This window comes from Pseudomonas sp. PS02302 (genome assembly GCF_029959585.1).
GTDB classification, from domain to species: Bacteria; Pseudomonadota; Gammaproteobacteria; order Pseudomonadales; family Pseudomonadaceae; genus Chryseomonas; species Chryseomonas aestiva.
This window is the reverse complement of sequence record NZ_JASCON010000014.1, coordinates 1-54940: the sequence shown is the minus strand read 5'-3', so window position 1 is coordinate 54940 and position 54940 is coordinate 1. Positions and strand designations below refer to the sequence as shown.

General features: G+C 65.6%; 57 protein-coding genes and 1 other RNA gene (1 of these 58 cut by a window edge). 25 read left to right on the top strand and 33 right to left on the bottom strand.

All coding sequences use genetic code 11. The features are described from left to right. Window positions 1–685, top strand: partial view of a TatD family hydrolase gene (locus tag QMX82_RS07240; protein ID WP_282281928.1) — the 3' portion only. The gene continues 113 nt to the left of window position 1, outside the view; only the last 685 of its 798 coding nucleotides appear in the window; the start codon falls outside the window, past its left edge; it ends in the stop codon at window positions 683–685. On the opposite strand, the gene ampD is transcribed toward QMX82_RS07240, so the two are convergent. After that, window positions 682–1242, bottom strand: coding sequence for a 1,6-anhydro-N-acetylmuramyl-L-alanine amidase AmpD (gene ampD / locus QMX82_RS07235; RefSeq protein ID WP_282281926.1), 561 nt, complete (start codon window positions 1240–1242; stop codon window positions 682–684). The two genes, QMX82_RS07240 and ampD, sit on opposite strands and share 4 nt — an antisense overlap. Further along, window positions 1242–1718, bottom strand: a complete 477-nt coding sequence (locus QMX82_RS07230) for an FAD/FMN-containing dehydrogenase (protein WP_282281923.1) — start codon at window positions 1716–1718, stop codon at window positions 1242–1244. The genes ampD and QMX82_RS07230 overlap by 1 nt, the downstream gene beginning before the upstream one ends. Window positions 1719–1801: 83 nt before the next feature. Between QMX82_RS07230 and QMX82_RS07225 the strand changes: the two genes are divergently transcribed. Together QMX82_RS07225 and QMX82_RS07220 are read left to right on the top strand one after the other, a co-directional pair. Then, a complete protein-coding gene (locus QMX82_RS07225) occupies window positions 1802–2281 on the top strand; it encodes an MOSC domain-containing protein (RefSeq protein ID WP_208692424.1) in 480 nt (159 codons plus the stop codon). Window positions 2282–2538: 257 nt separating this feature from the next. Continuing rightward, on the top strand, window positions 2539–3831 hold the full coding sequence (locus tag QMX82_RS07220; RefSeq protein WP_282281916.1) for an NAD(P)/FAD-dependent oxidoreductase: 1293 nt from the start codon (window positions 2539–2541) through the stop codon (window positions 3829–3831). 62 nt (window positions 3832–3893) lie between these two features. On the opposite strand, the gene QMX82_RS07215 is transcribed toward QMX82_RS07220, so the two are convergent. After that, window positions 3894–6080 (bottom strand): DUF1631 domain-containing protein, encoded by a 2187-nt coding sequence (locus QMX82_RS07215; protein WP_282281914.1) that lies wholly within the window; start codon window positions 6078–6080, stop codon window positions 3894–3896. Between the two features lie 285 nt (window positions 6081–6365). On the opposite strand from QMX82_RS07215, the gene nadC reads away from it, so the two are divergent. Continuing rightward, window positions 6366–7214, top strand: coding sequence for a carboxylating nicotinate-nucleotide diphosphorylase (gene nadC, locus QMX82_RS07210; protein WP_282281912.1), 849 nt, complete (start codon window positions 6366–6368; stop codon window positions 7212–7214). A 118-nt stretch (window positions 7215–7332) separates the two neighbouring features. Beyond that, the gene (locus tag QMX82_RS07205) at window positions 7333–7554 is read left to right on the top strand and encodes a hypothetical protein (RefSeq protein WP_208692431.1); all 222 of its coding nucleotides are present in this window, start codon (window positions 7333–7335) and stop codon (window positions 7552–7554) included. Here the strand turns inward: QMX82_RS07205 and QMX82_RS07200 are convergent. Continuing rightward, window positions 7542–7751 (bottom strand): hypothetical protein, encoded by a 210-nt coding sequence (locus tag QMX82_RS07200; protein ID WP_282281910.1) that lies wholly within the window; start codon window positions 7749–7751, stop codon window positions 7542–7544. The genes QMX82_RS07205 and QMX82_RS07200 overlap by 13 nt on opposite strands. Before the next feature lie 13 nt (window positions 7752–7764). After that, window positions 7765–8616, bottom strand: a complete 852-nt coding sequence (purU, locus tag QMX82_RS07195; protein ID WP_133862531.1) for a formyltetrahydrofolate deformylase — start codon at window positions 8614–8616, stop codon at window positions 7765–7767. A 299-nt stretch (window positions 8617–8915) separates the two neighbouring features. Here purU and mvaT point away from each other — a divergent pair, with 299 nt between their 5' ends. After that, window positions 8916–9299: a histone-like nucleoid-structuring protein MvaT gene (gene mvaT, locus QMX82_RS07190; RefSeq protein WP_158894078.1), complete on the top strand. Its 384-nt coding sequence runs from the start codon at window positions 8916–8918 to the stop codon at window positions 9297–9299. A 247-nt stretch (window positions 9300–9546) separates the two neighbouring features. On the opposite strand, the gene sbcB is transcribed toward mvaT, so the two are convergent. Continuing rightward, entirely contained in the window at window positions 9547–10992 is a 1446-nt protein-coding gene (gene sbcB / locus QMX82_RS07185; protein WP_282281907.1) for an exodeoxyribonuclease I, read from the bottom strand. 186 nt (window positions 10993–11178) lie between these two features. On the opposite strand from sbcB, the gene QMX82_RS07180 reads away from it, so the two are divergent. Genes QMX82_RS07180 through QMX82_RS07170 form a run of 3 tightly spaced genes read left to right on the top strand, consistent with a single transcriptional unit; the run spans window position 11179 to window position 14089 of the window. Continuing rightward, complete coding sequence (locus QMX82_RS07180) at window positions 11179–12303, top strand: DUF4350 domain-containing protein (RefSeq protein WP_261793894.1); 1125 nt, start codon at window positions 11179–11181, stop codon at window positions 12301–12303. Beyond that, window positions 12300–13295, top strand: a complete 996-nt coding sequence (locus QMX82_RS07175) for an AAA family ATPase (RefSeq protein ID WP_208692439.1) — start codon at window positions 12300–12302, stop codon at window positions 13293–13295. Before QMX82_RS07180 ends, QMX82_RS07175 begins: the two co-directional genes overlap by 4 nt. Beyond that, complete coding sequence (locus QMX82_RS07170; RefSeq protein WP_282281901.1) at window positions 13292–14089, top strand: hypothetical protein; 798 nt, start codon at window positions 13292–13294, stop codon at window positions 14087–14089. The genes QMX82_RS07175 and QMX82_RS07170 overlap by 4 nt, the downstream gene beginning before the upstream one ends. Here QMX82_RS07170 and QMX82_RS07165 read toward each other — a convergent pair. Both QMX82_RS07165 and QMX82_RS07160 read right to left on the bottom strand, forming a co-directional pair. Continuing rightward, window positions 14074–14436, bottom strand: coding sequence for a PilZ domain-containing protein (locus QMX82_RS07165; RefSeq protein WP_007162035.1), 363 nt, complete (start codon window positions 14434–14436; stop codon window positions 14074–14076). The two genes, QMX82_RS07170 and QMX82_RS07165, sit on opposite strands and share 16 nt — an antisense overlap. A 56-nt stretch (window positions 14437–14492) precedes the next feature. Continuing rightward, complete coding sequence (locus tag QMX82_RS07160; protein WP_208692442.1) at window positions 14493–14879, bottom strand: tetratricopeptide repeat protein; 387 nt, start codon at window positions 14877–14879, stop codon at window positions 14493–14495. A gap of 196 nt (window positions 14880–15075) precedes the next feature. Here QMX82_RS07160 and pyk point away from each other — a divergent pair, with 196 nt between their 5' ends. Beyond that, entirely contained in the window at window positions 15076–16527 is a 1452-nt protein-coding gene (gene pyk / locus QMX82_RS07155; protein ID WP_133862537.1) for a pyruvate kinase, read from the top strand. 106 nt (window positions 16528–16633) lie between these two features. On the opposite strand, the gene QMX82_RS07150 is transcribed toward pyk, so the two are convergent. Next, window positions 16634–16804 carry a hypothetical protein gene (locus QMX82_RS07150; RefSeq protein ID WP_208692444.1) on the bottom strand — a complete coding sequence of 57 codons (171 nt, stop codon included), beginning with the start codon at window positions 16802–16804 and terminating at the stop codon, window positions 16634–16636. A gap of 124 nt (window positions 16805–16928) precedes the next feature. On the opposite strand from QMX82_RS07150, the gene QMX82_RS07145 reads away from it, so the two are divergent. Further along, on the top strand, window positions 16929–19544 hold the full coding sequence (locus tag QMX82_RS07145) for a DEAD/DEAH box helicase (RefSeq protein ID WP_208692446.1): 2616 nt from the start codon (window positions 16929–16931) through the stop codon (window positions 19542–19544). Window positions 19545–19623: 79 nt separating this feature from the next. Here QMX82_RS07145 and QMX82_RS07140 read toward each other — a convergent pair whose 3' ends face one another. Then, window positions 19624–20097, bottom strand: a complete 474-nt coding sequence (locus QMX82_RS07140; protein WP_282281889.1) for a phosphate-starvation-inducible protein PsiE — start codon at window positions 20095–20097, stop codon at window positions 19624–19626. Between the two features lie 207 nt (window positions 20098–20304). On the opposite strand from QMX82_RS07140, the gene QMX82_RS07135 reads away from it, so the two are divergent. After that, window positions 20305–21111 carry a SirB1 family protein gene (locus QMX82_RS07135; RefSeq protein WP_282281888.1) on the top strand — a complete coding sequence of 269 codons (807 nt, stop codon included), beginning with the start codon at window positions 20305–20307 and terminating at the stop codon, window positions 21109–21111. Here QMX82_RS07135 and QMX82_RS07130 read toward each other — a convergent pair. The 3 genes from QMX82_RS07130 to QMX82_RS07120 form a co-directional block, all read right to left on the bottom strand. Next, window positions 21108–21797, bottom strand: coding sequence for an LrgB family protein (locus QMX82_RS07130; RefSeq protein ID WP_183632846.1), 690 nt, complete (start codon window positions 21795–21797; stop codon window positions 21108–21110). The genes QMX82_RS07135 and QMX82_RS07130 overlap by 4 nt on opposite strands. Then, window positions 21790–22173 (bottom strand): CidA/LrgA family protein, encoded by a 384-nt coding sequence (locus QMX82_RS07125; protein ID WP_208692454.1) that lies wholly within the window; start codon window positions 22171–22173, stop codon window positions 21790–21792. The genes QMX82_RS07130 and QMX82_RS07125 overlap by 8 nt, the downstream gene beginning before the upstream one ends. Window positions 22174–22285: 112 nt before the next feature. Then, entirely contained in the window at window positions 22286–22735 is a 450-nt protein-coding gene (locus QMX82_RS07120) for a flavodoxin (RefSeq protein ID WP_208692456.1), read from the bottom strand. 220 nt (window positions 22736–22955) lie between these two features. On the opposite strand from QMX82_RS07120, the gene QMX82_RS07115 reads away from it, so the two are divergent. The 4 genes from QMX82_RS07115 (at window position 22956) to QMX82_RS07100 (ending at window position 24955) form a co-directional block, all read left to right on the top strand. Next, window positions 22956–23516, top strand: coding sequence for an antibiotic biosynthesis monooxygenase (locus QMX82_RS07115; RefSeq protein WP_282281879.1), 561 nt, complete (start codon window positions 22956–22958; stop codon window positions 23514–23516). A 96-nt stretch (window positions 23517–23612) separates the two neighbouring features. Further along, window positions 23613–24311, top strand: coding sequence for a dihydromonapterin reductase (folM, locus tag QMX82_RS07110; protein WP_282281877.1), 699 nt, complete (start codon window positions 23613–23615; stop codon window positions 24309–24311). A gap of 15 nt (window positions 24312–24326) precedes the next feature. After that, a complete protein-coding gene (locus QMX82_RS07105; RefSeq protein WP_208692463.1) occupies window positions 24327–24620 on the top strand; it encodes a DUF1244 domain-containing protein in 294 nt (97 codons plus the stop codon). Next, window positions 24617–24955 (top strand): HopJ type III effector protein, encoded by a 339-nt coding sequence (locus QMX82_RS07100; RefSeq protein WP_208692465.1) that lies wholly within the window; start codon window positions 24617–24619, stop codon window positions 24953–24955. The genes QMX82_RS07105 and QMX82_RS07100 overlap by 4 nt, the downstream gene beginning before the upstream one ends. A gap of 59 nt (window positions 24956–25014) precedes the next feature. On the opposite strand, the gene lpxC is transcribed toward QMX82_RS07100, so the two are convergent. The 17 genes from lpxC to rsmI form a co-directional block, all read right to left on the bottom strand. Next, window positions 25015–25929 carry a UDP-3-O-acyl-N-acetylglucosamine deacetylase gene (gene lpxC, locus QMX82_RS07095; RefSeq protein WP_208692466.1) on the bottom strand — a complete coding sequence of 305 codons (915 nt, stop codon included), beginning with the start codon at window positions 25927–25929 and terminating at the stop codon, window positions 25015–25017. Window positions 25930–26038: 109 nt separating this feature from the next. Next, window positions 26039–27220, bottom strand: coding sequence for a cell division protein FtsZ (gene ftsZ / locus QMX82_RS07090; protein WP_282281874.1), 1182 nt, complete (start codon window positions 27218–27220; stop codon window positions 26039–26041). A gap of 53 nt (window positions 27221–27273) precedes the next feature. Then, on the bottom strand, window positions 27274–28518 hold the full coding sequence (ftsA, locus tag QMX82_RS07085; RefSeq protein ID WP_017640704.1) for a cell division protein FtsA: 1245 nt from the start codon (window positions 28516–28518) through the stop codon (window positions 27274–27276). Window positions 28519–28534: 16 nt separating this feature from the next. After that, a complete protein-coding gene (locus QMX82_RS07080) occupies window positions 28535–29389 on the bottom strand; it encodes a cell division protein FtsQ/DivIB (protein ID WP_208692468.1) in 855 nt (284 codons plus the stop codon). Window positions 29390–29454: 65 nt separating this feature from the next. Continuing rightward, window positions 29455–30870 (bottom strand): UDP-N-acetylmuramate--L-alanine ligase, encoded by a 1416-nt coding sequence (gene murC, locus QMX82_RS07075; protein WP_222613606.1) that lies wholly within the window; start codon window positions 30868–30870, stop codon window positions 29455–29457. A 34-nt stretch (window positions 30871–30904) separates the two neighbouring features. Next, on the bottom strand, window positions 30905–31975 hold the full coding sequence (gene murG / locus QMX82_RS07070) for an undecaprenyldiphospho-muramoylpentapeptide beta-N-acetylglucosaminyltransferase (protein ID WP_282281870.1): 1071 nt from the start codon (window positions 31973–31975) through the stop codon (window positions 30905–30907). Then, on the bottom strand, window positions 31965–33164 hold the full coding sequence (ftsW, locus tag QMX82_RS07065; RefSeq protein ID WP_133862632.1) for a putative lipid II flippase FtsW: 1200 nt from the start codon (window positions 33162–33164) through the stop codon (window positions 31965–31967). Before ftsW ends, murG begins: the two co-directional genes overlap by 11 nt. Beyond that, window positions 33164–34507 (bottom strand): UDP-N-acetylmuramoyl-L-alanine--D-glutamate ligase, encoded by a 1344-nt coding sequence (gene murD / locus QMX82_RS07060; RefSeq protein WP_282281869.1) that lies wholly within the window; start codon window positions 34505–34507, stop codon window positions 33164–33166. Before murD ends, ftsW begins: the two co-directional genes overlap by 1 nt. A 5-nt stretch (window positions 34508–34512) precedes the next feature. Then, window positions 34513–35595, bottom strand: coding sequence for a phospho-N-acetylmuramoyl-pentapeptide-transferase (mraY, locus tag QMX82_RS07055; RefSeq protein WP_007162057.1), 1083 nt, complete (start codon window positions 35593–35595; stop codon window positions 34513–34515). Further along, on the bottom strand, window positions 35595–36962 hold the full coding sequence (locus tag QMX82_RS07050; RefSeq protein WP_282281865.1) for a UDP-N-acetylmuramoyl-tripeptide--D-alanyl-D-alanine ligase: 1368 nt from the start codon (window positions 36960–36962) through the stop codon (window positions 35595–35597). The genes mraY and QMX82_RS07050 overlap by 1 nt, the downstream gene beginning before the upstream one ends. Continuing rightward, window positions 36955–38424 carry a UDP-N-acetylmuramoyl-L-alanyl-D-glutamate--2,6-diaminopimelate ligase gene (locus tag QMX82_RS07045; protein WP_282281863.1) on the bottom strand — a complete coding sequence of 490 codons (1470 nt, stop codon included), beginning with the start codon at window positions 38422–38424 and terminating at the stop codon, window positions 36955–36957. The genes QMX82_RS07050 and QMX82_RS07045 overlap by 8 nt, the downstream gene beginning before the upstream one ends. Beyond that, window positions 38421–40106, bottom strand: a complete 1686-nt coding sequence (locus QMX82_RS07040; protein WP_442969375.1) for a peptidoglycan D,D-transpeptidase FtsI family protein — start codon at window positions 40104–40106, stop codon at window positions 38421–38423. The genes QMX82_RS07045 and QMX82_RS07040 overlap by 4 nt, the downstream gene beginning before the upstream one ends. A gap of 59 nt (window positions 40107–40165) precedes the next feature. Then, a complete protein-coding gene (gene ftsL / locus QMX82_RS07035; RefSeq protein WP_017640714.1) occupies window positions 40166–40459 on the bottom strand; it encodes a cell division protein FtsL in 294 nt (97 codons plus the stop codon). Then, entirely contained in the window at window positions 40456–41397 is a 942-nt protein-coding gene (gene rsmH / locus QMX82_RS07030) for a 16S rRNA (cytosine(1402)-N(4))-methyltransferase RsmH (RefSeq protein WP_280311417.1), read from the bottom strand. The genes ftsL and rsmH overlap by 4 nt, the downstream gene beginning before the upstream one ends. A gap of 2 nt (window positions 41398–41399) precedes the next feature. Further along, a complete protein-coding gene (gene mraZ, locus QMX82_RS07025; RefSeq protein WP_007162063.1) occupies window positions 41400–41855 on the bottom strand; it encodes a division/cell wall cluster transcriptional repressor MraZ in 456 nt (151 codons plus the stop codon). Between the two features lie 289 nt (window positions 41856–42144). Beyond that, window positions 42145–42500, bottom strand: an RNA gene (rnpB, locus tag QMX82_RS07020) — RNase P RNA component class A. 66 nt (window positions 42501–42566) lie between these two features. Beyond that, window positions 42567–43418: a 16S rRNA (cytidine(1402)-2'-O)-methyltransferase gene (gene rsmI, locus QMX82_RS07015; RefSeq protein ID WP_282281848.1), complete on the bottom strand. Its 852-nt coding sequence runs from the start codon at window positions 43416–43418 to the stop codon at window positions 42567–42569. A gap of 123 nt (window positions 43419–43541) precedes the next feature. Between rsmI and QMX82_RS07010 the strand changes: the two genes are divergently transcribed. The 4 genes from QMX82_RS07010 to QMX82_RS06995 are packed head-to-tail and all read left to right on the top strand — an operon-like array spanning window position 43542 to window position 46895. Then, a complete protein-coding gene (locus tag QMX82_RS07010) occupies window positions 43542–45329 on the top strand; it encodes a penicillin-binding protein activator (RefSeq protein ID WP_208692485.1) in 1788 nt (595 codons plus the stop codon). After that, entirely contained in the window at window positions 45326–45700 is a 375-nt protein-coding gene (locus QMX82_RS07005) for a YraN family protein (protein ID WP_282281846.1), read from the top strand. The genes QMX82_RS07010 and QMX82_RS07005 overlap by 4 nt, the downstream gene beginning before the upstream one ends. Before the next feature lie 32 nt (window positions 45701–45732). Further along, complete coding sequence (locus QMX82_RS07000) at window positions 45733–46326, top strand: phosphoheptose isomerase (RefSeq protein ID WP_007162067.1); 594 nt, start codon at window positions 45733–45735, stop codon at window positions 46324–46326. Continuing rightward, window positions 46323–46895, top strand: a complete 573-nt coding sequence (locus tag QMX82_RS06995) for a BON domain-containing protein (RefSeq protein ID WP_208692486.1) — start codon at window positions 46323–46325, stop codon at window positions 46893–46895. The genes QMX82_RS07000 and QMX82_RS06995 overlap by 4 nt, the downstream gene beginning before the upstream one ends. 62 nt (window positions 46896–46957) lie before the next feature. Here QMX82_RS06995 and QMX82_RS06990 read toward each other — a convergent pair whose 3' ends face one another. Beyond that, on the bottom strand, window positions 46958–47194 hold the full coding sequence (locus QMX82_RS06990; protein WP_208692487.1) for a DUF2171 domain-containing protein: 237 nt from the start codon (window positions 47192–47194) through the stop codon (window positions 46958–46960). A gap of 148 nt (window positions 47195–47342) precedes the next feature. On the opposite strand from QMX82_RS06990, the gene QMX82_RS06985 reads away from it, so the two are divergent. Beyond that, the gene (locus QMX82_RS06985) at window positions 47343–47996 is read left to right on the top strand and encodes a sulfite oxidase-like oxidoreductase (protein ID WP_208692489.1); all 654 of its coding nucleotides are present in this window, start codon (window positions 47343–47345) and stop codon (window positions 47994–47996) included. Between the two features lie 7 nt (window positions 47997–48003). On the opposite strand, the gene QMX82_RS06980 is transcribed toward QMX82_RS06985, so the two are convergent. Both QMX82_RS06980 and QMX82_RS06975 read right to left on the bottom strand, forming a co-directional pair. Beyond that, on the bottom strand, window positions 48004–48408 hold the full coding sequence (locus QMX82_RS06980; RefSeq protein WP_208692491.1) for a hypothetical protein: 405 nt from the start codon (window positions 48406–48408) through the stop codon (window positions 48004–48006). Then, window positions 48405–49625 (bottom strand): N-acetylmuramoyl-L-alanine amidase, encoded by a 1221-nt coding sequence (locus tag QMX82_RS06975; RefSeq protein WP_282281827.1) that lies wholly within the window; start codon window positions 49623–49625, stop codon window positions 48405–48407. Before QMX82_RS06975 ends, QMX82_RS06980 begins: the two co-directional genes overlap by 4 nt. Before the next feature lie 279 nt (window positions 49626–49904). On the opposite strand from QMX82_RS06975, the gene osmE reads away from it, so the two are divergent. From osmE to QMX82_RS06955, 4 genes are all read left to right on the top strand, one after another. Continuing rightward, window positions 49905–50243 (top strand): osmotically-inducible lipoprotein OsmE, encoded by a 339-nt coding sequence (osmE, locus tag QMX82_RS06970; RefSeq protein ID WP_133862565.1) that lies wholly within the window; start codon window positions 49905–49907, stop codon window positions 50241–50243. 192 nt (window positions 50244–50435) lie between these two features. Next, entirely contained in the window at window positions 50436–50957 is a 522-nt protein-coding gene (locus tag QMX82_RS06965; protein ID WP_132832850.1) for a hypothetical protein, read from the top strand. Between the two features lie 404 nt (window positions 50958–51361). Continuing rightward, window positions 51362–53197, top strand: coding sequence for a dihydroxy-acid dehydratase (gene ilvD / locus QMX82_RS06960; protein ID WP_158893330.1), 1836 nt, complete (start codon window positions 51362–51364; stop codon window positions 53195–53197). 474 nt (window positions 53198–53671) lie between these two features. Continuing rightward, window positions 53672–54865, top strand: coding sequence for a maltoporin (locus QMX82_RS06955; RefSeq protein ID WP_256664555.1), 1194 nt, complete (start codon window positions 53672–53674; stop codon window positions 54863–54865). Window positions 54866–54940 lie beyond the last annotated feature (75 nt).

The following is a 54940-nucleotide window of genomic DNA, read 5'->3' as shown; positions in this document are numbered from 1 at the left end:
CGGCGTCGAGCGCAGCCAGTGGCCGCAACTCTGGCGGGTTGCCACGGACAACGCCGGCCTCCATGCGGCGCCCGGCCTGCATCCGCTGTACCTGCAGCGCCATCAGGAGGCCGATATCCAGGCGCTCCGGACCTTTTGCCTGGAACGCCGGAGCGATCCCCGCCTCTGCGCCCTGGGCGAGATCGGTCTGGACTATTTCATCGAGACGCCGGACAAGACGCGTCAGGCCTGGTTCTTCGAACAGCAGGTGCGCCTGGCCATGGAGCTGGACCTGCCGGTACTGCTGCACGTGCGCCGCGCCCATGCCGATGTGGTCAGGATCCTGAAGCGTCTCAAGCCACCCCGAGCCGGCATCGCCCACGCCTTTTCCGGCAGCTATGAAGAAGCGCGCGAATACCTGCGCCTGGGCTTCAAGATCGGCCTGGGCGGCGCGCCCTCCTGGCCGCAGGCGAAAAGACTGCAGCGGGTACTGCCACAGTTGCCGCTGGAGGGCGTCGTGCTGGAGACCGATGCGCCCGACATGCCACCCGCCATGCATCCGGACGTGCGCAACAGCCCCACCCATCTGCCGGCCATCTGCGCCGCCCTGGCGCCGCTGTGGCAAGTTTCGGCCGAGACACTCGCGGCGACCACTACGCGCAATGCCTGCGCGGTGTTTGGCTGGGACGCGGACGCGCTGGCCTAATCCTCGCCAGGCCGCAATTCGGCTTCCAGGCGCTGCCAGTCGAACGCCGGCCCCGGATCGGTCTTGCGCCCCGGGGCGATAGCGCTGTGACCCTGGATGCGCTCGGTACTGATCGCCGGATAGGCGCGCTGCAGCGCTCGCGTCAGCCGCCCCAGGGCAAGATACTGGGCGTCGGTGTAGGCCAGGTCGTCCGTGCCTTCCAGTTCGATGCCCAGGGAGAAGTCGTTGCAGTTCTCACGCCCGTCGAAGCAGGAGATGCCGGCATGCCAGGCGCGCTGCTCGCAGGAGACGAACTGGGTCACCGCCCCGTCGCGCTCGATGAGAAAGTGCGCCGCCACCTTCAGTTCGGCAATCTCCGCGAAGAAGGGATGGGCCGAATGATCCAGGCAATTCTGGAAGAACGCCTGGACGCAGCCGGTACCGAATTGCCCGGGCGGCAGACTGATGTTGTGGATCACCAGCAGGGACACCACCGTCCCCGCCGGGCGTTCGTTGTGGTTGGGCGAAGGACAGCGTCGCGCCTCGCGATACCAGCCCTCGACGAACGCCCCTTCCATCAGCGGGCCTTGGCCTTGAGCGCGTCGCGCAGCGCGGTGGCGTCGCTGAATTCGCGCTGGCTGACGAAGCGACCATGGTCGAGGGTCACCCAGAGCACCTTGGCGGCAGCGCCCGGAAAGCGCGGCACGATCCGAGACTCGCGATCGAGCAGGATCCGGTAGCCGTACTTGCGCATGGCCGGTACGGCGAACATCCGGGTGATGGCGGCCGGCATGCTGCTGATGTCGGCGATGTAGGCCACCCGGTGGCCATCGATATAGGTCGTCGGCTGCTCGCGCATGGCTTCCTTGACCAGGCCGGAACCGCTCATGCTGCGCGCCACCAGCAGGACCTGCAGCTGGTCGTCGAAGGTATAGGGCTGGTCACGCTGATCGAGCAGGGTGAAGGGCGCCACCCGCTCGCCGGGTTCGAGCGCCAGGGCGGTCAGCGGCAGCAGCAGACACGACAGCAACAACGCCAGAACTCCAGCGCGCATGGCATTCTCTCTTGAAAGGTCTAGCGAGGTCGCTATCCTGCCCTACCGCTCGAATTGGCACCACCATCGCGTCGAGGAGCCCCATGATCCCGCTCAAAGAACTGCTCGCCCAGGTTCCCCAGTCCGGCGAGGTGCGCTGGATCGGCGTGCGACCCGCCTCCCGCGCACCCATGGTCGAGATCGAGGCCGTGGAAGCCCGGCGTGACGCGGGCCTGACCGGCGATCACGCCCGCCCTACCCCGCGCAACCAGCGCCAGGTCACCCTGATCCAGTGGGAGCACCTGCCGGTGGTGGCCGCGCTGATCGGCAAGCCGGTCGCACCCGCCGATCTGCGCCGCAATCTGGCCATCGCCGGGATCAATCTGTTCAGCCTGAAGAACCGGCGCTTTCGCATCGGCCAGGCGATCCTGGAGACCACGGGCTGGTGCCAGCCCTGCGCGCGCCTGGAAGAACGCCTGGGCCCGGGGACCTTCCAGGCCATGCGCGGCCATGGCGGCCTCACGACCCGGGTGCTGGAAGGCGGCATCATCCGCCTGGGCGATCGGGTGGAGGTCCTGGATTGACCCCAGTTTCTCCAGGGTCGAATGGCCGGGTCAGCCCGGTTAGACTAGCGCTACCTCTTGTCGCTGCAGACATCCTTGCCAGAGCAGATGCACGCCGCCTCCCTTGAAAGTCACGACTTTTCGCCCATCTTCTCTACTAGATGGCGCGACTATCGCGCGTTGCGACGACCCCCAGATTTCCACCGACCCGGGACTGCGCCCGCTTGCGGCGACGCGCCCGGTCCGGCCCCCGCTTTCCTTCTCCTTGAGTGCTCTCCATGACCCATCGCATCGTTATCGTCGGCGGCGGCGCCGGCGGCCTGGAACTGGCTACCCGCCTGGGACGTAGTCTCGGCAAACGCGACCAGGCGCAGATCGTGCTGATCGACGCCAATGCCACCCACCTGTGGAAACCGCTGTTGCACGAGGTGGCCGCCGGCTCGCTCAATTCCACCGAGGACGAACTCAGCTATGTCGCCCAGGCCAAGTGGAACCACTTCGAATTCCAGCTCGGACGCATGACCGGCCTGGATCGCGAGCGCCGCAAGGTGCAGCTGGCCGCGATCGAGGACGACGGCGCCGTGCTGGTCCCGGAACGCGAGATCGGCTACGACTCCCTGGTGCTGGCCATCGGCAGTACCACCAACGATTTCGGTACGCCGGGCGCTGCGGAAAACTGCATCTTCCTCGACACCCGTGCCCAGGCCGAACGCTTCCACCGCAAGTTGCTGACCCACTACCTGCGCGCCCACGTCAGTGAGCAGGCGGGTGAATACATCGAGGTGGCCATCGTCGGCGCCGGTGCTACCGGTGTGGAGTTGGCGGCCGAATTGCGCAACGCCGCCGAAGAGTTGCAGGCCTACGGCATGGACCGCATCCGTCCCGAAGACCTGCGCATCACCCTCGTCGAGGCCGGTCCACGCATCCTGCCAGCGCTGCCCGAGCGGATCGCCGGCCAGGCGCACCGCACCCTGGAGAAACTCGGCGTACGGGTGCTGACCGGTTCGGCGGTCAAGGAAGTCCGCGCCGACGGCCTGCAGACCGCGGGCGAATTCGTCCCGGCCAGTCTCAAGGTCTGGGCCGCCGGTATCCGCGCTCCGGCCTTTCTCAAGGACCTGGCGGGCCTCGAGACCAATCGCATCAACCAGCTGGTGGTCAACTCGACGCTGCAGACCACCCGCGACCCGAATGTCTTCGCCCTCGGCGACTGCGCGGCCTGCCCCCTGACCCCCGGCGACACCCGTACCGTGCCACCGCGCGCCCAGTCCGCCCACCAGCAGGCCTCCCTGCTGGTCAAGACCTTCAAGGCGCGGCTGGAAGGCAAGCCGCTGCCCGACTATGTCTACAAGGACTACGGCTCGCTGATCTCGCTGTCGCGCTTCAGCGCGGTGGGCAATCTCATGGGCGGCGCCCTCGGCAGCCTGACCCTGGAAGGCTGGCTGGCGCGGACCTTCTATGTCTCGCTCTACCGGATGCACCAGGTCGCCCTCTATGGCCCGTTGCGTGCCCTGGCGCTGTTTGCCGGCGATCACCTGAGACGCAAGACCGAGCCGCGCCTGAAGCTGCACTAGGCACTTGGCTCAGGCATGAAAAAGCCGTCCCCAGGGACGGCTTTTTGCCTTGCGCAGAACACTCAGGACGGCGACTGACCCCGCAGATTGCCGATCACCGAGGTCATGGCCCGGTCGAACAGCAGGGCATCGTCCAGCAGCCGTACCCGACCTTCCTGGTAATCCAGCGCCAGTTCCTCGCGGGTGCGATCCAGCACCTTCATGCCGGTGCGATTGACGAACACCAGGCGGCCCATGGGCCGGATGACCGCGGCCAGCTTGCAGCGCAGCTTCTGTTCGACGTCCTGGATCTCCAGCCAGGCGCCCACCGAGAGGGCATCCACCCACTCCAGGGAGTCGCTGGTCAGCCCGGTGATGCGCTCACCTGCACGCGGCAACTCGAAGGGGTCGTCAGCGGGCGCCGATGCCGGCACCACGACCTCCTTGTCCGCCGCCGCATCCGCCAATTCGGGACGGGTCTGCTGGAAGGTCTGGACATGCAGGGATTCGAGTTCGGTGAAGAATTCGGAGGTGGAGAAGGGATCGAAGGCCGCGCTGGCCAGACCTTCCCGCAATGCCTTGAGCAAGCCAGGCACCATCTCCAGCAGGCGCTGGCGCGATGCCACGTCGTGGTGCGGCTGGATGCTCCAGATCAGATCGTCCATGGTCTTGAGCGCTGCGCGCCATTCGCTGGAATCATAGCCCTGCTTCAGGCAGGTCAGCAGCAGCATCTGGCTCCAGGCCTCGCGCAGGACGCGCTGCACGGCGGCAGGCAGCTGGTGTTCCTGCAGGCGCTGGCTGAGGACGTGCTCGACCTGCAGACGAGCGATCTCGGCGCGCGCCCGACCTTCCTCGGCGTCGCGGGTGCGCTGCTCGAGCAGCTCGCTGCGCCGCTGTTCATCGCTGACGTAGGCCATGAAGTCGGCCAGCAGCTCGGCGAAGATCTCCGGATCGTCGACGAAGTCGGACAGCAGGCGCTGTACGATCTGCTCGATCTTCTGATAAAGGCCGTCGCGCTGCAGATCGCTCTGCTCGCCCCAGCCCAGGGAAGCGGCGGCGATCTCGTTCAGCAGGCGCCGGGCCGGATGGCTGCCACGGCTGAAGAAGGTCTTGTCGAGGACCGCCACCTTGAGCATGGGAATCTGCAGGCGGGCGATCAACGCCTTGAGCGAATCCGGCAGGGTGAGGTCGTCGAGAATGAATTCGAACAGCATCGCCACCAGATTGATGACATCTTCGTCGACCTGCCCCACCACGCGCTTTCGACCCGAGCGCTCGCTGATGCGACCCAGGGCCTCACCCAGTTGCGCCTTGAGGTCGTAGCCATCCAGGGACTGACTGGAGATCTGCTGCTGCAGGTGCGACAGCAGGCGCATGAGGTCATAGCTGGTGATGACCTGGCCATCATTAGTCGCGGCGCCTTGATCCGCTGCCATGGCGCCACCCAGGGCCGCACTGGTCGGCGTCCGCAGTTGGGCCAGCAGGCTCTGCAGGGTGCCGAAGAGTTCCTGGCCATCGTCTTCGCTGTTGACGTGGGCCGGGGTGCGTCCGCTGTAGCCCTTGGCCGAGCGGCTCGGCACCTGCTGGGGAATGGCCTTGAGCTGAGGCAGTACGCCCGCCTCGACCAGCTGACGATTGGATTCCGCGTACAGCTGACCCAGGCCATTGAGCACGAAGCGCTCGAACAGCTTGTAGATGATCAGCTTGACCTTGATGTCGGTGTCGAGATCACGACAGGCTTCGACGAAGGCCTCGCACAGACGGCGCGGCCCCAGCGGATGGGTCGAGTCGTCAAGCTTGGTCGACAGCTGGGTATTGAACCTGATGGTCAGGTGGCTGATGGCCATGGCGTTGTTGCTGAGCGCCTTGGCCACCATGGTATCCACGGCGACGCTTTCTTCCAGCGCATCGTTCTGCACCAGACTGAGGTCTTCGTAGGAGACACTGTCCAGACGCATTTCCGGCTTGCTGCCGACCAGGTTGTTCAGCGCCGCGAAGCGCTCGAAATACTGCTGGAGAAAGCTGCGCTCGATGCTCTTGCGTCGGAGGCGCAGGTCGCGCATCGCTTCGAAGTAGAGACTCTGTTCCTGGTTGCTGCCAGCCCGATCGGCCATTTCAAACAGCGCATCGTCGGCGTTGTCGAACAGCTGCTGCAAGGACATATTGAGTCGCTGAGCGGCGCGATCTCTGACCGGTAAAAGCACTGCGGGCAATCGGGAAGAAGATTCCCCGAGCGCCTTGAAATGAACTACGTTTACGTCGTTCTGCACCACCGCCTCCCACAACCGTTCTTGCGTTCGGCTGAATCGCGTTCCACTACAGGAGCATTGAACAACGTTGGCCGCCCTGGCCGCGAGGTGAAACGTTGTCGATGTGCCATTATTTGCTTTGCCAAGGCATCGACCAATCGACATCTGCACAGTACATGACAGGGTTCACAAGGCACCTGTCAGTCAGCGCCTGCCCTTCAAATAATTCGACGTTGTCTATCTCAGATCGTCAACCTCCCCTAAAGTTGCCCGCTCGCCTCCCGCAGCCCCTTTCGGAGTCTTTTCATGTCCAGCGCTACCCCTGCCGATCTCGCCCAGGTCATCACTGACAATGTCGCCGCCGCACTGCGCGAAGACGTGGGCAGTGGCGACCTCACGGCCGGTCTGATCCCCGCTCAGCAGCACGCCCGGGCGCGGATCATCACCCGCGACGCCGCGGTGGTGGCGGGCACGGCCTGGGTCGACGAGGTGTTCCGGGTGCTGGATCCCGCGGTGGAGGTCCGCTGGCAGGTGGCCGATGGCGAGCGGGTCGTACCGGAACAGGTGCTGTTCGAACTCGCGGGCCCCGCGCGCGCGCTGCTCACCGGCGAGCGCAGCGCGCTGAATTTCCTGCAACTGCTGTCCGGCACCGCCACCCGCTGCCGTCACTATGCCGACCTGGTGCAGGACACCGCCGTAAGACTGCTGGATACCCGCAAGACCCTGCCCGGCCTGCGCCGTGCGCAGAAATACGCGGTCACCTGCGGCGGCTGCTACAACCATCGGATCGGGCTGTTCGACGCCTTTCTGATCAAGGAAAACCACATCGCTGCCTGTGGCGGCATCGCCCAGGCCGTGGCCGCCGCCCGGCAACTGGCGCCGGGGCGCCCGGTGGAAGTCGAGGTGGAAAGCCTGCAGGAGCTGGAGCAGGCCCTGGGCGCTGGCGCGGACATCGTCATGCTGGACGAGCTGAGCCTGGCCGACATGCGCACGGCGGTGGCCCTGACCGCCGGCCGGGCCAAGCTAGAGGCCTCGGGTGGCGTCAACCAGGACACTCTGCTCGGCATCGCCGAGACCGGTGTCGACTACATCTCCATCGGCACCCTAACCAAGGACGTCAAGGCCGTCGACCTGTCCATGCGCATCCTGGCCTGAGCGGGATAGGCAAAGGGGCGCGCGGCGGCTAGACTCCCCAGCCGCGCCTCCTGCGCACCGGCTTCGAGCGGTCCTGACGACCGCTCGCCTCTCGCGACACTCGAACAAGATCGAACCCGTGACCAAAGATCAACTTCGCGCTGAACTGGAACGCCAGGCCCAGCGCTATCAGAATGTCTACGGTGGCGAAATCGTCACCTACGCCGCGCAACCCAAGCCCGATCGCAAGCCCTGGAAGAAACGGCCGACCGTACAGGACGAGGTGTTCGCCTCGGAAGTGCGCAAGATCGCCGATCTCAAGGCCAAGACCAGCGACGAGTCCATCACTCAGGACACCTGAGTCGAGTCCCGCGCCTCACTGTCCGGAGCGTCCGCCACGGCGTCTTCGTCGCCTTGCCGTGCCTGCAGCTGCCGCCAGAGCGCCGCGGCGGCCGTGAAGTCGGCGCCGCCTTCGAGAGTCATCGCCTGCAGGTCGTAGCGGGCCAGGCAACCTTCGCCCAGACGGGGTGGCTGCTCCGCGGTACCGGGAGCAGCCACTGGGGAGTCGCTGTCAGTCGAAGATGACGGTCTTGTTGCCATGGACCATGACCCGTTCCTGCAAGTGGTATCTCAGACCGCGGGACAGCACCATCTTCTCAACGTCCTTGCCCAGCCGCACCATGTCCTCGACATTGTCCCGGTGGCTGACGCGCTCTACGTCCTGCTCGATGATCGGGCCGGCATCCAGCTCTTCGGTCACATAGTGGCAGGTGGCGCCGATCAGCTTCACGCCGCGCAGCGACGCCTGGTGGTAGGGCTTGGCGCCGACGAAGGACGGCAGGAAGCTGTGGTGGATGTTGATCACCTGGTGGGCATAGCGCGCGCAGAGATCCGGCGGCAGGATCTGCATGTAGCGCGCCAGGACCACGGTATCGGCCTGGTGCAGATCTATCAGCCGCGATACCTCGTCGAAGGCCGGCTGCTTGTTGGCGGGATCGACCGGCACGTGGAAGAAGGGAATGCCGTGCCACTCGACCATGCTGCGCAGGGTGTCGTGGTTGGAGATGACGCAGGGGATCTCGCAATCCAGCTCGCCGCTGTGCCAGCGGTGCAGCAGGTCGGCCAGGCAGTGGGATTCGCGGCTGGCCATGAGCACCACGCGCTTGCGCTGGGCCGAATCGGTGATCCGCCACTGCATCGAGAATTCCCGCGCGATGGGCGCGAAGGCCTGACTGAAGCCGGCCAGATCGAAGGGCAGTGAATCGGCGCGGATCTCATGGCGCATGAAGAACCAGCCGCTCTCCGTATCCGAGTGATGACTCGCTTCGGTAATCCAGCCGTTGTAGGTCGCCAGGAAGTTGCTGACCTTGGCCACGATACCTACCCCGTCCGGACAGGCGATCACCAGACGAAACGTTTGCATAGCACGACCTCGAACGAAAAGGGGCTGCATTCTAGGCGCAGTCGCCTGCAGCGTCGAGCGGCGCAGGGCACCACAGCGCGCGCCTGTAAGGCTGGGGTAAAGACGTTACAAAGGAAAAGTAAGGGCCGACAAGTTCCACTGCCGCCCTGCTGAAAGTTGCGCGCCCCTGCCAACATCCTTATTGCGACGAACGCCACTTTAATTATCGGGCTGTCAGGCGGACAGTTTACTTATTCCAATAGCCAATCTATGATCGATGCAGACTTTCATCTCTGCATCACTCAGAACAAAGGCCGTTTATGTCGCTCATCAACGAATATCGTCAGACCGAAGAAGCCATCAAGGAATTGCAGGAGCGCCTGAAGTCGCTGCAAGAGGATGACAAACTGCAGCGTGAGCTGGAATTCGAAAAGAAACTCCGCGCGCTGATGGGTGAGTATCAGAAATCCCTGCGTGACATCATCGGCATTCTCGATACCGAAGCCAAGCCCGCTCGCCAGACCCGTACGCCCAAGGCCAGCAGTGGCAGTACGCCCAAGCGCGCCCGCAAAGTTAAGCAATACAAGAATCCGCACAATGGCGAAGTGATTGAAACCAAGGGTGGCAATCACAAGACACTGAAAGAGTGGAAAGCCAAGTGGGGTTCGGACGATGTCGAATCCTGGGTAACCCTGCTGGATTGATGAGGAAAAACGCCGGCTAGCCGGCGTTTTTTTTGCCTGCACGGCAGCCGGTTGCGCTAACCGGCTAACTCCAAAACGCCGATTGCCCGTTTCAATACTCTACCGACGCGACCGTTCGCGGCGTCTTTCATATTGTCCAAGCAACATCCTTCTCAGCTGAAGCTGCAGTCATCGGCCGCGGGACTTGGGGCTTTGCACGCCCTAGGTGTAAGCAAACGTCTCTGAACGATATCTGTGGTTCGCGACTTCAGACAACCGAATTGTCCAACCGCTGCATCAACGCCCGAACATGGGCGGACCAGGCTTCGAGAATAGGGATCTGCTCGCTGGCCACCTCAGGCTGCAGTTGTTCGGCCAGGGTAATGAATTGTGGACAGGTCATATGGCCTTGACCCTCTTCACCCAGCAGGCGCTGCCGACAGAATTGTCGCCAGCGCGCCCCCTCTTCCGCGGTCAGCAACTCGGGAAAGTTGCGCGCACGATAGCGAAAGAACAGCTCCGGATGTCGCTCATCCTGAAAGGGCCAGGACCGGCTGCCAAGTTGCTCTGCCGGACACTGCTGAACTTGTTCGCAGAGTTGCCGCTCTTCGGCGGCAATGAAACCGTCGTACAGTCTCTCTTCGACATCCTGTTCCTGGGTGGCAAAACCGGAGGCCTCGGCATAGAGCGCCTGCACCTTGGGTTGCCAGGTCGCACGCTGGTCGAGCAATTGGCGGATGCGGCGCCAGACGGCGGCCTGATCGAATTGCAGCCGCTCCGTGTCCGCAGGGCGCAAGACGCTGAAGGGCGCCAGAATCGGACACTTGTTGATCTGTACCAGCTTCAGCGGCACCGGTAGGTCACCCTCGGCCAGCGCCTCCCGCCGGGTATAGAGGCGTTCGCGCAGGGTCTCGACATCCAGTTCCAGCAGCGGCTCCGGCGCCAGGCCGAGATCGCAGACGATCAGCGCGTTGCGATTGACCGGATGCCAGGCCAGCGGCAGCACGGGTGCGAGGAAATGTCGCTCGGCGCTGAAGCGGCCGGAGACGTGCAACAGGGGTTCGAGCAGACGGATGCGCGCCAGCGCCGCCTTCTTCTGGCGCTGCGTCCAGAGATAGTCATAGAGCCTTGGTTGCCGCTGCTTGACCAGACGCGCCAGGGCCAGGGTCGCGCGGACATCCGCCAGGGCGTCATGGGCCTGAGCGTGTTCGATGCCGTTGGCGACAGTCAGGCGATCCAGGCGCAGGGAAACGCGCTCAGCGTCCTGCGGCCAACTCAAACTCTCCGGGCGGAAGGCATAGAGCGCCCGGATCAGGCCGAGCACATCCCAGCGACTGTTGCCCTGCTGCCATTCGCGGGCATAGGGATCGTGGAAGTTGCGGTACAGGCTGTGCCGTACCATTTCGTCGTCGAATCTCAGGTTGTTGTAGCCGACCGCGCAGGTGTTGGGACGCCGCAACTCCTCGTGGAGGCGCTGGACGAAGTCGCGCTCACGCAGCCCCAGGCGCTGCAGGGTAGCGGGCAGGATACCGGTGACCAGGCAGGCGGCCGGATGGGGCAGGACATCCTCGCTCAGCTGACAGTGCAGGTTGAGCGGCGCCTCGATTTCATTGAGCTCCAGATCGGTACGCACCCCGGCCACCTGCAGCGGTCGATCCCGCCGTGGATCGATCCCCGTGGTCTCGAAGTCGTACCAGAAGATACTTTGCGTCACACCGCCCTCCCCTAGAATCGGCGCAGTCTAGCATCGTCGTGCGCCTTGCTCCCGAGCGCCCGCACCCGCTAGGCTCTGGTGCCTGTCTACCGCGTATTCTCTCTACCCATGCGTTCAGTCGATCGGCTCTCCCTTCGCTCCAGGTGCCGAGGTATCGGCGCACGCCTGGGTGCCGCCGTCTGGGCGTTGACCCTGTCCCTCGCCTGCCTCGCGCAGCAGGAGCCGCTGTCCTGCCCCCTGCCGCCGCAATCCGACAGCGGCCCGGGCAGCCTGCGCCTGACCCATCAGGGGCTCGACAGCCGGACGGCGCGGCAGACCGCCACCCAACTCGCCGCCGCCACGCGCAGCGCCGCTCCCCAGGCGCTGGCCGCGGCCTACCTGCAGCATTTCGGCAGCCGGGTGCAGCACGGCCAACCCGAGCAACTCGCCGAGCTGCCGGCCGGAGACGTCAGGTTCTGGCTGGCCGGCAATCCGCCCCTGGCGGAGGCTCAGGCGCAGACGCTGCTGGACTGGGTCGAGGCGGGCGGCCATCTGGTGGCCGTCGCCGATGACAGCACTCTGGCGCTCAGCGCGACCCTGGGCGTTCGTCCCATGCCGACCCGCGAGCTGGGGGGTGCCGCCCCACCCATCATGGCGCTGCCGCTCTGGCCCAACCTGACCCAGCTCTATCTCGCCGAGGACGACGCCCCCGCCTACCTCGGCTTCGACGACAGCCGCCACCTGTTCGATGTCGGTGATCAGGCGGTGGCCTGGGCCAGCAGCGCCAGCGCCACCCATATGCTGATGCTGCCCTGGGGGGACGGCAGCGTGACGCTGCTGTCGGACACCGATCTCTGGAGCAACGCCCACCTCGCCCAGTACGACAATGCCTGGCTGCTGTGGTACCTCACCCAGGGCGCGCCGGTGACCCTGATCGCCCCGGCGCCACCGCTCCCCCTGTGGCTGGACGCCTTGCAACGCTATGGCCTGGCCCTGCTGCTCCTGACGCTGGCGGCGGGTCTCTGGCTGAAACGCCGCCAGGACCATCCGGCGCCCCGGCGTGACGCCAGACGCTGGCCCGAACTGATCGCCACCCTGCAGCGCGATATCCAGCGCGAGGTGCACCGTCGCCGCCCCGAACTCACCGACCAGACTGTGGCCGAGCGCTGGCAATATCTGGCGCGCCTGAGCGGCCTGAGTACCCGTGTGGTGGGCGAGGCGATGCGGCCCAGCCCGGCGCGCCTCTCCACCCGCGACTTCACCCGCCGTATCGCCCAGCTGCGCCTGTTGCGCCTGGCCGTGCGCCCCCCCGTTTCCGAGGACTTCCGATGACCGACAGCTCTGCTCCTGACGCCACCCCGGCGGACTCCGGCGAAAGCGGCGTCAAGGCCCGCGCCCTGGCCCGGCTGCAGGCCCTGCGACAGGCGCTGCTCAAGGTGCTGCCGCAGCAGGAGGCCGCCGTGGACGGTCTGCTCGCCACCCTGCTGGCCGGCGGTCACCTGCTATTGGAAGGCCCGACCGGCTCCGGCAAGACGCTGCTGGTTCGCGCCCTGGCCGCCAGCCTGGACGCCGGCTTCGCCCGGCTGCATTGCCATCCGGCCCTGCCCCCTGCCGAGGTGGCCGGCGAAATCGTCACGGACGCCGGCAGCGACAGTGCCCGTCTGCGTCGGGGGGCCCTGTTCAACTCCCTGGTCCTGCTCGAAGAGCTGCAGCGGGCGCCGCCAGCGATCCTCAACCTGCTGGACGACGCCCTGCAGGGTCGCCAGCTGAGTCTGGGCGGCCGCCCGGTGCCCCTGCCAGCGCCCTTCATGGTTATCGCTACCCGCTCCTCGGGCAGCGACCTGCCGCTGGCGCTACGGGATCGTTTCCTGGCGCACCTGCGACTGGAGTGGCCGGCAGAAGGCCAGGAGCTCGCCGCCCTGCGCCAGGCTGTCCAGCAGGGTCATGGCGATCCCCTGGAAACCGCGACCCTGCGCCCGCTGCTGCAGGCGCGGGATCTGCCAGCCCTGCAGCGACTGGTGGCCGGTCTGCCGGTCGCGGAGCCGGTCCTTGAGCATGCGGTGCGCCTGATTCGGCTCACCCGGGAATGGCCGGCCTTCGAGCAGGGCGCCGGGCCGCGTGCCGGGCAGGCTTTGCTGCGTCTGGCTCAGGCACAGGCCTTTCTGCGGGGTGGCGACAGCGTGACGCCCGAGGATGTGCGCACCCTGCTGCCCGCCGTGCTGCGTCCACGCCTGCGGCTGACCCCAGAGCGCGAATTCGAGGGTGACAGCCTGGATGGCCAGATTCTCAAGCTGCTGGGACAGTGTCCGGCACCGCGCCCATGATCCAGCGCTGGCTGCCCCTGGCACTGGGCGCCCTGGCCCTGCTCAGCCTGATCCTGGGCTGGCTGGCGCCGCCGCGCTGGCAGGCCCTGCCGGCCGCAGGGGCGCTGCTGCTACTGGGGCTGGCCTTGCTGGAGCGCCGGCAATCGCGGGAAACCCGAGCGCATCCGCCGCTCATCGCGCAGCCAGTCAGGGCACGCCTGCGGGCGAACACACCGGTGCATCTGTTGATCGCCAGCCCGGGACTGGCAAGGACCGACGAGCGCGGAAGCCGCGAACAGGCGCTGGGCTTCTGGCAGGCGCTGGCGGCCAGCGGCAATGAGCTGCGGCTCTACGGTCTCGATCCCGAGCTGTGCCTGCTGGCGGCGGCCACGTCCGCTCGCCCTCTGAGGCCTGCGGCCCTGCCACCGGCGGCCCCAGGCGCGACGGCTGATCTAAAGGCGGCGCTGGCGCGGCTCTGCAACCAGGCGCAACCCGGCAGCATCCTGGTGGTCATGGCGCCACTGGATGAAGACAGGGCAGCCTGGCTCGGCCGCCTGGAGCTGGGGCGACGTGGCCTGCAGCTCTGGCTGGTCGACACCGCACTGGAGGAGATGGCGGAGCCTGACGACATCCGTACCTGGCGCGATGCCCGCCGCTATGCCGAGGCCTGGCAGACCAGGCTTCAGGGCGAGCGCCTGGCCGCGCGTCTGGCGCGAAGGGAAATCCGCTGCCTGCCTGCCAGCGCGACGGCGGATCTGCAGACCCGCCTGTTGCAGCTATGGAATGCCGGCGATCCGGATCAGGCCGCCGACTGAGACAGGCGGCCGAAGGTGAAATAGTGCTGCAACACGTCGATCAGCTCGGCGAATTCCGCTGGCGGTTCGGCAACGCTGAAACCCGAGTCATAGTTGCCCGGGGTGACGTCTTCGTGGCTCCACTGGCAGCGGGCGTCGAAGTCGACGAAGTGCAGCTGACCGTCCTGCCCCGGAATCTTCAGCCGGAGTTCGAAACGCGCATTCACCAGCATGGGCAGCTGGCTGATCATCAGCAACCCCTCGCGGGAGATGTTGCCGATGTAGCCCATGGGCTTGTCGGTGAAGCGGTTGAACACCTTCAGATAGTAGGGCAGCTGGTGGCGCTCGATACGACGATTCTGAGTCATGGTGCGATTCATCCTGCACACGGTAAAGCCACGTTACCGACAACGTCCTGGAAAGCTCAGCGCTGCGGTAGTTTTCGCACCGGCTGGGGCGTCGCAACGGCCGTTCCGCCATCTAGCCCCAATTGGCGCAGGGTGTCCAGTCGGGCCTGGGCCCGAAAGGCGTATTCGCTGGCCGGGAACCGGGCCTGGATGAAACGATAGGTCTGAGCGGCGTCGGCGTACAGCTGCTGCTGCTCCAGACACTGGCCACGCAGCATGGAGAATTCCGGCTGCAGCCAGGGGCGGGCGCGCCCCTTGCGCTCGGCCTGGGAAATCTGCAGCAGGGCATTGGTGCAGTCGCCTTCACCATAGGACTTGTAGGCGGCGTCGAGATAGGAATTCATCGAAACGCTGGTGCAGCCGGTCAGGCCGAACAGCAGGAACAGGCAGAGATAAGGGCGCATGGAAAGTCCTCCTGTTCGCTAGATCGGCGCCGGGGCGCGCTTCTTGAGGGCAAACGACCATTGGTGTGACGGAGCTGCGAAAAGCCGTCATGTGCTGGCCACGCGACAGCGCTACAATGAGGTGCGCTTCGTGTTCTACGTCGACTCGGCGCTGAGGCGCCGACTCATGGTTGCAATCCGCTAAAGGAAAGACTGCATGATTTATCGCCGTACCAAGATCGTCGCCACCCTCGGCCCGGCCAGCAATTCTCCGGAAGTCCTCGAGCAGCTCATCATCGCCGGCATCGACGTCGCCCGCCTGAACTTCTCGCATGGAACGCCCGACGAGCACCGGGCCCGTGGTCAGCTGGTACGGGATCTCGCCGCCAAGCACGGTCGCCATGTCGCCCTGCTCGGCGACCTCCAGGGTCCGAAGATCCGCATCGCCAAGTTCGTCAACAAGCGCATCGAACTCAAAGTCGGTGATCCCTTCCGCCTGTCCATCGCCCATCCCCGCACCGAAGGCACCGAAGAAGTGGTCGGCATCGACTACCCGGGCCTGGTCACCGACTGCCGCGTGGGTGACGAACTGCTGCTGGACGATGGCCGCGTGGTTCTGCGCGTGGAAGGCATGACCGCCACCGAACTGCACTGCACCACCCTGATCGGCGGCCCGCTGTCCGATCACAAGGGCATCAACCGCCGTGGCGGCGGCCTCACCGCCCCCGCGCTGACCGACAAGGACCGGGACGACATCAAGCTGGCCGCCTCCATGGAGGTCGACTACCTGGCCGTGTCCTTCCCGCGTGATGCCGAAGACATGCACGAAGCCCGCCGCCTGATGGAAGCCGCCGGTGGCAAATCCTGGCTGGTGGCCAAGATCGAGCGCGCCGAAGCCGTGGCCGACGACGAAGCCCTGGACGGCCTGATCCATGCCAGTGACGCCGTGATGGTGGCGCGGGGTGACCTGGGCGTGGAAATCGGCGACGCCGAGTTGGTGGGCATCCAGAAGCGCATCATTTCCCACGCCCGTCGCCTCAACAAGGCGGTGATCACCGCGACCCAGATGATGGAGTCGATGATCAGCAGCCCGATGCCGACCCGTGCGGAAGTCTCCGACGTGGCCAACGCCGTGCTGGACAACACCGACGCCGTGATGCTCTCCGCGGAAAGCGCCGCCGGCCAGTACCCGGTGGAAGCGGTCAAGGCCATGGCGCGCGTCTGCGTCGGTGCCGAGAAGCAGCCCACCAGCAAGCTGTCCAGCCACCGCCTGGGCCATACCTTCACCCGTTGGGACGAGAGTATCGCCCTGGCCTCCATCTACGTGGCCAACCACTTCCCCGGCGTGAAGGCGATCATCAGCCTGACCGACACCGGTTACACCCCGCTGATCATGTCGCGCCTGCGCTCCTCGGTGCCGATCTTCTCCTTCGCCTCCAGCCGCGCCACCCAGGCCCGCACTGCGCTGTTCCGCAACGTGCACACCATCCCCTTCGACCCGACCACCATGCCGGCGAACAAGGTGAGCCAGGCGGCGGTGGACGAGCTGCTCAAGCGTGGCATCGTCGAACACGGCGACTGGGTCATCCTCACCAAGGGCGACAGCTACACCAAGCGTGACGGCACCAACACCATGAAGATGTACCGCGTAGGCGATCTGCTGGTCTGATCCCTGCCGCCGGTCCTTGACCGGTGCTGACGAAAAAGCCCCGAACAGGTGACTGCTCGAGGCTTTTTCTTGGACGGCCAGAGAGTGGGCATACGGCAGGACCGCACTAGAAACCCTTGAAGGCGAGACCGGCCAGATGCAGGGCCGCTGCCCCCAGCACGCCCAGGCTGCAGACGATAAGGATGCCACGCTGCAGCGAGCGCAAGCGCCCCTCACGGCGGGCTGCCAGGCGCGTGGCATTGAGCGGCGCACCGTTGGCCAACGGTGATTCACGCATCGTTTCGCTCCCTCGATCTCTTAATGCACTATATTCTCATTCTCACATAGATCAAGGGAGTCCGACGAGCGACTGCCGGACTGTGGCAGAATAGCCGGTTTGGTGCGAACAGCCTGGGTGAACGATGGCGTTACGTTTCGAACGGCTCAAGTGGCAGGACTGGAAAGGCGCCTTTACGGAGCGCAACTACGAGCGCGGCCGGCGCCTGGCACTCGACGGCCTGGTGCAGCTGCGCTCGGCGGCCAGGGGCCAGCTCTATGCCGAGTGCAGCAGCCCCGCCGGACCGGCTTATCGCCAGGCGATCAGCCTGCGTGCGGGCGAGACCGCCTGGCGGGTTGACGCCCGCTGCACCTGTCCAATCGGCCGCAACTGCAAGCATGCCGCCGCCGCCCTCATCGAGCTCGAACGGCTGCAACGCAGTGAGGCCGACCTGCCGGCCACGCCGGTTGCCAATCCGGAGTTGCCGCAACCGGTCCTGACCCTCGGCAGCCATACCCAGATCGATTACGACCGGCACATCGGCAAGATGCGACCTTCGGTGCGTCATCGCGCCGCCCTGGCCTTCGCCTATGGCCCCCGGCGCCTGTTCGGTGCCCCACCGCGCACCCCGGACGCCGACTATCCCGTGCGGCAGTTGCCGACCGAACAACGCTGGCGGCAGACGCTGCTCGATCACGGCCTGCGCCTGGCCACCCGACGCAGCGCCGCGCTGCCCGACGACAGTGGCGAGATGTTCGAATTGCCGGACGACCTGGCCTGGCTCAGATTCGTGCAGCAGGTCATCCCCGGTCTGCGCGAAGCCGGCTGGCAGATCGAGGCCCATCCCGAATTCACCTTCGACCTGACCCCGGTGGAAGGCTGGTACGGTCATCTCGAAGAGGTGCAGGACCCGACCATCGCTAATGGCCAGTTCGATGTAGAGCTGGGCATCCGCCTGGGCCAGCGCCGCGTCAGCCTGATTCCGCTGCTGATCGACGCCCTGCGTCGCGAACCCTCCCAGTACGAGCCGGCGATGCTGGCCAAACGCGCAGACGACGAACCCGTCTTGCTGCGCATCGATCCTCCGCGCCTCGCCGGCCCGCAGGGTCGCGTGCAACGGGTCGCCGTGCCCCTGGGTCGGCTCAAGCCGATCCTGCAGATCCTTGGCGAGCTCTATGCCACCGACCGCCTCCCCCAGGACCGAGCCCTGCGCCTGCCGCGCCTGGACGCCGCACGCCTGGCCGAGCTGGACGAGCGCCTGCCGCTGGAATGGGAAGGCGGTGAACGCCTGCGCAGCTTCGCCGAGCGTCTGCGCAGCTATGCGGCCGAGCCCGTCGTCCTGCCGGACACCCTGCACGCCGAACTGCGTCCCTATCAGCGCGACGGCGTAGCCTGGCTGCAGGCGCTGCGCGAACTGGACGTCGGCGGCATCCTGGCCGACGACATGGGCCTGGGCAAGACGCTGCAGACCCTGGCGCACATCCTCGTCGAACAGGCCGCCGGGCGTCTGACCGCACCGGCATTGATCGTCATGCCGACCAGCCTGATCCCCAACTGGCAGGACGAGATCGCCCGCTTCGCTCCCGGATTGCGCGTGCTGACCCTGCAGGGCAGCGCCCGCAGCAGTCGCTTCGAGCGGATTCCGGAGCACGACGTGGTGCTCACCACCTATGCCCTGTTGCCCCGCGATGCCGAGCGCCTGGCCGACTACGATTTCCACCTGCAGGTGCTGGACGAGGCCCAGTCGATCAAGAATGCCGCCACCAAGGCCGCCCAGGCCGCACGCCACCTGCGTGCCCGCCATCGTCTCTGCCTGACCGGCACGCCGCTGGAAAACCATCTGGGCGAACTCTGGTCGCAATTCCACTTCCTGATGCCCGGCTGGCTGGGCGACGAGAAGGGCTTCAAGCAGGCCTATCGCATTCCGGTAGAGCGCGAAGGCGATGTGCAGCGCCTGGCGGCGCTCAAGGCACGGGTGCGGCCCTTCATGCTGCGCCGCACCAAGCAGCGGGTCGCCAGCGAGTTGCCACCCAAGACCGAGATCGTCCAGCTGGTCGAGCTGAGCACCGCGCAGCGTGAGCGCTACGAAGACCTGCGGCTGCTGCTGGACGAACGGGTTCGCGCCGAGATCGCCCGTCAGGGCATCGGTCGCAGCCAGTTGCTGATCCTCGATGCCCTGCTGCGGCTGCGCCAGGTCTGCTGCGATCTGCGCCTGGTGCCCAACGAAGACGCCAGCGTGGCCAAGCCTTCGGCGAAACTGGCGGCCCTGAACGAGCGCCTCGACGCCCTGCTCCCCGGCGGCAGTCGGGTCCTGGTGTTCTCCCAGTTCACCAGCATGCTCGATCTCATCGCCGCCGACCTCGACCAGCGCGGCATCGAGTACGTCAGCCTGACCGGCGAAACCCGGGATCGACGCACCCCGGTGCAGCGCTTCCAGAATGGCGAGGTGCCGGTGTTCCTGCTCAGTCTCAAGGCCGGCGGCAGCGGTCTCAACCTGACGGCGGCGGACACGGTGATCCACTTCGATCCCTGGTGGAATCCGGCCGCCGAGCAGCAGGCCAGCGACCGCGCCTATCGTATCGGCCAGGATCGTCCGGTGTTCGTCTACAAGCTGATCGCCCGCGGTACGCTGGAAGAACGCATCCAGCAGCTGCAGCAGGAAAAGGCCCGTCTCAGCGCCGGTATCCTCAGCGAGAACAGCGGCGACTGGCGCCTGACCGAAAGCGACCTGGCCCAGCTGCTGGCACCGCTGGACCGCTAGTGAACCAGGCAGGGGGCCTAGCCTGACGCCGCGGGGCAACCGGCGGCGTCAGGAGCAGACCGGGAAGGCCCGCGCGGCGCTACTTGTCGCCCACGCCTTCACCCACCGCATCGCCCGTCGCATCCAGCGCCTTGCTGGAAGGAAATTTGTTCGAGGCGACGCGGACCGCCAGCACCGACAGCGACAGCAGAAAGATGCCGCCGCAGAGATACAGCAGCCCGACATCCGGCGGCCGATGATGAGAGACATCACCGATCAGGTAGCGGGTCAGCGCAGTGATGGCGATGTAGAGCAGAAAGCGGATGGGCAGGTGGTTGGTCTTGAAGTAGATGCCGACCATGGCGCCCAGCTCCAGATAGATGAAGAGCAGCAGGATGTCATCGATGCTCGCCTGGTCCTTGTTGAACATCTCCATGAAGGCCATCACCGAGGCCCAGGCCGTGGCCGCGCCAATGGCGAACAGGCCGAAGTAGTGGAAGCCTTCCACCATCAGGTTGCCGAGGGCGTTCGCCCCGTCGTGCATGCGTTTGCGACCGCTGTCTGCCCATTTCATGGCCTGTCACCCCACTGCCGTGCCCGAATACACCCGCCTGCAGACTCGTCCATGTTGAAATTCCCGTTCTCAAGGTTGCTCTGGCACCAGCCGCTCTTATAGCGAGAAGCCGGACCGCCGACCAGTGCGCAACTGTCGCAGACTGGACGGCCCGCCGCTGGCAGGCTAAAACCTGAGGAAAAGCCCGCAAGGGCTCTGGAGTCTACTGTGGAAGCGCGCCTATCCTGCCTCGCCTGCCTGGACCGGCCCGATCCCCGGCTGCTGGAAGCCGCCCTGTGGATCGCGGCCGAGCACCATGACCAGATCGATCCGCCGGCCCTGCTGCACTCGCTGGATGATCTGGCGCTGCGCCTGATCGCCACCCTGGATGGCGATGCCAGTCACTCCGAGCGAGCCCAGGCCTTGTTACGGCAGCTGTGCGATGCCGGCTTTCGCGCCGCCGAGTGGCCCCTGAACCCTACCGCGGCCCTGCTCGACGAGGTCCTGACGCGGCGGCGCGGCCAACCGCTGTCGATCGCCCTGATAGCCCTGGAGCTGGCGCGGCGCCTGGAGATCAACCTGCAGGGCATCGGCTTTCCCGGGCATTTCCTGTTGCGCGTCCCCGGCGCGGATCATCTGCTCGAACCCTTTGGCGGACGCCGCCTGTACATGAACGACTGCCGTCAGTTGCTGGTGGATCAGTTCGGCCCCACCGCGCAACTGCAGGCGAGCTACCTGGCGCCCCTTGGTCCGCGGCAGATGATGCAGCGCCTCTCGCGCAACCTGCGTGAATTGCATCGCCAGGGCGACCAGCCGCTGGCCGCGCTCAAGGATGCCCAGCGGGTCATCGAGCTGGGCGCGGTCGGCGTCATCGATCACCTGGCGCGCGCCGACCTCTACCGCCAACTCGACTGCCCCCAGGCCGAGCGCTACGACCTGCAGCACGCCCTGCTGATCAGCGAAGACGATGCCGAACGCGAGCAGGTGAGGCGGCGGCTGGAGCGACTGGGCGCGCCTTCCGCCACCCTGCACTAGCCGCGCAGCAACCAGAGCACCAGCTGGGCGCCGAGCAGATTGCTCAGGCCGGCCAGCACCATGACCAGTCCGGCCACGGTGCCCTCCTCCAGACCGACCTCGTAGGCCTTGCTGGTCCCCACCCCGTGGGCGCCCATGCCGAACAGGGCACCGCGGGCCAGGGCCGACTTGAGCGGCAGCAGCTTGATCAGCAGGCTGCCGAGAATGGCGCCACCCAGGCCGGTGATCATCACGAAGGCCGCGGTCAACTCGGGGACGCCCCCCACGGTGGCGGACATCGGCATGGCGAAGGGGGTGCTGATGGAGCGTGGCAGCATGGACAGCAGCACCCGGTCGTCGAGCAGCAGCAGCCGGGCCAGCAGCCAGGAACTGCCGATGGCCACGCCACTGCCGACGCAGAGACCGGCCAGCAGCGCCTGCCAGTAGCGCGCCAGCAAGCGGCGTTGCTGCCAGATCGGCACGGCGAAGGCCACCGTCGCCGGTCCCAGCAGGGTGATCAGCCAGTGGCTGTAGTGGGCGTATTCGGCATAGCTCACCTGCTGCCAGAGGGTAGCGGCATAGAGCAGCACCGTGACGAAGATGATCGGACTGACCACATACCAGCGCAATCGGGCATAGAGCAGCCGACTCAGCGCATAACCCGCCACCGTCAGCAGCAGCCAGAACAGTCCAGGCAGATCAAGCATCGCGACGCCCCCGACGGCGGAACATCCAGTCCACGGTACAGGCGGTCGCGACCATGGTCAGCACGGTACTGAGCAGGATGGCCAGCAGGATGCGCACGCCTTCCTGCCGCAGCAGCGGACCGTAGTCGAGCAGACTCAGCAGGGCGGGAATGAAGAACAGCAGCATCTCACCCAGCAGCAGGCGCACGCCGCCCTGCAGCCACTCGGGCTCGACGATGCGCGCGGCCAGCAGCACCAGCAGCATGACCAGGCCCACCACGCCGCCCGGGACCGGCAACGCGTAATAGGTGGCCAGCCAGGTACCCAAAGCCCACAGCGCGCCCAATCCGCACAGCTCCAGAGCCAGGCGCAGATATCTATTCACCCAGGGCTCCATCTCAAATCTTCATTAGGCGCTCAAGGATACCGAGGCTGAGGGGGCGAGGACAGCAAACCGGGCCAGGCGGCGGGACCGGGAGGGGTAAAGCAGCTTTGCCGCCCGGGCAACATCAGCCCAGGGCGGCGGTGACCTCGGCGACCCAGCGCTCGGCATCTTCGTCCGGCGTAACCGTTTCACTGGCATCGATGCGCAGCATGGGCAGCAATTCGCGCAGCCCCAGCTCGGCGAACAACTCCTGCATCAGCTCACCGCCGCCGCAATAGGTGTCGCCATAGCTGGAATCACCCAGAGCCAGCACCGCGCCGGGCCGTCCGGACCAGGGCGGCAACCGATCGCGCAGCTGGAAATACAGCGATTCCAGATTGGCCGGCAATTCGCCCATGCCGGTGGTGGAGGTAATGGCCAGCAGCGACTCGGGCGCGAAGGCCTCCAGGCTGGCGAGATCGGCATTGGGCTGGTGCCAGACCTCATGGCCTGCCGCGGTCAACCGCGCCTTCACCTGCCGGGCGATATCTTCCGCGGTGCCATAGACCGAGCCATTCAACAGTGCGACTTTCATACGGACCTCTTGCATGGAATCTCGTCCAGTATGCCTGGCGCAGCCCGGCTTGGCGCTCCGTCAGCAAGACGACTCCGCTGGCAACCCCGGCTGCAGCCAGGGGTCTCAAGGCTTGTTATGCTAGCGCCGCCTGCTACCCCAGGCGTTTTCGCCACCTGTCCGCCTACCCGGCGGCATGACGGCATCCGGCCTATCCGGCCCGATCGCCCGGAGTTAGAGCATGAATCAGCCAGTTACCCTCATGGTCGCGCGGCGCGTCGCGGCCGGCCAATACGATGCCTTTCTTATCTGGCTGCGCGAAGGCGAAGCCCTGGCCACCGGGTATCCCGGCTATCTCGGTTCGGGGGTCCTGACCCCACCTCCAGGCGACAACCTGGTACAGATCATCTTTCGCTTCGCCTGTCCCCAGACCCTCGATGCCTGGGAGCACTCGGAAACGCGGCGCCTCTGGCTGGAGCGTGGCCAGGGCCTGTTCGAAGCGCCCCTGGCACGGCGCGCCCAGGGTATGGACGACTGGTTCGGCGCGGGCGTCCAGCCGCCACCGCGCTGGAAGCAGAGCATCGCCGTCTGGCTGGCGTTCTTTCCCATCTCGCTGCTGTTCAATGCCGCTTTCGGCGATTACCTGGCGCATCTGCCGCTGTTGCCGCGCATCCTGCTGAGCACCCTGATCCTTACCCCGGTCATGGTCTGTGTCTTCATCCCCCTGATCACCCGGGCGCTGAGGGGCTGGCTGCACACCGCCTCGTCGCGGGCCGGCGACTGGCGGAGCGGCGCCCGCTAGGCCGACACGGATCGGCCTGCATCCTGACGAGTCGAATGCGTACAATAGCCGCGGCCAGTACGCTGGCCGCCTCGCTCATCAGGATCGGGTACCCTCATGTCCGCAACCCTTCCCCTTCTGGTCACCGGCGCCAATCGCCGCGTTGGTCTCGCCTTGACCCGCCGGCTGCTGGCGGAGAGCCAACCCGTCATCGCCGTCTATCGCGACGATCCGGGTCCCTTGCGTGACCTCGAGATCGAGGCCTATCAGGTCGATCTGGCGGAAGAGGCACAGCGCGACACCCTGCTGCAGCAACTGCATGAACGCCATCCGGCATTGCGCGGCATCGTGCACAACGCCTCGGTCTGGGCCGAAGACGGCCTGGAAAACCTGCGGCTGCTCTACCGTCTGCATCTGGAAGCGCCCTACCACCTTAATCTGGGCCTGCAGGACCTGCTGCTGGCCGCACCGCGGGCCGACATCATCCATATCGGGGATGACAGCGCCACACGCGGCAGCCGCAATCACATCGGCTACGCCGCCACCAAGGCCGCCCTGCACAATCTGACCCTGTCCTTTGCCGAAGCCCTGGCACCCAGGGTACGGGTCAACACCATCGCGCCGGGGCTGCTGATCTTCAAGGAGGGCGCCGACGAGGCCTATCGCGAGGCGACCCTGGACAAGGCGCTGCTGGATTTCGAACCCGGCGCCGACCCCATAGTGGATACCGTGCTCTATCTGCTGTCGACCCAGTACGCCACCGGCAGTACCTTCACCGTCAACGGCGGGCGCCACCTGCGCCACGGCCGCCGCTAGCAAGAGGAATCAGTCATGACCGAACAAGACCGCCTGGAACTGGAAGCCGCTGCCTTCCGCACCCTGGTCGAGCACCTGCGCAAGCGCACCGATGTACAGAACATCGATCTGATGAATCTGTCCGGTTTCTGCCGCAACTGCCTGTCCAAGTGGTACAAGGCCGCAGCCGACGACAAGGGCCTGGAACTGAGCCTGGATGATGCCCGCGAGGCCGTCTACGGCATGCCCTATGCCGACTGGAAAGCCCAGTACCAGACCGAAGCCTCGCCGGCCCAGGCCGCGACCTTCCAGGAGCAGCAGCGCAAATGAGCGATCTCGCCAGCTTCCGCGCCAGCCTGGCCCAGGGCGACCATGCCTTCGCCGATACCCTGGCCTTTGTCGCCGAGCACTACCGCTACCAGCCCACCGCCTTTCGCAACGGCGAGGTGGACAATGCCGCGGGCCAGAACGAAGGCTCCTGCAAGACCTTGGGGCTGGCCAGACTCGAGGGGCTGAGCGATGAAGAGGCCCTGCTGGCCTTTGGCGAGCACTATCGCAGCGTCCTACAGACGCCCGAGGGTAGCGATCACACCAATATCCGCGCCCTTATCGCCCATGGCCTGGACAGCGTGAGCTTCCAGGGCGAGCCCCTGACGCGTCGCTAGGCCTTGCAGCGACCATAAAAAAAGCCCTGCGGATGCAGGGCTTTTTTCTTGGACCGGGCTCAGACGGCAGCCGCGGGTCTCATGTAGGAAATCGGTGCCAGACCGGAGTCTTCGAAGGTTACTACTTCCCAGGCATCACGATCGGCCAGCAGCGCGCGCAGCAGGCGATTGTTCATGGCGTGGCCGGACTTGTAGCCGCGGAATTCGCCAATGAGGCTCTTGCCGAGCAGGTAGAGGTCGCCGATGGCATCGAGGATCTTGTGCTTGACGAACTCGTCTTCGTAGCGAAGGCCGTCTTCGTTGATCACACCCTTCTCGTCCACCACGATGGCGTTGTCGACGCTGCCACCCAGGGCCAGGTTGTGCGAACGCAGGAATTCCAGGTCGCGCATGAAGCCGAAGGTGCGGGCACGACTGACTTCCTTGAGGAAGGAGGTGCTCGAGAAGTCCACCGAGGCTTTCTGGGTACGGTTGTTGACCACCGGATGATCGAAATCTATCTCGAAGGTCACCTTGAAGCCGTCGAAGGGCACGAAGGTGGCGCGCTTGTCACCGTCGACGACGCTGACTTCACGCTTGATACGGATGAACTGCTTGGCCGCTTCCTGTTCCTGCAGACCGGCGGACTGGATCAGGAACACGAAGGGACCGGCGCTGCCGTCCATGATCGGCACTTCGACCGCGGACAGCTCGACGTAGGCATTGTCGATCCCCAGACCGGCCATGGCCGACAGCAGGTGCTCAACGGTACCGACCTTGACGCCATTGTCACTGAACAGGTTGGTCGACATGGTGGTTTCACCCACGTTCTCGGCCCAGGCTGGGATTTCCACGACCGGATCGAGATCGGTGCGACGGAACACGATCCCCGTATCGACGGGAGCCGGCTTCAGGGTCAGGTAAACCTTTTCCCCGGAATGCAGGCCGACGCCAGTGGCGCGAATGGTGTTCTTGAGGGTGCGTTGTCTAATCATGCCAGGGCCGCTCGGTCGCAGGGTGCGAATGGTGTTCAACGAAGTCGCGATGATAGCAGATGCGAAAATCGATGCCCACTAATCACACCCTGGCTTGTGATATACCCGATCAATCAGCCTGACGACGCAGGAAGGCCGGGATGTCCAGGTAATCCAGGTCGTCGTTGGGATTGACCTTGGTCGCCGCTGCCGAGCCGCCATGATTCTGGCTGCCACGACCGGAGCGCATCGAGGTCGGGTACTTGAGGTCGTCGTAGTTGACCGGAGCGCTTTCCTGACGGGCCGCGGCCAGGGTCTGAGTGGTGTTGTCCACCACCTTGACCGGCTTCTCGATGCGCGCACCCAGGCCGGTGGCGACCACGGTGACGTGCAGCTCGTCGCGCATTTCCGGATCGATCACCGCGCCGACCTTGACGGTGGCGTGCTCGGACGCGAAGTCCTCGATGATCTCGCCGACGGCGGCGTATTCACCCAGGGACAGGTCCAGGCCAGCGGTGATGTTGACCAGGATGCCGCGGGCGCCGTGCAGGTTGACGTCTTCCAGCAGCGGGTTGCGGATGGCGGCTTCGGTGGCTTCGCGCGCACGGTTCGGACCGCTGGCGTGGCCGGTACCCATCATGGCCATGCCCATCTCGCCCATCACGGTCTTGACGTCGGCGAAGTCGACGTTCATCAGGCCGGGACGCTGCATGATGTCGGAGATACCACGAACGGCGCCGGCGAGGACGTCGTCAGCCTTGGCGAAGGCGGCCAGCAGGCTGGCGTCCTTGCCCAGGATGGTCAGCAGCTTCTCGTTGGGGATGGTGATCAGCGAGTCGACGCATTCGGACAGGGAGCGAATGCCTTCGTCGGCGACCTGCATGCGCTTGCGGCCTTCGAAGGGGAACGGACGGGTGACCACGGCAACGGTCAGGATACCCATCTCCTTGGCCACCTCGGCGATGATCGGCGCGGCACCGGTACCGGTGCCACCGCCCATGCCGGTGGTGATGAAGACCATGTCGGCGCCTTCGAGGACTTCGGCGATGCGCTCACGATCTTCCATGGCCGCCTGGCGGCCGATTTCCGGGTTGGTGCCCGCACCAAGACCCTTGGTGACGCCCGGGCCGAGTTGCAGCACGGTCCGGGATGTGACGTTCTTCAGGGCTTGGGCGTCGGTATTTGCACAGATGAATTCGACGCCTTCAACACCGCTTTTGACCATGTGGTTGACGGCATTGCCACCGCCACCGCCCACGCCGATAACTTTGATCACGGCGCTTTGTGGAATGTTGTCTACGAGTTCGAACATGGTCCCCTCTCTTCCTTTCGGATCTTCGCCTACTGCCGCGGTTTAATTGTGAATTACAAGTTGCCCTGGACCCAACGCTTCATGCGTTCCAGGACTGTGGATTTGGTTTCGCTGCTATATCCGCCAGAAACAACCGGCAAGGGATCGGTCTGCTTTTGCAGACCATAGAGCAACAGGCCGACGCCTGTGGAATAGATCGGGTTGCTGATTACGTCAGTCAGACCCTTGACCGTCTGGGGCACCCCCAGGCGTACCGGCATATGGAAAATCTCTTCCGCCAGTTCGACCGCGCCTTCCATCTTCGCGGTACCACCGGTGAGTACGATCCCTGCGGGGATCAGATCCTCGTAACCACTGCGGCGCAGTTCCGCTTGCACCAATGTGAATAGCTCATCGTAACGGGGCTCGACCACTTCCGCGAGGGCCTGACGCGACAATTCTCGCGGCGGACGGTCACCCACGCTGGGCACCTTGATGGTTTCGCCCGGCCCAGCCAGTTTCGCCAAAGCACAAGCATACCGAATCTTGATTTCTTCGGCATATTGCGTTGGGGTTCTCAAGGCCATGGCAATGTCATTTGTGACTTGGTCGCCAGCAATGGGTATCACCGCCGTATGGCGGATGGCGCCTTCGGTAAAGATGGCGATATCGGTAGTGCCGCCGCCGACGTCCACCAGGCAGACACCCAGTTCCTTTTCATCGTCGGTCAGTACCGAATAGGCCGAAGCCAGCTGTTCAAGAATGATGTCGTCGACTTCCAGACCGCAACGACGAACACATTTCTCGATGTTCTGCGCAGCGTTGACGGCACAGGTGACGACATGGACCTTGGCTTCCAGTCGCACGCCGGACATGCCGAGGGGCTCGCGCACCCCTTCCTGGTTGTCGATCACATAGTCCTGGGCCAGGGTGTGCAGCACGCGCTGGTCGGCGGGAATGGCCACCGCCTGGGCAGCATCGAGCACCCGCTCGATGTCCGCCGGGCTCACTTCACGATCGCGGATCGCCACGATGCCGTGGGAATTCAGGCTGCGAATGTGATTGCCGGCAATGCCGACGAAGGCCGAGTGGATCCGGCAACCGGCCATCAGCTGGGCTTCTTCGATGGCCCGCTGGATGGAGGCGACGGTGGATTCGATGTTGACCACCACGCCCTTCTTGAGCCCGCGCGACGGATGGGTGCCGATCCCGACGATCTCGATCTGACCATCGGAAGACACCTCGCCGACCAGAGCCACGACCTTGGAAGTGCCGATGTCGAGGCCGACGATCATCTTGCCGCTTTGCACGCTTGCCATAGTAAAAAACTTCTCCTCAATGCTTGGCCGGTTCGGTCACGGGGGTGGCGGCGACAGCGGGATCACGCCAGGCCACAGCCAGACCGTTCGGATAACGCAGATCGATCCGCGCGATATTGTCCATCTGTGCCTTGAGCACCTGATCGTACAGGCGCATGAAGCGCCGCATCTTTTCCACCAGTTGGTCGCGGCCGAACACCAGTTCCAGGCCCTGACCGGTGGTGAGGTACCAGCTGCCACGCTCGTGCATTTCCAGGCGCGACACGGTGTAACCGAGCGGCCGGAGCATCTGGCTGAACATCTGGTACTGCTGCATTACCTGCTGCTGGGCCCGTTTGGGGCCGTACAGCCGCGGTAGATTGTCATAGTTGGCCAGATCCTGCGGGGCAAAAGCCTCACCCTGGTTGTTCAGCAGCGCCTCGTCACCCCAGCGGGCGATGGGCATCTGCTCTTCCAGGCGGATGCTGATCTCGTCCGGCCAGACCCGGCGGACCTCGGCATGGGCGATCCACGGCATGGTTTCCAGCTCGTGGCGCATGTTGGCCAGGTCGACCTGGAAGAAGGTGGTACCCACGAAAGGCGCGATGCGCTGCTGCACGGCGCCCTGGCTGATGTAGGAGAGATCGCCCTTGACGCTGACCTTGGCGATCGGTCGGTCGGCATAGGGCAGCAACTTCTGGGCACCCTCATAGGTGCCGAAGCCCAGCCCCAGCAGCAGGAACGGCCAGAGGATGCGCTTGAGCAGCCCCAGACTCGGGCGAGGCAGGCGGGTCGACAGCGGCTCTTCGGCGACCAGACGACTGGCGCCCCGTTGTTCGACGTTGCGCGACCGACCGAAGCCGGGCTGGTTGTGACGTAGGGTGGCGACCAAGGTTCAGCCCTCCACGTGCGCGCCGGCAACAGCGGTTGCCGGCAAGGGGTTGTACGGATGGCGGCTCATGCCGAACTCCCGGTGGTCGCGGCAGTGGCGAACAGCGGATGGCTGAACAGTTGCGGCGCCAGTGCGCCGATGTCGCCCGCGCCCTGGCAGAGCAGGATGTCGCCCGGGCGCAGTAGTGGCTTGACCAGCGGCGCGATGTTGCTGCCGCGCTCGACGTAGATGGGATCGAGCTGACCGCGCTGGCGGATGCTGTGGCAGAGCTGGCGGCTGTCGGCGCCGGGAATGGGTTCTTCGCCGGCCGGATAGACTTCCATCAGCAACAGCACGTTGGCATCGGCCAGCACCTGGACGAAGTCTTCGTAGAGATCGCGGGTGCGACTGAAGCGGTGCGGCTGATAGACCATCACCAGCCGGCGTTCGGGCCAGCCGCCGCGCACGGCCTTGATCACTGCGGCAACTTCACGGGGATGGTGACCGTAGTCGTCCACCAGCATGACGCTGCCCCCGGCGACCGGCAGTTCGCCATAGACCTGGAAGCGCCGCCCAACTCCCTGGAAGCCGGACAGGCCATTGAGGATGGCCTCGTCGCTGACGCCTTCGTCGGTGGCGATGGCGATGGTCGCCAGGGCGTTGAGCACGTTGTGCACGCCCGGCATGTTGACCGAGACCGCCAGCGGCGCGCGGCCCTCGCGCAGCACGGTGAAATAGGTGCGCATGCCTTCCTGGCGGATATCCACGGCACGGACGTCGGCGTCCTCGGCGGTACCGTAGGTGACGGTGGGTCGGGCGACCTGGGGAATGATCTCGCGCACCACCGGATCGTCGACGCAGAGCACGGCCAGGCCATAGAACGGCAGGTTGTGCAGGAAATCGACGAAGGTGCGCTTGAGCCGATTGAAGTCACCTTCGTAGGTGCTCATGTGGTCGGCGTCGATATTGGTGACCACGGCGACCATGGGCTGCAGGTGCAGGAAGCTGGCGTCGCTCTCGTCGGCCTCGGCGATCAGGTAGCGGCTGGTGCCAAGCTGCGCATTGGTACCGGCGGCATTGAGGCGGCCGCCGATGACGAAGGTCGGGTCCAGGCCTTCGGCGGCGAACACCGAGGCGATCAGACTGGTGGTGGTGGTCTTGCCATGGGTACCGGCCACGGCGATGCCATGGCGATAGCGCATCAGCTCGGAGAGCATCTCGGCGCGGGGCACCACGGGAATGCGCTGCTCGAGGGCGGCGGAGACTTCCGGATTGGATCTGTTGATGGCACTGGACACCACCAGCACGTCGACCTGATCCAGGTTCTCGGCGCGGTGGCCGATGTAGATGCGCGCGCCGAATTGCTGCAGGCGCGCGGTCACCGCGGATTCCTTGAGGTCCGAGCCCGAGACTTCGTAGCCCAGGTTCAGCAGCACCTCGGCGATGCCGCACATGCCGACGCCGCCGATACCGACGAAATGGATGCGCCGGATGCTGCGCATGCGCCGAACTTCGGCCTGGATGGCACTCTGCGACTTAACCACGGGCCACCTCCAGACAGGCGTCGACGACTGCACGGGTGGCATCGGGTTTGGCCAGGGCACGGCTGCGAGCGGCCATGCCGGCAAGACGTTCGGGATGCATCAGGACCTCGGTAAGCTGCGCGGCGAGATCCGCCGGGCGTGTGGAATGTTGCGGCAGCACCACACCGGCACCGGCGCGCTCCAGGAAGCGCGCATTGCTGGTCTGGTGGTCGTCGATGGCGTGCGGCAGGGGGATCAGCAGCGCCGGCAGACCGGTGGCGGTCAGCTCGGCGACGGTCAGGGCACCGGCTCGGCAGATCACCAGATCGGCCCAGGCATAGGCAGCGGCCATGTCGGCGATGAAGGGCTGGACATCGGCCTCCACGGCGACGTTGGCGTAGCGCTCGGCGGTCACCTCGGCATGCTGGCGACCGGCCTGGTGGCGCACATTGGGTCGCAGCCCAGCGGGCAGCTGGGCCAGGGCGTCGGGCAGCAGCTTGTTAAGCGGCTCGGCGCCGAGGCTGCCGCCCAGTACCAGCAGATTGGCGACGCGCTCTTCCAGCGGCGCGCGGGTCACCGGGACGAAGAGTTCGGCGCGCACCGGATTGCCGGTAGACAGGCGCTTGGCGGACGCCGGGAAGGTGTCGGCGAAGCCTTCGCAGACCCGTGCGGCCATGGGCACCAGCAGGCGGTTGGCGGTGCCGGCATGGGCATTCTGTTCGTGGATCACCAGCGGGATGTTGCACAGCCTGGCGGCCAGGCCACCAGGACCGGTGACGAAGCCACCCAGCCCCAGCACGCAGACCGGCTTGAGCCGGCGCATGAGCCCCATGGCCTGCATGAGCGCCCCGCTGAGTTGCAGCGGCGCCTTCACCAGGGAGCGCACGCCCTTGCCTCTCAGACCGGTGACCGGAATGTGGTGCAGGGTGATGCCGGCCTTGGGCACCACGTCGTTCTCGATGCCGCGCGGGGTACCCAGCCAGTGCACGGTATAGCCGCGGGCTTCGAATTCACGGGCGCAGGCCAGGGCCGGGAAGACGTGCCCGCCGGTACCGCCGGCCATGATGAGGACGTTAGCGGACATCGGCGAAATCCTCTTCGGTGAATTCCACATCCTCGGTATCCACCAGGGTGCGTCTCTCCCACTCGATGCGCAGCAGCAGGCCCATGCTCACGCAGCAGATCACCAGGGAGCTGCCGCCGTAGCTGAGGAACGGCAGGGTCAGGCCCTTGGTCGGCAGCAGGCCGACGTTCACGCCGATGTTGATCAGGAACTGGCCGATCCAGAGCATCGACAGGCCGTAGGCCACATAGGCCGAGAAGAACTGCTTGGACTGCTCGGCCCAGTGACCGATGAACAGCCCGCGCACGCAGACGAAGAGAAACAGGCCGACGGTGGCCATGGCCCCGATCAGGCCGAGTTCTTCGGCCAGCACGGCGAAGAGGAAGTCGGTATGGGCCTCGGGCAGATAGAACTGCTTCTGGATGCTGTTGCCCAGGCCGAGACCGGTCCAGCCGCCACGACCGAAGGCGATCAGCGCCTGGGTCAGCTGGTAGCCGGAGCCGAACTGGTCGGCCCAGGGATCGGTGAAGGTGATCAGCCGCTGCATCCGGTAGGACTGGGTCTGCACCAGCACGAACACCGCCAGCACGGCCAGGGCGACCATCATCAGGAAGCGGAACAGGCCGACGCCGCCAAGGAACAGCATGGCACCGGCGGCACCCATCATCACCACGGTGGCGCCGAAGTCGGGTTCGCGCAGCAGCAGCATGGCCATCGGCAGGAGCACGATGAAGGGCTTGAAGAAGCCGGCCCAGGTGTGGCGCACCTCATGCTGACGACGAACCAGGTAACCGGCCAGATAGAGCACCACGAAGACCTTGGCGATCTCCGAGGGCTGCACGTTGAAGATGCCGAAGCCGATCCAGCGCAGGGAGCCGTTCACCTCGCGGCCGATGCCAGGCACCAGTACCGCCACCAGCAGGAGGAAGGCGATGATCAGCAACGGAAAGCCGAAGCGCTGCCAGGTGGCCATGGGGATCAGCATCACCACGCCGCAGGAGACGAAGCCGATCGCCAGGTAGACCAGGTGGCGGTACATGAAGTACAGCGGATTGCCCGACTGGGCGGCGGCCACTTCGGAGGAAGCCGAGGTCACCATCACCAGGCCGAGGCCGAGCAGCAGCAGGCAGCCCGCCAGCAGCGGGAAGTCCAGGTCGATGCCGTGGCGGCTGGCCAGCGGCGAGGGATAGGGGCGCAGCAGGCTGAGGATCATGCCAGAGCTCCCACGGCCTGGGCGAACAGCCGTCCGCGTTCTTCGAAATTGCGGAACATGTCGAGACTGGCGCAGGCCGGCGACAGCAGCACGGCGTCGCCTGGCTGGGCCAGCCGGCGGCTCTCGGCCACGGCTTCTTCGAGGGTGGTGACATGCACCTGCTGCACGGTGGCCGGCAGGATCTCGGCGATCCGTGCCGCATCGCGTCCCAGCAGCACCACGGCGCGACAGTGACGCGCGATGGGCTCGCGCAGGGCACTGAAATCGGCGCCCTTGCCGTCGCCACCGGCGATCAGCACCAACTGGCCGGCGATGTCATCACCCAGGCCTTCGACCGCGGCCAGGGCAGCGCCGACGTTGGTCGCCTTGGAATCGTTGTAGTAGTTGACGCCCGCGACCTCGCCGACCCACTGGCAGCGGTGCTCCAGACCCGGGAAGGCGCGCAGGGCTTCCAGCATGGGTGCCAGCGGCAGACCGGCAGCCTGGCCCAGGGCCAGTGCGGCCAGGGCATTGCTGTGGTTGTGGGTACCGCGGATCTTGAGTTCCTCGACATCCAGCAGGTTGTCGAAGGCCAGCGCCAGATAGCGACGGCCTTCCTCCTCGCGAATGCCGAAGGCACGGAAATCGGGCCGTCCCAGGCCGAAGGTCAGGCGCGGCACGTCATCGCCGATCAGCGGCCGCGACAGGGCATCGTCGCGATTGACCACCACCTGGCGGGCGCCACGGAAGATGCGGTGCTTGGCCTGGTGATAGGCCGGCATGCCGGTGTAGCGATCCATGTGGTCTTCGCTGAGGTTGAGCACGGTGGCCACCTCGGCATTGAGGCGCTCGCAGGTCTCCAGCTGGAAGCTCGAAAGCTCCAGCACATAGAGTTCGACGTCATCGGCCAGCAGGTCCAGCGCCGGGGTACCGAGATTGCCCCCCACGGCCACGCGCTTGCCGGCGCGCAACGCCATGTCACCCACCAGGGTGGTGACGGTGCTCTTGGCGTTGGAACCGGTGATGGCGACGATGGGCGCCTGGGCCTGGCGTGCGAACAGCTCGATATCGCCGGACAGCCGCACGCCGCGGGCGGCGGCTTCCTGCAGCGCCGGCGTTTCCAGGGCCAGGCCGGGACTCACATAGAGTTCGGCCGCGCGGGCGAGGAAGTCGACATCCAGCTCGCCGCAACGCACCTCGACCTGGGGATACTGGGTTCTCAGGGCCTCCAGTTCCGGCGGCTGTTCCCGCGTGTCGGCCACGGCGAAGGGCACGCCCCGGCGCGCGAGAAAGCGCACCAGCGACATGCCACTCTTGCCGAGGCCGACGACGATACGGAACTGGTCGGAAGCGATGAGCACTGCGATTACCTCAGTTTCAGGGTGGCGAGACCGAACAGCACCAGGATCACGGTGATGATCCAGAAGCGCACGATGACCCGCGGCTCGGGCCAGCCCTTCAATTCGAAATGGTGGTGGATCGGCGCCATGCGGAAGACGCGCTTGCCGGTCAGCTTGAAGGACGCGACCTGGATGACCACCGAGAGGGTCTCCATGACGAAGACGCCACCCATGATGAACAGCACCACTTCCTGGCGGACGATGACGGCGATGGTGCCCAAGGCGGCGCCCAGCGCCAGGGCGCCGACGTCACCCATGAAGACCATGGCCGGATAGGTGTTGAACCAGAGAAAGCCCAGGCCGGCCCCGATCAGGGCGCCGCAGAAGACGATCAGTTCGCCGGAGCCTTCCACATAGGGAATAAGCAGGTAATCGGCGAATTTCACGTTGCCCGACAGGTAGCAGAAGATGCCCAGGGCACCACCGACCATCACGGTGGGCATGATCGCCAGGCCGTCGAGGCCGTCGGTGAGGTTGACCGCGTTGCTGGAGCCGACGATGACGAAGTAGGTCAGCACAACGAAGAAAATCCCCAGCGGGATTTCGATGTTCTTCAGCAGGGGCAGGATCAGTGTGGTTTCGATCGGCGCCTTGGCCGTTACGTAGAGAAAGATCGCCGCCCCCAGGCCGAATACCGATTGCCAGAAGTACTTCCAGCGACTGGGCAGGCCGCGGGAATTCTTCTCGATCACCTTGCGATAGTCGTCGACCCAGCCGATGGCGCCGAACAGGAAGGTCACCGCCAGCACGGTCCAGACATAGCGGTTGTGCAGATCGGCCCACAGCAGGGTGCTGATGCCGATGGTGGTCAGGATCAGGGCGCCACCCATGGTGGGGGTGCCGGATTTGGACAGGTGCGACTGGGGGCCATCGTTGCGCACGGCCTGGCCGATCTGGCGGATCTGCAGGGTGCGGATCATCCAGGGGCCGAGCCACAACGACAGCAACAGGGCGGTCAGAACGCCCAGAATGCCGCGCAGGCTGAGGTATTGGAAGACGGCGAAGCCCTTGTAGAACTGTTGCAGGAACTCCGCCAACAGCAGCAGCATCAGTGTTTCTCCTCGGTGTTGATAGCGCAGAGCGCGGCGACGACCTTGTCCATCGCGGCGCTGCGGGATCCCTTGATCAGCAGGGTGGTTCCGGCCCGGTCCTCGTCCGCCAGGGCCTCGATCAGTTGTTCGCGATCGGCGAAATGCCGGGCCTCGGCGCCATAGGCGCGGGCCGCATGGGCCATCGAGGGACCGACGCTGTAGAAGGCATCCACCGTGCCGCGGGCGTGCTCGCCCACCTCGCGATGGCCCTGTTCGGTCCACTCGCCCAGCTCGGCGATATCGCCCAGGACCACCACCCGACGGCCCGGCAGGGCAGCCAGCAGGTCGATCCCGGCCTTCACCGACGCGGGGTTGGCGTTGTAGCTGTCGTCGATGACCTGGGCGCCGCGCTGGCTGGTGCGGGTCAGGGTGCGGCCCTGGACCGGTGCCGCGGCGGCGAGACCACGGGCGATGGTGGCCAGCTCCAGCCCCAGGCTGAGCGCTGCGGCAGCGGCGGCCAGGGCATTGCCGACGTTGTGGGTACCTAGCAGCTGCAGGGTGACCGGCGCCTGGCCCTGGGCTGTGTGCAAGAGGAAGCTCGGGCGACCCTGGGCATCCAGGGTCACCTCGCTGGCGCGCACGTCGGCGCGGGTATCCAGGCCGAAGGCGACGACGCTGCGACCGGCCGCGCGGCGCTGCCAGGTCTCGAAGGCCACGTCGTCGCGGTTGAGCACCACGGTGCCTGCCTCGCCCACGCCTTCGATGATCTCGCCCTTGGCCTCGACGATACGATCGACGCCGCCGAATTCGCCCACATGGGCCTGGCCGGCGTTGGTAATGATAACGACATCCGGGCGTGTCAGGCTCACGGTATAGGCGATGTCACCGACATGGGAAGCACCCAGCTCGATGACGCCATAGGCGTGCTCGGCGGCCAGTTGCAGCAGGGTCAGGGGCGCGCCGAGGTCGTTGTTCAGATTGCCCTGGGTGGCCAGGGTGGCGCCCTGCTGCCGCAGGATGGCGGCGAGCAGTTCCTTGACCGTGGTCTTGCCACTGGAGCCGGTCACGGCGGCGAGCTTGCCCTGGAACAGATCCCGATTGAAGGCGCCCAGACGCCCCAGCGCCAGGCGGGTATCGGCGACTACCAGCTGGGGCAGCTGGACCTCGGGCACGGCCCGCTCCACCAGGGCTGCCGCAGCGCCCTGGGCGGCCACGTCGGCCAGATAGGCATGACCATCGAAACGCGGCCCAGTCAGGGCGACAAAGAGCTGTCCAGCCACGGCCTTGCGGCTGTCGGTGCCGACGCCGTCGAACAGGGCATCGGCACCCAGCAGGTTACCGGTCAGGGCCTCGGCCACTTCGGTGAGGGTGAAGGTTCTAAGCATGCTGTCGCTCCCAGGCGGTCAGGGCCCGCTCGGCCTGGTCGAGATCGGAAAAGGGATGACGGACACCGGCGATTTCCTGGTAGGGCTCATGGCCCTTGCCGGCCAGCACCACGATGTCCTGGGCGGTCGCCGCGGCCACGGCCTGGGCGATGGCCGCTTCACGCCGGCCGGCGAAGCTCACCTGCTCGGGATGCGCGAAGCCGGCGCGGATATCGGCGACGATGGCGGCCGGATCCTCGGTACGGGGGTTGTCGTCGGTCACCACCACCTGATCGGCCAGGCGCTCGGCCACCGCGGCCATCTCCGGCCGCTTGCCGCGATCGCGATCGCCGCCGCAGCCGAACACGCAGACCAGTCGACCCTGGGCACCGACATGGGGCCGCAGGGCGGTGAGCACCTTGTCCAGGGCATCGGGGGTGTGGGCGTAGTCCACCACCACCAGCGGTCGCCCGGCGCCGCCCAGGCGCTGCATGCGCCCGGCCGGGCCCTGCAACTGCGGGAGGATGGCGAGGATGTCGGCCAGCGCATGACCGAGACCCAGCAGGGCACCGATGGCGGCCAGCAGGTTGCTCAGGTTGAAGCGCCCGATCAGCTGGCTGCGCAGCTCGCCAGTGCCCTGGGCGGTGACCAACTGGGCGCGCACACCGTGGTCGTCGAAGTGGATGGCCTGGCAATGGAGGCTGGCGGCCGGATCGCTCAGGCTGTAGGTCAGGGTCGCGGCCGGGCTGGGGCGAGCCGCCAGCTCGCGGCCAAAGGCGTCATCCAGATTGAGGACACGGGCGCCGAGCCCCGGCCAGGCGAACAGCTGGGCCTTGGCTTCGCCATAGGCGGCCATGGTGCCATGGTAATCGAGGTGATCGCGGGACAGGTTGGTGAAGACCGCGACCTTGAAGGCCAGCGCCGCCACCCGGCCTTGGGCCAGGCCATGGGAAGAGACTTCCATGGCGACGGTAGTGGCGCCGTCTTCGGCCAGTTCGGCCAGGGTCGCCTGCAGCTTGAGGGCATCCGGGGTGGTGTGACGGCCTTCGGCGAGAGCGCCATGGAAGCCGCTACCCAGGGTGCCGACGATGCCGCAACGCTGACCGAGCAGGTCACAGGCCTGGGCGATCAACTGGCTGACACTGGTCTTGCCATTGGTACCGGTGATGCCGACCAGCGCCAGGCGCCGGCTCGGCTCGCCATGGAAACGACCGGCGATGGCGGACAGCCGTGCGGCCAGGCCCTCGACGGCGACCAGGGGGATGTCCAGGGCCGGCAGTGCGGGAGCGTCCTTCGCCTCATAGGCGATGGCCGCCGCGCCGCGCTCGGCACCGCTGGCGATATGGGCGCGGCCGTCGCTGTGCAGACCGGGAATGGCCAGGAACAGCGAGCCCGGGCGGACTTCGCGACTGTCCAGTGCCAGACCGCCGATGTCGACGGCAGTGGTAGCTTCAGGCAGGAGGTCGGTCAGCAGGCGGCTCATCGATCACGCTCCCCGACCAGCAGCGGCTTGCCGGCCTGGGCCTGCTGCACCGGCAGCGGCTGGAGGTTGTCCGGCTGGATGTTCATCAGGCGCAGGGCGCCGGACATCACGCGGCTGAACACCGGCGCCGAGACCACGCCACCGTAGTAGCCGCCCTTGCTCGGACGATCGATCACCACCACCGCGGCCAGGCGCGGATTGCTGGTGGGGCCGAAGCCGGCGAACAGCGAGCGATAGGAATTCTCGGCATAGCCACGGGTGCCGGTGCTGGTCTTGCGCGCGGTCCCGCTCTTGCCGGCGACGTGGTAGCCCGGTACCTGGGCGCGGAAGGCCCCGCCCGGAGCTTCCACGACCTGCTGCAGCATGCCCTGCAGGGTCTTGGCAACGCGCTCTTCCACCGCCTGATCGCTGGCCGGGGCCATGTCCAGGCGCACCATGGACAGCGGCACCGAGCGACCGTCGTTGGCCAGCACCGAATAGGCATGGGCCAGTTGCACGGCGGTCACCGCCAGGCCATAGCCATAGGACAGGGTCGCGGTCTCGGCCGGACGCCAGTTGCGATGGTTGGGCAGATTGCCGACCCGCTCGCCGGGAAAGCCCAGACCGGTGTCCTGGCCGAGGCCCACGGCGCGCATGGCGTTGTAGATGTTCTCGCCACCGACGTCGAAGGCGATCTTGCTCATGCCGACGTTGCTGGACTTGATGAGGATGCCGGTCAGGTCCAGGGCGCCGTCGCTGTGGGAGACGTCCTTGATGGTGTAGCGACCGATCTGCAGCGAACCGGGATAGACGTTGACCTTGTCGGAGGGCTTCCAGCGTCCGCTGGCGAGCGCCGCGGTCATGGAAATCGGCTTCATCACCGAGCCGGGCTCCATGACGTCGATCATCGCTCGGTTGCGCATGGCGGCCGGTTCGAGACTGCGGCGATTGTTGGGGTTGTAGGTGGGCATGTTGACCATCGCCAGGACTTCGCCGGTCTTGACGTCGACGATGGTCAGGCTGCCGGCCTCGGCTTCGAACTGGGTCAGGGCATTGCGCAGTTCGCGCGCGGCGAGATACTGCAGCCGCAGGTCGATGGACAGCGCCAGGGTGTTGCCCGGCTTGGCGTTCTTGGCGACCTGGACATCGCGGATCAGCCGACCGCGGCGATCCTTGACCACCTGGCGACGACCCGGCACGCCGGACAGCCACTCGTTGAAGGCCAGTTCGATGCCTTCGCGGCCGTGGTCGTCGATATCGGTGAAGCCGACCACATGAGCCGCCACCTCACCTGCCGGATAGAAACGCCGAAATTCCTCGATGTCGTAGACCCCGGGAATCTTGTGCGCCTTGACCTGGCTCATCACCGCCTCGCCCTGCTCGGGCGTGAGGCCGCGAGCCAGGTAGAGAAATTCCTTGCTGGCGTTCTGCTCGATGCGCTTGGCCAGTTCCGCACGCGGCTGGCCGACAGCATCGGCCAGGGTCGCCCAGCGATCCTCGGCGCCCAGCAGTTCCTTGGGATTGATCCACAGGGTGGTGACCGGCGTACTCACGGCCAGGGGCTCGCCGTTGCGATCGGTGATCAGGCCACGGTGCGCGGGAATGGGGATGGTGCGCACGCTGCGCGCATCGCCCTGCCCCTTCAGGAAAGCCCGGTCGATCACGTGCAGATCGACGATGCGCCAGATGATGGTGCCGACCATGACCAGCAACAGCCCGATAATGAGGCTGAAGCGCCATGGCAGGCGCGCGATCAGGCCTTTCACGGATTGACCATCCGGATTTCGGTCGGATCGGGAATGCGCATCTGCAATTGGCCGCTGGCCAGGGCCTCGACCCGACTGTGGGCGGTCCAGGTGCTCTGCTCCAGCAGCAGCCGACCGTATTCGGCCTGGGCCTTGTCGCGGATGGCCATCTCGCCATAGAGGGTGTTGAGCAGCTGGCGATTCCAGTGGGCGCTATAGGCCACGGCTACCGCCGACAACAGTACGCCGGCGAACAGCACCAGCATGACGCTGCTGCCCAGAGGCAGTTTCTTGACGAAGAGCCGGCTCATTTCAGCTTCTCGGCAATGCGCATCACGGCACTGCGGGCGCGGGGATTGGCGGCCAGTTCGGCTTCGCTGGCGTAGACCGGCTTGCCCAGCAGGCGCAGCGAGGGTTCGAAGACCGTGGCGCGGATCGGCAGGTCGCGCGGCAGCTGGTCCGCCTCGCCCTTGGCCAGTCGGCGCATGAATTGTTTGACGATGCGATCTTCCAGCGAGTGAAAACTGATCACCACCAGCCGGCCACCCACGGCCAGTTGCTCGTAGGCCGCCTGCAGGCCCTGCTCCAGATCGCTCAGTTCGCGATTGATGTAGATACGCAGCCCCTGGAAGGCGCGGGTAGCAGGATGCTTGCCCTTTTCCCAGGCCGGATTGGCCTCGGTGAGCACCTTGGCCAGGTCACCGGTGCGCTCGAAGGGCTGGACTTCACGGCGCTGCACCACGGCGCGCGCCATGCGCTTGGCGAAACGCTCTTCGCCGAATTCCTTGAATACCTGGGCGATATCGGCCTCGGGCGCCGTGGCGATCCAGGCGGCAGCGCTCTGCCCCCGACTCGGATCCATGCGCATGTCCAGGGGACCGTCCTGCATGAAGCTGAAACCGCGCTCGGGATCGTCGAGCTGGGGCGAGGACACGCCCAGATCCAGCAGCACGCCATCGACCTGGCCGGACCAGCCACGGCTGACGAGTTCATCGCCCAGCTCGGCGAAACTGCGCTGGACGATTTCGAAGCGGGGATCTTCCGCGGCCAGGGCCTGGCCGGCGGCGATCGCCTGGGGATCCTTGTCGAAGCCCAGCAGCCGCCCTTCTCCACCCAGCAGGCGCAGCACGGCCCGGCTGTGTCCGCCGCGGCCGAAGGTACCGTCCAGATAACGGCCGGCAGGCTGGATCGCCAATGCCTGTACGGCCTCGTCCAGGAGAACGGAGACGTGGTGGAAGACTGGGTTCATGGTCACAGGATCAAATCGCGCATTTCATCCGGCATACCGCCGGGTTCCTTAATCGCCAGGAGATCCGCGTCGCACACGGCACTCCAGGCGTCCTCATCCCATAACTGGAACTTGTTGAGCTGACCGACCAGCATCACGCGCCGGTCCAGCTTGGCGTATTCACGCAGGCGCGGCGGAACCAGGAAACGGCCACTGCCGTCGAGTTCCAGATCCACCGCATTGCCGATCAGCAAGCGCTGCAGGCGGCGAGTCTCCTCACGTAGCGAGGGCAACTGCCGCAGCTTGCTTTCGATGATTTCCCATTCCGGGAGTGGATAGACGCAAAGGCAGGGGTCGACGGCATCGATCGTCACGATGAGCTGGCCGGCACAACGCTCCAGCAGCTCGTCACGATACCGGCTCGGCATCGCGGCGCGCCCCTTGGCGTCGAGACTGATGGCGTTCGCTCCCCGGAACAATTTCGCGTCCTCTAATAGGCTGTCCTTGCCATTAAATCCCACTTCACCCCACTTCGTACCACCGGCCGCCACTATATTGAGGAGGGCCGCTTTCAGTCAAGGTAAGCGAGGGGGTAGCCAGGCCGCGTGGGACGGGGATTTCGAGCAAATTGCACGAGTTCACGGCCAGGACGAACGACATCGATTTCCGACAAACGGAAATGAAGTCAATTGATTGGCTCAATTGATTAAAGTGATGTCTTAAGAAGAGGTCTCAGACCCCAGGCGCAGAGGCCCAGGAGGGAGGGGGTGCGAGAGCCGACCTGTAAGCCGGGTTCTGTCGAGGACAGTCATTCCTCTGGGACAACCATCGCTGATTGCCTCTAGCGACCTACCCGAATCCAGCGCGGGCCACGCCTATGGATTCCTATTTGGTCTTGCTCCAGGTGGGGTTTACCTAGCCACGAACTGTTGCCAGCCGTGCGGTGCGCTCTTACCGCACCTTTTCACCCTTACCGGCGCTTGCGCGCTTAGGCGGTTATTTTCTGTGGCACTTTCCGTAGGCTCACGCCTCCCAGGCGTTACCTGGCACCTCGCCCTATGGAGCCCGGACTTTCCTCCCTCGCAACCCTTGCGGATCACGACAGCGACTGCCCGGTCGGCTCTCGCGGCGCAAGGGTATAGAGACTGGGGGCGGATAACAAGGAAAGATGCCCACTAATTCACCCTCACTCAGCCCGGCTCGCCCTTGCGCTCCAGGGCCAGCTGATAGAGCTGGTTCTTGCGCGCGCCGGTGATCTGGGCGGCCAGGGCCGCGGCGCGCTTGATCGGCAGCTCGGCCGACAGCAGATCGAGGATGCGCAGGGTCTCGGCATCGACCTCCGCGTCCTCCGGCGCCGCCCAGCCACCCACCAGCAGCACGCACTCGCCGCGCTGCTGATCCAGATCCGCGCGAATCCAGGCCAACAGCTCGCCGGCGGGCAGCCCGCGCAGGGTCTCGAAGGTCTTGGTCAATTCGCGACCGAGGACGATGTGTCGCTCAGGCCCGAAGGTGCTCACCATGTCGGCCACGCAATCCTCGAGCCGGTGGGGCGCCTCGTAGAAGATGAGCGTGCGCGGGTCTTCGCGCAGCGCCGCCAGGCGTCCCTGCCGGCCTACCGCCTTGGCCGGCAGGAAGCCTTCGAAGCTGAAGCGATCCGAAGGCAGACCGGCCGCCGACAGCGCCGCGACCAGGGCGCAGGCGCCGGGAATCGGCGAGACCCGGACGCCCTGGGCGCGCGCCGCCCGCACCAGGTGAAAGCCCGGATCGGAAATCAGCGGCGTGCCCGCATCGGAGATCAGGGCGACGTCTTCCCCCGCCAGCAGCCGAGTGATGAAGCGACCGCCGGCATCGCGTTCGTTGTGGTCGTGACAGGCCGCGAGCGGCGTCTCGATGCCGAAATGGCGCAGCAGGCGCGCCGAATGACGGGTGTCTTCGGCGGCGATCAGGGCCACTTCGCGCAGGACCTTGAGCGCGCGGGCGGTGATGTCGTCCAGGTTGCCGATGGGCGTGGCAACCACATAAAGAGTACCCGGCGAAAGCATGATGAAACCTGACGGACTGGAAATAGCCCAACAGTGTACGCCGCTCTCGCCCTCGGCGTTCGCAGCGCTTGGGTGCTGTGAGACAATCGCCCCCTTTCCAGACTTTTGCTCAGGAACCACAGCATGAAGTTCCGCCTGCGTCCGCTGCTCTGCGCCACCGCCTTCGCCCTGCTCGCCGCCTGCAGCAGCTCGCCCGTCAACAACGCCCTCGGCGACCTGCCCCAGCCCACCCAGGCCAGCATCGAGCAGCTGCTGAATCAGGCCGGCTCCAGTCAGTCCGAGCAGGCCAATCTGCTGCGCCTGGCCGCCGCCGACAAGGCCTATGCCCAGCAGAATTCTCGCGAAGCGCGGCAGATCCTGGGCTCCATCAATCTCGAAGGCCTCAAGCCGGCCCAGCAGATGTTCGCCCAGACCCTGCTGGCCCAGCTCGACCTGCTCGACAAGCAGCCGGCCCAGGCGCTCAAGCGCTTCGACCACCCGAGCTTCGCCCAACTGGGCGAACTGCCGGCCCAGCAGCAGATCCGCAGCGGCCTGACCAAGGCCGCGGCCCAGGCCGCCAACGGCCAGCCGCTCGCCGCCGCCCAGGAACGCATCTTCCTCGGTCCGCTGCTGGACGGCGATGCCGCCCATGACAACCGCGAGCAGATCTGGCAGCTGGTGACCAGCCTGCCGGACGCGCAGTTGCGCCAGAGCGTGAAGGACGCCGACCTCAATGGCTGGCTGGCGCTGGCCGCCATCACCCGCGGCAACCTGGCGCTCGATCAGCAGCTCGCCGCCATAGAGGAATGGCAGAAGCAGAACCCCGGCCATCCTGCCGCGCGCAATCTGCCCGATGACCTGGAGCGCCTGAAGACCCTGGCGCGGGAACCGCTCAATCGCGTCGCCCTGCTGCTGCCGCTGCAGGGCCAGCTCGCCGGCGTCTCGCGCGCGCTGCAGGACGGCTTCATGGCCGCCCGCTACGAAGCCCTGGCCGCCGGCCAGAGCGCCCCGGCCGTGACCGTCTACGACAGCACCCAGATGGGCTCGCTGGACGCCTTCTACCGCCAGGCCCAGGCCGCCGGCATCCAGCTGGTGGTCGGCCCGCTGGAGAAGAACTTCGTCAAGCAGCTGGGCGATCGCCCGCAGCTGCCGATCAATACCCTGGCGCTGAACTACGGCGACAGCCAGGGCGCCCAGCCGCCGCAACTCTTCCAGTTCGGCCTGGCCGCCGAGGACGAGGCCCGCGAGGCCGCGCGCCGGGCCTGGGCCGACGGCAAGCGCAGTGCCGGCGCCATGGTGCCCCAGGGTGACTGGGGCGCTCGCGTGCTGGCCGCCTTCCAGAACGAGTGGCAGCAACTGGGCGGGCGCCTGGTCGCCGCCGAGCGCATCGGCCAACCGGTCGAGATCGCCAATCGCATCACCAGCCTGTTGCAGATGCGCCAGGGCATGGACTTCATCTTCCTCGCCTCGACCCCGGCCCAGGCCCGTCAGATCAAGCCGATCCTGGTCTACCAGAACGCCCGCGACCTGCCGGTGTACGCTACCTCCAACCTTAACAGCGGCGTCAACGAACCCGGCGCCAACCAGGATCTCAACGGCATCCTGTTCTGCGAAACCCCCTGGCTGCTGGACCCGAGCAATCCGCTGCGCGCCAAGATCACCGCCCAGTGGCCGCAGGCCGGCACCAGCATCGGTCGGCTCTATGCCATGGGCGCCGATGCGTACCTGCTGGCGCTGCACCTGCAGCAGCTCAAGGCCCTGCCCAACTCCGAGCTGCCCGGCCTGTCCGGCAACCTGAGCGTGGCGCCCGACCAGCGCGTGGTGCGTCACCTGCCCTGGGCGGAATTCCGCAACGGCGTGGTCCAGCCGCTGCCGGCCAACAATGCACCGCTGCCCACCACCAGCGTGCCGGCCTCGCTCAGCACCCCGTGAAGCAGGCGCCGCATCTCCAGCGCGGCAGGCAAGCCGAGGATCGCGCCCTGCAGTTCCTGCAGACGCGCGGCCTGCGGCTGATCGCCCGCAACTGGCGCTGGCAGGGTGGCGAGCTCGATCTGGTCATGCTCGACGGCGATACAGTAGTATTCGTCGAGGTACGCGCCCGCAGGCACACCGCCTGGGGCGGCGCCGCGGAAAGCATAGATGCCCGCAAGCGGCAGCGACTGGTCAACAGCGCCGCCCTCTTTCTGCAATCCGAAGCGCGCTGGGCCAAGCGGCCCTGTCGTTTCGACGTGATCGCGATCGGCCCCGGGGCCGACGCATCCCCTCAGGCACTCGAATGGATCAATCAGGCCTTCGACGCCTGAGGCCCTCCACAGCACAGGTCAAAGATATCGCGATGGACACCCACGCCCGCATCCAGAAGCTCTTCCGGGACAGCATCGAAACCAAGCGTCAGGCCATGGAAGTCCTGATTCCGCATATCGATCTGGCCAGCCAGGTCATGGTTGCGGCCCTGCTCAACGAAGGCAAGATCCTCACCTGCGGCAATGGCGGCTCCGCCGGCGATGCCCAGCACTTCTCTTCGGAGCTGCTGAATCGCTTCGAGCGCGAGCGCCCCAGCCTGCCGGCCCTGGCCTTGACCACCGACACCTCGACGCTGACCTCCATCGCCAACGACTACAGCTACAACGAGGTGTTCTCCAAGCAGATCCGCGCCCTGGGTCAGCCCGGCGACATCCTCCTGGCGATCTCCACCAGCGGCAATTCGGCCAACGTGATCCAGGCGATCCAGGCTGCCCACGACCGCGAGATGACCGTGGTCGCCCTCACCGGCCGCGACGGCGGCGGCATGGCCTCCCTGCTGCTGCCCGAAGACGTCGAGATTCGCGTGCCTGCCAAGGTCACCGCCCGCATCCAGGAAGTGCACCTGCTGGTGATCCACTGCCTGTGCGACCAGATCGATCAGCAACTGTTTGGAAGCGAAGAATGAAGAAGGCTCCCCTGCTCGCCATCCTGGCGCTGTCCTTTGCGGTCGCCGGCTGTAGCAACGTGGTCACCGCCAGCCGCGACAAGCCCATCGACGACAACCGCGGCACCCGCACCCTGGGCAGCACCGTGGACGATGCCCTGATCGAGACCAAGGCCTCGGTCAACATCTCCAAGGCCAATGCCGATCTGGCCAGCTCGCACATCGTGGTGGTGAGCTACAACGGCGTGGTGCTGATCGCCGGGCAGACGCCGCGCGCCGATCTCAAGGCCCAGGCCGAACAGGCCGTGCGCAGCGTGCAGCGGGTCAAGACGGTGCACAACGAACTGCAGGTCACCGGCAACTCCTCGCTGCTGGCGCGCAGCAACGATTCCTGGTTGACCACCCGCATCAAGACCCAGATGTTCGCCGATGAAGACATCCCCGGTTCGCGCATCAAGGTGGTCACGGAGAACGGCATCGTCTACCTCCTGGGCCTGGTGACCCAGCAGGAAGGCGCCCATGCCGTGCAACTGATCCAGAGCGTCTCGGGCGTACAGCGCATCGTCAAGCTGTTCGAATACATCAACTGATCCGTATTCGCCGCCCACTAAAAAGCCCCGCTGATGCGGGGCTTTTTAGTGGGCGGCGTGTCTTAGGCAGCCTGCCACTCGCTTTCGGCCTCGTCGCGGGTCTTGGCCAGGCGTACCTGACTGCCATCCACCGACTGGACCCAGCTCAGCGGAATGTAGTGATGCTTGCCATCGGCATCCTGATCGCGCTTGGTCAGCTTGATGCGATCGGCGCCTTCCATATGGTCGACGGTGCCCACGTGCTGGCCGTCCGAACCGACAACTTCCGCATGCTCTTTGATCTGGGTTGCATCTACCATGGTGGTTCTCCGGCAGGTTAAGAATTAAGAGGCGGCTCTCTGAGTGCCTGCAGGATAGGAGATGCAAGACGCCGTCTGGGTTCGGCCCGTGCCGACGAAAGGCTGGCATGGTGGTCAGAGGGCCGAGACCTGTGAAGAGGATCCAACGATGAGCGACGAGCCGAGCAAGCTGACCCGCTCCAAGGAGCGCTGGGCCCAGGAGGGACGCTTCCTCACCGGCCAGGGCGCGCGTGCGGAAAGCGAGCGTCTGCCACCTGGCCAGCACCGCGTCAGCAACTGGCCGGTCCTGGACCTGGGCATACGCCCGGAGGTCAGCCGGGAGCGCTGGCAACTGGCGGTGACCGGCGCGGTCCGCAAGACGCTGCGCTGGAACTGGGAAACCTTCGTCGCGCGGGCGACTACCGAGACGGTCAGCGACATGCATTGCGTCACCACCTGGTCACGCTATGACAATCGCTGGATCGGTCTGCCGATAGCTGAATTGCTCGACGAGGTGCAGCCGCGGGACGAGGCGACCCATGTGCTCCTGCACAGCCATGACGGTTACATCACCAATCTGCCGCTGGCCGATTTCGCCGCGCCGGGCGCCATGCTGGTGCACAGCTGGGAAGGCCAGCCGCTGACGGCCGAACACGGCGGGCCGGTACGGGCCCTGATCCCGCATCTCTATCTGTGGAAAAGCGCCAAATGGCTCAGGCGCATCGACTTCCGGGTCGGCGACACGCCTGGCTTCTGGGAAATGCGCGGCTATCACGACCGCGGCGATCCCTGGCAGGAACAGCGCTATTCCGAGGACGCCTGAAGGCGCCTCAGTGCGCCGCCGGGGCCAGTTGCAGCTCTACCGGATCGCCGGGATTGAGGCTGCGGATACGGAATTCGTCGCGGCTGAGGCTGAGGATTTCCGTGGGATAGGTGATGCCTTCCTCGATCATGTTCAGGCCCTTCTCGGTGCGCGTCCAGCGGCCCAGGGAGGGCTGGCTGCTCGGCGAGGCCATCACCAGGGTGCCGTCGCTGAGGAAGACGTAGAGCATCCCCGGCTCGATGCTGTTGCTGGTCTTGATCTGCCAGACCTTGTTGACGAAGCCTTCCTGGGCACTGCCCTGCTTGTCGCGTCCGCCCTGACCGTAGCCGATCACTCCGGCCACGATACAGAGCGCGCCTATCACCAGCACCACCACGCGCCAGTAACGACGCGCCTTGTCTTGCAAACTCATGTCACTCCTTGGGTGTTCTTGAGGCTGGCCAGGTAGGTGCCCAACGGGGGGCGCTCCTGGAAATAGCCATGCAGACCGGCAAAGATCGAATCGGCCAGCTGCTTCTGGTGACGACTGTCGAGCAGGCGTCGGCAGTCGCGATCATTGGAAATGAAGCCCGTCTCGACCAGGATCGAGGGGATATCCGGCGATTTGAGCACAGCGAAGCCCGCCTGCTCCACTCGTTTCTGGTGCAGGTTGGTGATGCTCGACAATTGCCCCAGCACCTTGTGGCCCAGGTCCAGGCTCGACGAGATGGTGGCGTTCATCGACATATCCAGCAGCACGCCGGCGAGCATGGGATCGCGTCCCTTGAGAATCTCGTTGGCGCCGATCAGGTCGACGTTGTTCTCGCTGTCGGCCAGGAAGCGCGCCGTGGTGGAAGTCGCTCCCCCCTCGGACAGGGCATAGACCGAGGCGCCGTAGGCGGTGCGCCGCGGCGCGGCATCGGCATGCACCGAGACGAACATGTCGGCGTTATAGCTGCGCGCGACCTCGACGCGCTTGCGCAGCGGCACGAAGAAGTCGTCGTTGCGCACCAGCTTGGCCTTGAAGCCCTTCTGCAGGTTGATGCGACGCGCCAGATTCTGCGCCACGATCAGGGCGATGTCCTTTTCCCGATCGCCCCGGGCGCTCAGCGCACCCGGGTCCTTGCCGCCGTGACCGGCATCGACCACCACCATGATGTCGCGCCCCGTGGCCAGGCCCTTGCCGCGCTTGAGCTCCAGTGGCGGCTCGGCGTCGGCCGGCTTGCGGGCAGCCACTACCGGCGCTCCGGCGCGCTTGAGATCGAGCACCAGACGATTGGCCGCGCCCTCGCCCGGACCGAGGATGAAGCTTTCCACCTCTACCGGATGGGCCAGTTCCAGCACTACCCGGGTGTCCTGGGCGCCATAGTGAGCGCTGCGCACGGCGCGCACCGCCGACCCCTGCAGGGCGAGGTGGTTGAGCACCGCGGGGGCCTGGGTATCGGCGAGATCGAGAATGATGCGATCCGGCGCGACCAGGGTGAAGGTCTTGTAGCGCACCGGTCCGGTGAGCTCGAAGACCAGGCGGAGCTTGTCGGCATCCTGCCAGGCCCGGGCACCCTTGAGTTGCTGCCGGGCGGCAAACGCCGGCAACCCGACGGGCAAGGTCATGCCAGCCAGGATCAGATTGAGCAGACGACGGCGATTCATGAGGTCCTCGCAAGAAACGAGAAACGGCTGGGAAGTTACAACATAACGCTAAAGATCGCCTGCCGCCTGGTCCCTGTCAACTGCCATTCGGACAAAATAATCCTTAGAAAACCGGGGCATAGCGTTCGTTTGCAGAATCAGCTTTAGATACAGTGACTTGCCGAGGCCAGCAGCCGGTCCGTCAAAGTGGCAAACCGCGAGAAGTGCGACGGAGAGCGAATTTATCGGCGCCGCCATCGTCGAAGTGTCAGGCACTTCCGCCTTTGAAGGGATCACACCATGAACAAGAAGATTGCTGTCGCGACCGCGCTGCTGGCTGGCACCGTACTGGCGGGCTGCTCCTCGGTGAAGAACACCGCCGACTACACCGTGGGCCGCGTCGAATTTCGCGAGCAACCGCTGGTGAAGCAGGTGGACAAGGGCATGAGCAAGGCTGACGTGCTGCGCCTCGGTGGCACCCCGTCGAGCACCTATACCCGCAAATTCCGTCCCGGCACCTGCAACAACTATGTGCTCAACAAGGATGGCAAGGAGCAGGTCTATTCGATCGGCTTCGACAGCATGAACCGCGTCGACAGCAAGGACTTCGAAACCTGCGAAAGCGCCGACCGCGCCTGAGCCGGGAGCTGACCGGCCGGCCAGGCCGGGTGTCCTGAAGGACGCTGGCGGCGTCTGATGGACAGGATGGGCGAGCGGCAGCACCATGGGCCCTCGCCATTCCCGATCGCTGCGCCAACCTCCTGCACTGTGGATCGACGCAGGCGCGGCCAGCGCCGCCAGGTTCTACCCATCGTTCCAAGGAATTCAGGCATGTCCAGACGTCACCTCATACTCACAGCTGCCGTGCTTTCCCTGACTGGCTGCGGTGGCTATGACTACAGTTGCGATGCGGCCAAGACCGCCGAGCTGGTCCGTCAGCAATACGCCCAGACCATCAACGAGATCTATGCGGACGACATCGCCGCCGGCCAGCCCGCGCTGGAAGCCGGCCAGGTCTCGCTGGTCGACATCAAGACCCAGGAAGAACCCTCGGACAGCGGCGAAGCGGGCTTCTATACCTGCAACGCGACCGTCGAGGCCACCTGGCCCAAGGCCGCCCTCGAGCGCCTGGCTCCGGCCGCCGCCCAGCTGGCCAGCGTCGGTGCCATCCTCGAGAACGGCCACCTGCGCCATGCGCTGAGCTACGAGTCCTCGCTGGAAGGCAGCGACAAGCAGCGCGTCGACATCACCCTGCCCGAAGCCGTGGACCTGAGTCTCAAGACCCTGGCCGGCCAGGAGCCCATGGACGAATACCTGGAAGACGCTCCCGACGGCGAACAGGAAGCGCCCTAGGCCTTGCCTGAAAAGTGCCTGCGCTCGGTCATGCGGCGTTAAAAATCCGCTGGGTCGCCAGTCCGATCGGAATGCTCATTTGCCCTTCGTGAAATCGAGCGCGAGTCCGATCCGCTTCCTCACGGATTTTTGCCTTGCCTGACCATCGCTCGGCGACTTTCAGACAAGTCCTACCCCTTGGACGCCGGCCTGCTGTGCAGTGCTGGCGCCCGGGTGTATGATCCGAATTCCCCTCCGCCAGCATCCTCCGGCGGGTTCGTGAGCCCTGGCAGCCCCTGTGGAGATCCCGCATGGCGTGGCCGCCCTCCGGCTCGGCAACCGTCACTCCGCGTTTGCACCGTGCCTCGTCTGCGCTCACGATGACCAGAACCGTGATCTAGAAAGCCGCCTCGGAGAGACGCTTCATGCCTGACTATCGCTCGAAAACCTCCACCCAGGGCCGCAACATGGCTGGCGCCCGGGCGCTCTGGCGCGCCACCGGGATGAAGGACGAAGACTTCAAGAAGCCCATCATCGCCATCGCCAACTCCTTTACCCAGTTCGTGCCGGGCCATGTCCACCTCAAGGACCTCGGCCAGCTGGTCGCCCGGGAAATCGAGAAGGCCGGCGGCGTGGCCAAGGAATTCAACACCATCGCCGTGGACGACGGCATCGCCATGGGCCACGACGGCATGCTCTATTCGCTGCCGAGTCGCGAGATCATCGCCGACGCCGTGGAATACATGGTCAATGCCCACTGCGCCGATGCCCTGGTGTGCATTTCCAACTGCGACAAGATCACCCCCGGCATGCTGATGGCCGCCCTGCGCCTGAACATCCCGGTGGTGTTCGTCTCCGGCGGCCCCATGGAAGCCGGCAAGACCAAGCTGGCCAGCCATGGTCTGGACCTGGTGGACGCCATGGTCATCGCCGCTGACAGCTCGGCCAGCGACGAGAAGGTCGCCGAATACGAACGCAGCGCCTGCCCCACCTGTGGCAGCTGCTCGGGCATGTTCACCGCCAACTCCATGAACTGCCTGGTCGAGGCCCTCGGCCTGGCCCTGCCCGGCAACGGCTCCACCCTGGCCACCCACGCCGACCGCAAGGAGCTGTTCCTGCAGGCTGGGCGCACCATCGTCGAGCTGTGCCGTCGCTACTATCAGGAAAACGACGAGTCGGCGCTGCCGCGCAACATCGCCTGCCATGCGGCCTTCGAAAACGCCATGACCCTGGACATCGCCATGGGCGGCTCGACCAACACCATCCTGCACCTGCTGGCCGCCGCCCAGGAAGCCGAGATGGACTTCGATCTGCGCGACATCGATGCCCTGTCACGTAAGGTGCCGCAGCTGTGCAAGGTGGCGCCGAACATCCAGAAGTACCACATGGAAGACGTGCACCGCGCCGGGGGCATCTTCAGCATCCTCGGCGAACTGGCCCGCGGCGGTCTCCTGCATGCCGACCTGCCCACCGTGCACAGCCGGACCCTGGGCGAAGCCATCGAGCGGTGGGATATCACCCTGACCCAGGACGAGGCGGTGAAGACCTTCTTCCGCGCCGGTCCCGCCGGCATCCCGACCCAGGAAGCCTTCAGCCAGGCGACTCGCTATGACACCCTGGACGACGACCGTGCCGAGGGCTGCATCCGCAGTGTCGCGCATGCCTATTCCCAGGAAGGTGGTCTGGCCGTGCTCTACGGCAACATCGCCCTGGACGGCTGCGTGGTGAAGACCGCCGGCGTGGATGAATCCATCCATGTGTTCGAGGGCAATGCCAAAGTCTTCGAAAGCCAGGACGCGGCGGTGCGCGGCATCCTCGCCGACGAGGTCAAGGCCGGCGATATCGTCATCATCCGCTACGAAGGGCCCAAGGGTGGTCCGGGCATGCAGGAGATGCTCTACCCCACCAGCTACCTGAAATCCAAGGGCCTGGGCAAGCAGTGCGCCCTGCTCACCGACGGTCGCTTCTCCGGCGGCACCTCGGGCCTGTCCATCGGCCATGCCTCGCCGGAAGCCGCGGCGGGCGGTGCCATCGGCCTGGTGCGCGATGGCGACAAGGTGCTGATCGACATTCCCCAGCGCAGCATCAACCTGCTGGTGAGTGACGAAGAGCTGTCCCACCGCCGCATCGAGCAGGACAAGCTGGGCTGGAAGCCGGCACAACCCCGTGCCCGCCGCGTGACCACCGCGCTCAAGGCCTATGCCCTGCTGGCCACCAGTGCCGACAAGGGCGGCGTGCGCGACAAGGCCCTGCTGGGCTGATTCTCAGGCTCCGGGGGACGGTATCCGCCGTCCCCCGGATGCTCCGCCCCACCTTCCCGCCGGCTTTCTCCGCTCTATCTCGCCCTTCCGCTCGCCTCCTTTCCTCTTTGCCGCGCCTGGCCCTTCTGCAGCAGGAAAAGCCCTCGCCATGACCCCATTCCAGAGGGGTTCCACAGTTGCTTGGCTTGCTATTTTTGCAGAAGCACAACCTGTGATTCAGCTCACATCACGCTGTAATCGAGCCGCTAGGCCGTTGAGTGATCAAAGGCTACCCTCCGTCTGCCGCTGAATTGATTCAGCGATAGCTTTGTAGTCAGGTTGGTTTCCAATGGTCACACCTATACCGATCTTCCGCTCGAGCACGGCGGATCAGGTGCTGGCCAGGCACTGAGTTACACAACAACAATAAAACAGGGAACATAAATGAATAAGAAAAAGGCTATGCCCTTGGCCAGGGTTTCGGTCGCGTCCTTGATGAGCACTCTTCTCCTGATTCCTGCGGCGCACGCCCTGGAAACCACCGGTTACTTCCGTACCGGTCTCGGTGACTCCTCCGGTTCGGACTCCATGCGCTGCTTCAAGCTGCAGGGCGCGCAGTCCAAATATCGCCTGGGCAACGAGTGCGAGCAGTACGGCGAACTGGCGCTGAAGCAGAACGTCTTCAATCTCGACGACGGCTCGGCAATCGGCGTCTACGGCATGGGCAGCTTCTTCAACAAATACGATCGCACCCCGACCTTCAATGGCGACAACGGCGCGATTCGTGCGGTCCAGGCCTACGCCTACTGGAACAACATCGCCGCGCTGAACGGCGGTAACCTCTGGGCCGGTCGGCGTTACTACAAGCGTAACGACATCCACATCTCCGACTTCTTCTACTGGAACCAGAGCGCCACCGGCGGCGGTATCGAGGACGTCAATATTGGCGGCCTGAAGTACAGCCTGGCCTTCTCGCGCAAGGACAACCAGAACCAGAAGGATTTCCAGAACCGCATCGACTTCAACGTCGCCGGCTTCAACACCAACCCCAATGGTTCGCTGGAAATCGGTGTCAGCTATCTGGACAAGCCCACCAATCAGCCCAACGCCAACAGTGGTGTAGCCGTGACGCTGCAGCACAAGCAGGCCAACTTCATGGGCTGGGGCGGCGTGAACACCTTTGCCGTGCAGCGCGGCCAGGGTCCGGGCACCGCCCTGGGCAGCACCGGCGATCCGACCCTGAGCAGCGCCGACGTCTCCTATCGCGTCGTCGACTTCTTCGACTGGCAGATCAGTCGCTACTGGGGTGGCCAGATCGCCGCGGTCTACCAAAAGGACGAGCGTCCGAATGGCAACGACCTGCGCTGGACCTCGCTGGGCGGGCGTCTGGTGTACGGCATCACCGACCAGTTCAAGTTCTCCACCGAACTGGGCCATGACCAGGTGCAGGCTCCCGGCGGCACTCGCAAGCTGACCAAGCTGACCCTGGCACCGACCTGGTCGCCCAAGGGTCCGGAATTCAAGTCGCGTCCCGAATTCCGCCTGTTCTACACCTATGCCGCCTGGAACCGGGCAGCCCAGCAGGCAGCCGATGAATTCGACGCCGGCTCCGCGCTGTCGAGCACCGGCAGCTTCGGCAACGATCTGCACGGATCCAACGTCGGCTTCCAGATCGAGCAGTGGTGGTAACAGCTCTACCGCGCCCCGCGGTGTGCCCGGGGGGGGGCGGGCGCCGCCCCCCCCCCGCCCACCAAATAAAAAACC

Coding starts and splice junctions, on each gene's coding strand:
- ampD (WP_282281926.1), bottom strand. CDS start 1,242: ATGGAAGGGGCGTTCGTCGAGGGCTGGTATCGCGAGGCGCGACGCTGT.
- QMX82_RS07230 (WP_282281923.1), bottom strand. CDS start 1,718: ATGCGCGCTGGAGTTCTGGCGTTGTTGCTGTCGTGTCTGCTGCTGCCG.
- QMX82_RS07225 (WP_208692424.1), top strand. CDS start 1,802: ATGATCCCGCTCAAAGAACTGCTCGCCCAGGTTCCCCAGTCCGGCGAG.
- QMX82_RS07220 (WP_282281916.1), top strand. CDS start 2,539: ATGACCCATCGCATCGTTATCGTCGGCGGCGGCGCCGGCGGCCTGGAA.
- nadC (WP_282281912.1), top strand. CDS start 6,366: ATGTCCAGCGCTACCCCTGCCGATCTCGCCCAGGTCATCACTGACAAT.
- purU (WP_133862531.1), bottom strand. CDS start 8,616: ATGCAAACGTTTCGTCTGGTGATCGCCTGTCCGGACGGGGTAGGTATC.
- mvaT (WP_158894078.1), top strand. CDS start 8,916: ATGTCGCTCATCAACGAATATCGTCAGACCGAAGAAGCCATCAAGGAA.
- QMX82_RS07175 (WP_208692439.1), top strand. CDS start 12,300: ATGACCGACAGCTCTGCTCCTGACGCCACCCCGGCGGACTCCGGCGAA.
- QMX82_RS07170 (WP_282281901.1), top strand. CDS start 13,292: ATGATCCAGCGCTGGCTGCCCCTGGCACTGGGCGCCCTGGCCCTGCTC.
- QMX82_RS07165 (WP_007162035.1), bottom strand. CDS start 14,436: ATGACTCAGAATCGTCGTATCGAGCGCCACCAGCTGCCCTACTATCTG.
- QMX82_RS07160 (WP_208692442.1), bottom strand. CDS start 14,879: ATGCGCCCTTATCTCTGCCTGTTCCTGCTGTTCGGCCTGACCGGCTGC.
- pyk (WP_133862537.1), top strand. CDS start 15,076: ATGATTTATCGCCGTACCAAGATCGTCGCCACCCTCGGCCCGGCCAGC.
- QMX82_RS07150 (WP_208692444.1), bottom strand. CDS start 16,804: ATGCGTGAATCACCGTTGGCCAACGGTGCGCCGCTCAATGCCACGCGC.
- QMX82_RS07145 (WP_208692446.1), top strand. CDS start 16,929: ATGGCGTTACGTTTCGAACGGCTCAAGTGGCAGGACTGGAAAGGCGCC.
- QMX82_RS07140 (WP_282281889.1), bottom strand. CDS start 20,097: ATGAAATGGGCAGACAGCGGTCGCAAACGCATGCACGACGGGGCGAAC.
- QMX82_RS07130 (WP_183632846.1), bottom strand. CDS start 21,797: ATGCTTGATCTGCCTGGACTGTTCTGGCTGCTGCTGACGGTGGCGGGT.
- QMX82_RS07125 (WP_208692454.1), bottom strand. CDS start 22,173: ATGGAGCCCTGGGTGAATAGATATCTGCGCCTGGCTCTGGAGCTGTGC.
- QMX82_RS07120 (WP_208692456.1), bottom strand. CDS start 22,735: ATGAAAGTCGCACTGTTGAATGGCTCGGTCTATGGCACCGCGGAAGAT.
- QMX82_RS07115 (WP_282281879.1), top strand. CDS start 22,956: ATGAATCAGCCAGTTACCCTCATGGTCGCGCGGCGCGTCGCGGCCGGC.
- folM (WP_282281877.1), top strand. CDS start 23,613: ATGTCCGCAACCCTTCCCCTTCTGGTCACCGGCGCCAATCGCCGCGTT.
- QMX82_RS07105 (WP_208692463.1), top strand. CDS start 24,327: ATGACCGAACAAGACCGCCTGGAACTGGAAGCCGCTGCCTTCCGCACC.
- QMX82_RS07100 (WP_208692465.1), top strand. CDS start 24,617: ATGAGCGATCTCGCCAGCTTCCGCGCCAGCCTGGCCCAGGGCGACCAT.
- lpxC (WP_208692466.1), bottom strand. CDS start 25,929: ATGATTAGACAACGCACCCTCAAGAACACCATTCGCGCCACTGGCGTC.
- ftsZ (WP_282281874.1), bottom strand. CDS start 27,220: ATGTTCGAACTCGTAGACAACATTCCACAAAGCGCCGTGATCAAAGTT.
- ftsA (WP_017640704.1), bottom strand. CDS start 28,518: ATGGCAAGCGTGCAAAGCGGCAAGATGATCGTCGGCCTCGACATCGGC.
- murC (WP_222613606.1), bottom strand. CDS start 30,870: ATGCGCAGCATCCGGCGCATCCATTTCGTCGGTATCGGCGGCGTCGGC.
- murG (WP_282281870.1), bottom strand. CDS start 31,975: ATGTCCGCTAACGTCCTCATCATGGCCGGCGGTACCGGCGGGCACGTC.
- mraY (WP_007162057.1), bottom strand. CDS start 35,595: ATGCTGCTGCTGTTGGCGGAGTTCCTGCAACAGTTCTACAAGGGCTTC.
- QMX82_RS07050 (WP_282281865.1), bottom strand. CDS start 36,962: ATGCTTAGAACCTTCACCCTCACCGAAGTGGCCGAGGCCCTGACCGGT.
- QMX82_RS07045 (WP_282281863.1), bottom strand. CDS start 38,424: ATGAGCCGCCTGCTGACCGACCTCCTGCCTGAAGCTACCACTGCCGTC.
- QMX82_RS07040 (WP_442969375.1), bottom strand. CDS start 40,106: ATGGTCGGCACCATCATCTGGCGCATCGTCGATCTGCACGTGATCGAC.
- ftsL (WP_017640714.1), bottom strand. CDS start 40,459: ATGAGCCGGCTCTTCGTCAAGAAACTGCCTCTGGGCAGCAGCGTCATG.
- rsmH (WP_280311417.1), bottom strand. CDS start 41,397: ATGAACCCAGTCTTCCACCACGTCTCCGTTCTCCTGGACGAGGCCGTA.
- rsmI (WP_282281848.1), bottom strand. CDS start 43,418: ATGCTTTCGCCGGGTACTCTTTATGTGGTTGCCACGCCCATCGGCAAC.
- QMX82_RS07010 (WP_208692485.1), top strand. CDS start 43,542: ATGAAGTTCCGCCTGCGTCCGCTGCTCTGCGCCACCGCCTTCGCCCTG.
- QMX82_RS07000 (WP_007162067.1), top strand. CDS start 45,733: ATGGACACCCACGCCCGCATCCAGAAGCTCTTCCGGGACAGCATCGAA.
- QMX82_RS06995 (WP_208692486.1), top strand. CDS start 46,323: ATGAAGAAGGCTCCCCTGCTCGCCATCCTGGCGCTGTCCTTTGCGGTC.
- QMX82_RS06990 (WP_208692487.1), bottom strand. CDS start 47,194: ATGGTAGATGCAACCCAGATCAAAGAGCATGCGGAAGTTGTCGGTTCG.
- QMX82_RS06985 (WP_208692489.1), top strand. CDS start 47,343: ATGAGCGACGAGCCGAGCAAGCTGACCCGCTCCAAGGAGCGCTGGGCC.
- QMX82_RS06980 (WP_208692491.1), bottom strand. CDS start 48,408: ATGAGTTTGCAAGACAAGGCGCGTCGTTACTGGCGCGTGGTGGTGCTG.
- QMX82_RS06975 (WP_282281827.1), bottom strand. CDS start 49,625: ATGAATCGCCGTCGTCTGCTCAATCTGATCCTGGCTGGCATGACCTTG.
- osmE (WP_133862565.1), top strand. CDS start 49,905: ATGAACAAGAAGATTGCTGTCGCGACCGCGCTGCTGGCTGGCACCGTA.
- QMX82_RS06965 (WP_132832850.1), top strand. CDS start 50,436: ATGTCCAGACGTCACCTCATACTCACAGCTGCCGTGCTTTCCCTGACT.
- ilvD (WP_158893330.1), top strand. CDS start 51,362: ATGCCTGACTATCGCTCGAAAACCTCCACCCAGGGCCGCAACATGGCT.
- QMX82_RS06955 (WP_256664555.1), top strand. CDS start 53,672: ATGAGCACTCTTCTCCTGATTCCTGCGGCGCACGCCCTGGAAACCACC.